General features: G+C 46.5%; 48 protein-coding genes and 2 pseudogenes (2 of these 50 only partly in view). 40 read left to right on the top strand and 10 right to left on the bottom strand.

All coding sequences use genetic code 11. The features are described 5' to 3' along the window. From MZ182_RS15245 to MZ182_RS15205, 8 genes and pseudogenes are all read left to right on the top strand, one after another. Positions 1-653, top strand: the end of a protein-coding gene (locus tag MZ182_RS15245) for a DEAD/DEAH box helicase (RefSeq protein WP_064497049.1). Its footprint begins 1,999 nt before the window's first position; the window shows 653 of its 2,652 coding nt (coding positions 2,000-2,652); its start codon lies off the left edge, out of view; it ends in the stop codon at positions 651-653. Between the two features lie 96 nt (positions 654-749). Further along, positions 750-4,631 carry a hypothetical protein gene (locus tag MZ182_RS15240; RefSeq protein ID WP_248065718.1) on the top strand — a complete coding sequence of 1,294 codons (3,882 nt, stop codon included), beginning with the start codon at positions 750-752 and terminating at the stop codon, positions 4,629-4,631. Beyond that, entirely contained in the window at positions 4,631-7,057 is a 2,427-nt protein-coding gene (locus MZ182_RS15235) for a hypothetical protein (RefSeq protein ID WP_248065719.1), read from the top strand. The genes MZ182_RS15240 and MZ182_RS15235 overlap by 1 nt, the downstream gene beginning before the upstream one ends. 71 nt (positions 7,058-7,128) lie before the next feature. Beyond that, positions 7,129-8,310 (top strand): annotated as a pseudogene (locus tag MZ182_RS21380) (DUF4268 domain-containing protein). Between the two features lie 156 nt (positions 8,311-8,466). Then, positions 8,467-10,617, top strand: a complete 2,151-nt coding sequence (gene mobH / locus MZ182_RS15220) for a MobH family relaxase (protein ID WP_248065722.1) — start codon at positions 8,467-8,469, stop codon at positions 10,615-10,617. 48 nt (positions 10,618-10,665) lie between these two features. After that, positions 10,666-12,486, top strand: coding sequence for a conjugative transfer system coupling protein TraD (traD, locus tag MZ182_RS15215; RefSeq protein WP_222727763.1), 1,821 nt, complete (start codon positions 10,666-10,668; stop codon positions 12,484-12,486). Positions 12,487-12,495: 9 nt separating this feature from the next. Beyond that, on the top strand, positions 12,496-13,056 hold the full coding sequence (locus tag MZ182_RS15210; protein ID WP_248065723.1) for a conjugative transfer protein: 561 nt from the start codon (positions 12,496-12,498) through the stop codon (positions 13,054-13,056). Next, positions 13,043-13,678 (top strand): DUF4400 domain-containing protein, encoded by a 636-nt coding sequence (locus MZ182_RS15205; protein WP_248065724.1) that lies wholly within the window; start codon positions 13,043-13,045, stop codon positions 13,676-13,678. The genes MZ182_RS15210 and MZ182_RS15205 overlap by 14 nt, the downstream gene beginning before the upstream one ends. A 10-nt stretch (positions 13,679-13,688) precedes the next feature. Here MZ182_RS15205 and MZ182_RS15200 read toward each other — a convergent pair whose 3' ends face one another. Genes MZ182_RS15200 through MZ182_RS15190 form a run of 3 tightly spaced genes read right to left on the bottom strand, consistent with a single transcriptional unit; the run spans position 13,689 to position 14,424 of the window. Next, positions 13,689-13,844: a hypothetical protein gene (locus tag MZ182_RS15200; RefSeq protein WP_162889697.1), complete on the bottom strand. Its 156-nt coding sequence runs from the start codon at positions 13,842-13,844 to the stop codon at positions 13,689-13,691. A 5-nt stretch (positions 13,845-13,849) separates the two neighbouring features. Then, a complete protein-coding gene (locus tag MZ182_RS15195) occupies positions 13,850-14,146 on the bottom strand; it encodes a HigA family addiction module antitoxin (RefSeq protein WP_216506103.1) in 297 nt (98 codons plus the stop codon). Next, a complete protein-coding gene (locus MZ182_RS15190) occupies positions 14,146-14,424 on the bottom strand; it encodes a type II toxin-antitoxin system RelE/ParE family toxin (RefSeq protein WP_126757499.1) in 279 nt (92 codons plus the stop codon). The genes MZ182_RS15195 and MZ182_RS15190 overlap by 1 nt, the downstream gene beginning before the upstream one ends. Before the next feature lie 160 nt (positions 14,425-14,584). Here MZ182_RS15190 and traL point away from each other — a divergent pair, with 160 nt between their 5' ends. The 17 genes from traL to MZ182_RS15105 all read left to right on the top strand — a co-directional run bounded on the left by traL (position 14,585) and on the right by MZ182_RS15105 (position 34,448). Continuing rightward, complete coding sequence (gene traL / locus MZ182_RS15185; protein WP_000433889.1) at positions 14,585-14,866, top strand: type IV conjugative transfer system protein TraL; 282 nt, start codon at positions 14,585-14,587, stop codon at positions 14,864-14,866. Continuing rightward, complete coding sequence (locus MZ182_RS15180) at positions 14,863-15,489, top strand: type IV conjugative transfer system protein TraE (RefSeq protein ID WP_248065725.1); 627 nt, start codon at positions 14,863-14,865, stop codon at positions 15,487-15,489. The genes traL and MZ182_RS15180 overlap by 4 nt, the downstream gene beginning before the upstream one ends. Then, positions 15,473-16,369: a type-F conjugative transfer system secretin TraK gene (locus MZ182_RS15175; protein WP_248065829.1), complete on the top strand. Its 897-nt coding sequence runs from the start codon at positions 15,473-15,475 to the stop codon at positions 16,367-16,369. Before MZ182_RS15180 ends, MZ182_RS15175 begins: the two co-directional genes overlap by 17 nt. 2 nt (positions 16,370-16,371) lie before the next feature. Beyond that, the gene (locus MZ182_RS15170; protein WP_053410659.1) at positions 16,372-17,661 is read left to right on the top strand and encodes a TraB/VirB10 family protein; all 1,290 of its coding nucleotides are present in this window, start codon (positions 16,372-16,374) and stop codon (positions 17,659-17,661) included. Positions 17,662-17,735: 74 nt separating this feature from the next. Continuing rightward, positions 17,736-18,308 carry a type IV conjugative transfer system lipoprotein TraV gene (gene traV / locus MZ182_RS15165; RefSeq protein ID WP_248065726.1) on the top strand — a complete coding sequence of 191 codons (573 nt, stop codon included), beginning with the start codon at positions 17,736-17,738 and terminating at the stop codon, positions 18,306-18,308. Beyond that, entirely contained in the window at positions 18,305-18,691 is a 387-nt protein-coding gene (traA, locus tag MZ182_RS15160; RefSeq protein WP_032469918.1) for a TraA family conjugative transfer protein, read from the top strand. The genes traV and traA overlap by 4 nt, the downstream gene beginning before the upstream one ends. A 220-nt stretch (positions 18,692-18,911) precedes the next feature. Then, positions 18,912-19,703, top strand: a complete 792-nt coding sequence (locus MZ182_RS15155) for a type IV toxin-antitoxin system AbiEi family antitoxin (RefSeq protein WP_248065727.1) — start codon at positions 18,912-18,914, stop codon at positions 19,701-19,703. Next, the gene (locus MZ182_RS15150) at positions 19,696-20,634 is read left to right on the top strand and encodes a nucleotidyl transferase AbiEii/AbiGii toxin family protein (RefSeq protein ID WP_000356587.1); all 939 of its coding nucleotides are present in this window, start codon (positions 19,696-19,698) and stop codon (positions 20,632-20,634) included. Before MZ182_RS15155 ends, MZ182_RS15150 begins: the two co-directional genes overlap by 8 nt. Positions 20,635-20,765: 131 nt before the next feature. Then, positions 20,766-21,458, top strand: a complete 693-nt coding sequence (locus MZ182_RS15145) for a DsbC family protein (protein WP_248065728.1) — start codon at positions 20,766-20,768, stop codon at positions 21,456-21,458. Further along, a complete protein-coding gene (gene traC / locus MZ182_RS15140) occupies positions 21,458-23,857 on the top strand; it encodes a type IV secretion system protein TraC (RefSeq protein WP_164530703.1) in 2,400 nt (799 codons plus the stop codon). The genes MZ182_RS15145 and traC overlap by 1 nt, the downstream gene beginning before the upstream one ends. Continuing rightward, positions 23,850-24,197, top strand: coding sequence for a hypothetical protein (locus MZ182_RS15135; protein ID WP_001044650.1), 348 nt, complete (start codon positions 23,850-23,852; stop codon positions 24,195-24,197). Before traC ends, MZ182_RS15135 begins: the two co-directional genes overlap by 8 nt. Further along, complete coding sequence (locus MZ182_RS15130) at positions 24,181-24,693, top strand: S26 family signal peptidase (protein ID WP_172689549.1); 513 nt, start codon at positions 24,181-24,183, stop codon at positions 24,691-24,693. Before MZ182_RS15135 ends, MZ182_RS15130 begins: the two co-directional genes overlap by 17 nt. 10 nt (positions 24,694-24,703) lie before the next feature. Next, entirely contained in the window at positions 24,704-25,828 is a 1,125-nt protein-coding gene (locus tag MZ182_RS15125) for a TrbC family F-type conjugative pilus assembly protein (RefSeq protein WP_004249368.1), read from the top strand. After that, a complete protein-coding gene (locus tag MZ182_RS15120; protein WP_004249369.1) occupies positions 25,812-26,840 on the top strand; it encodes a TraU family protein in 1,029 nt (342 codons plus the stop codon). Before MZ182_RS15125 ends, MZ182_RS15120 begins: the two co-directional genes overlap by 17 nt. Positions 26,841-26,842: 2 nt before the next feature. After that, positions 26,843-30,535 carry a conjugal transfer protein TraN gene (gene traN, locus MZ182_RS15115; protein ID WP_004249370.1) on the top strand — a complete coding sequence of 1,231 codons (3,693 nt, stop codon included), beginning with the start codon at positions 26,843-26,845 and terminating at the stop codon, positions 30,533-30,535. Positions 30,536-30,993: 458 nt separating this feature from the next. Then, on the top strand, positions 30,994-32,412 hold the full coding sequence (locus MZ182_RS15110; protein ID WP_248065729.1) for an SIR2 family protein: 1,419 nt from the start codon (positions 30,994-30,996) through the stop codon (positions 32,410-32,412). Beyond that, entirely contained in the window at positions 32,409-34,448 is a 2,040-nt protein-coding gene (locus MZ182_RS15105) for an ATP-binding protein (protein WP_004249372.1), read from the top strand. Before MZ182_RS15110 ends, MZ182_RS15105 begins: the two co-directional genes overlap by 4 nt. Positions 34,449-34,856: 408 nt before the next feature. Here MZ182_RS15105 and MZ182_RS15100 read toward each other — a convergent pair whose 3' ends face one another. Then, a complete protein-coding gene (locus MZ182_RS15100; protein ID WP_129980180.1) occupies positions 34,857-35,540 on the bottom strand; it encodes an endonuclease in 684 nt (227 codons plus the stop codon). Between the two features lie 108 nt (positions 35,541-35,648). Beyond that, positions 35,649-36,251 (bottom strand): hypothetical protein, encoded by a 603-nt coding sequence (locus MZ182_RS15095; protein WP_248065730.1) that lies wholly within the window; start codon positions 36,249-36,251, stop codon positions 35,649-35,651. Positions 36,252-36,617: 366 nt separating this feature from the next. On the opposite strand from MZ182_RS15095, the gene MZ182_RS15090 reads away from it, so the two are divergent. From MZ182_RS15090 to MZ182_RS15025, 14 genes are all read left to right on the top strand, one after another. Then, positions 36,618-36,944, top strand: a complete 327-nt coding sequence (locus MZ182_RS15090; protein WP_048608521.1) for a hypothetical protein — start codon at positions 36,618-36,620, stop codon at positions 36,942-36,944. Between the two features lie 15 nt (positions 36,945-36,959). Further along, positions 36,960-37,379 carry a single-stranded DNA-binding protein gene (locus MZ182_RS15085; protein ID WP_012368368.1) on the top strand — a complete coding sequence of 140 codons (420 nt, stop codon included), beginning with the start codon at positions 36,960-36,962 and terminating at the stop codon, positions 37,377-37,379. Between the two features lie 79 nt (positions 37,380-37,458). Beyond that, the gene (gene bet, locus MZ182_RS15080; RefSeq protein WP_000414662.1) at positions 37,459-38,277 is read left to right on the top strand and encodes a phage recombination protein Bet; all 819 of its coding nucleotides are present in this window, start codon (positions 37,459-37,461) and stop codon (positions 38,275-38,277) included. An 82-nt stretch (positions 38,278-38,359) separates the two neighbouring features. Then, a complete protein-coding gene (locus MZ182_RS15075) occupies positions 38,360-38,503 on the top strand; it encodes a hypothetical protein (RefSeq protein WP_015066581.1) in 144 nt (47 codons plus the stop codon). 60 nt (positions 38,504-38,563) lie between these two features. Next, entirely contained in the window at positions 38,564-39,580 is a 1,017-nt protein-coding gene (locus MZ182_RS15070) for a YqaJ viral recombinase family protein (protein WP_248065731.1), read from the top strand. Positions 39,581-39,789: 209 nt separating this feature from the next. After that, positions 39,790-40,749: an AAA family ATPase gene (locus tag MZ182_RS15065; RefSeq protein ID WP_067206276.1), complete on the top strand. Its 960-nt coding sequence runs from the start codon at positions 39,790-39,792 to the stop codon at positions 40,747-40,749. Continuing rightward, entirely contained in the window at positions 40,749-41,519 is a 771-nt protein-coding gene (locus tag MZ182_RS15060) for a hypothetical protein (protein WP_248065732.1), read from the top strand. Before MZ182_RS15065 ends, MZ182_RS15060 begins: the two co-directional genes overlap by 1 nt. A gap of 95 nt (positions 41,520-41,614) precedes the next feature. Then, complete coding sequence (locus MZ182_RS15055; RefSeq protein WP_000027442.1) at positions 41,615-42,568, top strand: DUF3150 domain-containing protein; 954 nt, start codon at positions 41,615-41,617, stop codon at positions 42,566-42,568. Positions 42,569-42,629: 61 nt separating this feature from the next. Beyond that, complete coding sequence (locus tag MZ182_RS15050) at positions 42,630-43,070, top strand: hypothetical protein (protein ID WP_001192020.1); 441 nt, start codon at positions 42,630-42,632, stop codon at positions 43,068-43,070. Positions 43,071-43,139: 69 nt separating this feature from the next. Further along, a complete protein-coding gene (locus MZ182_RS15045) occupies positions 43,140-44,795 on the top strand; it encodes a VWA domain-containing protein (RefSeq protein WP_248065733.1) in 1,656 nt (551 codons plus the stop codon). Positions 44,796-44,876: 81 nt separating this feature from the next. Continuing rightward, positions 44,877-45,374: a RadC family protein gene (radC, locus tag MZ182_RS15040; RefSeq protein WP_248065734.1), complete on the top strand. Its 498-nt coding sequence runs from the start codon at positions 44,877-44,879 to the stop codon at positions 45,372-45,374. After that, complete coding sequence (locus tag MZ182_RS15035) at positions 45,374-45,715, top strand: hypothetical protein (RefSeq protein WP_001014427.1); 342 nt, start codon at positions 45,374-45,376, stop codon at positions 45,713-45,715. Before radC ends, MZ182_RS15035 begins: the two co-directional genes overlap by 1 nt. A 91-nt stretch (positions 45,716-45,806) precedes the next feature. Then, positions 45,807-46,880, top strand: coding sequence for a primase-helicase zinc-binding domain-containing protein (locus tag MZ182_RS15030; protein ID WP_248065735.1), 1,074 nt, complete (start codon positions 45,807-45,809; stop codon positions 46,878-46,880). Positions 46,881-46,969: 89 nt separating this feature from the next. Then, on the top strand, positions 46,970-47,677 hold the full coding sequence (locus tag MZ182_RS15025) for a hypothetical protein (RefSeq protein ID WP_248065736.1): 708 nt from the start codon (positions 46,970-46,972) through the stop codon (positions 47,675-47,677). Between the two features lie 1,051 nt (positions 47,678-48,728). Here MZ182_RS15025 and MZ182_RS21375 read toward each other — a convergent pair. From MZ182_RS21375 to MZ182_RS14995, 5 genes and pseudogenes are all read right to left on the bottom strand, one after another. Continuing rightward, complete coding sequence (locus MZ182_RS21375; RefSeq protein ID WP_262917206.1) at positions 48,729-50,048, bottom strand: methyl-accepting chemotaxis protein; 1,320 nt, start codon at positions 50,046-50,048, stop codon at positions 48,729-48,731. A 50-nt stretch (positions 50,049-50,098) separates the two neighbouring features. Beyond that, positions 50,099-52,642 (bottom strand): EAL domain-containing protein, encoded by a 2,544-nt coding sequence (locus MZ182_RS15010; RefSeq protein WP_248065738.1) that lies wholly within the window; start codon positions 52,640-52,642, stop codon positions 50,099-50,101. Between the two features lie 139 nt (positions 52,643-52,781). Beyond that, the gene (gene istB, locus MZ182_RS15005) at positions 52,782-53,522 is read right to left on the bottom strand and encodes an IS21-like element helper ATPase IstB (RefSeq protein ID WP_248065739.1); all 741 of its coding nucleotides are present in this window, start codon (positions 53,520-53,522) and stop codon (positions 52,782-52,784) included. Between the two features lie 10 nt (positions 53,523-53,532). Further along, positions 53,533-55,083, bottom strand: coding sequence for an IS21 family transposase (gene istA, locus MZ182_RS15000; protein ID WP_248065740.1), 1,551 nt, complete (start codon positions 55,081-55,083; stop codon positions 53,533-53,535). A 326-nt stretch (positions 55,084-55,409) separates the two neighbouring features. After that, positions 55,410-56,681: pseudogene (locus tag MZ182_RS14995) on the bottom strand (IS4 family transposase). Between the two features lie 102 nt (positions 56,682-56,783). Between MZ182_RS14995 and MZ182_RS14990 the strand changes: the two are divergent. Then, positions 56,784-57,671: the 5' portion of a methyl-accepting chemotaxis protein gene (locus tag MZ182_RS14990; RefSeq protein ID WP_248065741.1), read on the top strand. 693 nt of this gene lie beyond the right edge of the window; only the first 888 of its 1,581 coding nucleotides appear in the window; its start codon is at positions 56,784-56,786; the stop codon falls past the right edge of the window.

Genomic DNA, 57,671 nt, shown 5'->3' with positions numbered 1-57,671 from the left:
AGGAAGCGCTGTTTACTAATCGCCTAGAGCTGCTCAAAGAGATGAAGCGCGACATTAAACAGCAGGTTGCGCAATTATCGGAGCAAATCTTCAGATCTAAGTTGGACAAGGGGGATATTTCCCTACGTCTACTCGCTTCAGACAACGAAAAGCTAAATTGGGAACTGGCGCAAACCTTAGAGGTTAATGTCAGTGAGCATGATCAGGTGCTTCGCCGCAAAGATGGATCAGAACTCGAAAAAAGCTTGTTTGAAAAGGTCTATCAAAATGGGCTGAACAATTTAGAGCGCGACACAGCCTGGTATTTGGATAAGCAAGCGTCTGTGTATTGGTGGCATCGTATTGCAGTAAATCAACGTGAGTACAGCCTACAAGGCTGGCAAAAGCAAAAGGTTTACCCTGACTTGTTGGTGTGCGTCGAACAGCCAAACTCTGGTAGTTACCGCTTCTCTGTACTGGAAACCAAGGGTGAGCATTTAAAAGGGAACGACGACACTGAGTACAAGCGGCGATTGTTTGAGCTGTTAACTGAGCACGTCAAGACGGCAGTAGATGCTGGCGAACTTACGTTGGAAGCAGCATCGGGTGGTATGTCGTTCAGAATGCTGATGGAAGACAGTTGGTCACAAGAGATCGTGCCTGAATTGAATTAATGAGTCATTTGTTGGTGTTGTGTCGTCTCCAACCTTGTCGCCCCTTCTAAAAGAGGGGCGAAACTCAAAAGGAATATCAAGTTAACGAGGATTTAGATGAGTCAGCCAATACCGACTTCTTATAATCAAATCATTGCGCATACGATTGAACAGGCGCTTGCCCTATCGGTGAATGCAAAGAGCGAAAATGCTATTGCTGGCTTTTGTCAGTTACAAGGCCCAACAGGCGGGGGCAAAAGTAGTTCGCTTTATCGTAGCCCTGACGGGAAAATTCCAGCGAGCCTTGAATTTATAAAATCCAAAGGGTTGCAGGCCATATTGGTCACCCATCGCTGGAACATCCTGCATGACATTTATGAAAGTGCCACGAGTGCAAAAGACAGTTCAGGTAATCCACTGCTCGTTAGTATCCTTTATGCTCAGGATGAAACTGTTGTTAGTGCGGTTTCGCAACGGGCACTGCCACACGAACAAGGCGTTCAAAAGTCTGACTTGCCCGATCCTTATAAGGCCATTGAGGACATCCATGGTTTAGGAGTGTTTCGTTCTAAGGCTGATAAAGAGGCTCTCGTTCGTGCTTGCCACAACGTTGCGGCCATTGCCCGTAATGTTGAGTACAAAAAGAAAAATCCTGATTCTATGGGCGTCTTACTCGAACGAGAAGAGCAGGAACTAAGAAAACTGTGTGGCTTTGTCGAGCGCACACTACTTGGGTGCATGTCGTCCTTAGAGAAGGCCGTGAAGTATGCCAGTAAGCACCATGGCAAGACGCATGAACTCACAGAGCAAGCAAAAGAAAAGCTTCGTTTATATAGAGAAAACAAATGGGTGCGTCGAATTTTCCCGGCGATTGCCTGGCACGATGATAAGCAACATTTGCTGGTGTTAACGACGCAGAAGCTGTTCGCTTCCTTTTACGACGGTAAACAGAAAGTCAGAATGTCGAGCGGCCAACTGGCCGGAAAGGTAGTATTTGTTGATGAGTTTGATTACCAAGCGGACATTCTACAGACATTACTTGCCCAGTCTCAAATGGTGCAAGAGCCGCCTGAGTGTATTGGTCAATTACTTGAAGGGGGCAAGCGTCTTTTAGCGCGAATGCAGTTTGTTACTGCTGAACCTATACCTGAGCTTTACAGTGAGCTGAAACAGCTTATTGCGGAGCTAGAGGAGGATTTGACCAGCAAAGGTGTCGATCTCAATCAGTCTAGGGCGCTGGTAATACCATTAAAGCAGTATGAATCCGGTGTGCCGTTCGAAAAGAAATATCTGTTTCGCTCAGATCATTTAGTAACCAGTGAGCCTTTGCAATTACAGCAAAAACCTCACGGCTTTGAAGTGAAAAGTTATGGGCAAAGCGATGAAGCATTAGTTGATGTCGGTGATTTTTTGCGTGTGATGGAGAAATATATCAGACGCTTCAGTTTGCTGTTGTCGCAGTTCGCAACCGATGAGTCCGAAGCCTATGAGTATCTCGTTCGGCTAAACCGATTGCTGTTTGATCCTGCGAATGACTATCGACCATCCTACTACAGCACAGCGTTACCCAGCTTATCGCTGTTCTCCTTGCCTCGCACTAGCTTGCCAGAGTTAGAAGCGTTGAGTAAATCAAATCGATTACCTAATACTCAGACGAATATGTTTGGCCTAACAACCTGGCTGTTAACCACGGATGAAGCCGAAGCGGATATTGACCCGTTGAGGATCAAAATTAAACGCGCACTATTGCCGACAACACCTGAAGGATTAATGGTTTCGTTGTCGAGTCGAAACCTTGTTTTTGCACTATCCGCAACCTCTTATATCGAAAGGGGGATTGGTCATTTCGATATACGCTGGATTGAAAGCGCTTTGCATTACGTGGCTCAGGCTCGCAGTCCACAATGTACCGAGAGTTTTTTGGGCGATAGCTTTGAGCAGCGCCCCGAAGATTGGTTTAAGAAGCCAATTCCGTATTTACAAACTGACGAGGATAAGCAACTGCAAATGGCAGTGATCCGCTCGTTGGTTAAAGAAAAATCTGAAAAGCGTCGCTCAGCACTGAAAACCACGATCCACGACTTTGATGATGCTATCAATGCGCCAGTTTTTCAGGAAGCGAAACAGCATCTCGATGCTGCTTTTTTTGAGGCTGAGCACTCAGATTACAAGTATGAATACCGGCAGTCTGTGTTGTTTAAATTACTGCACGTTCTGCATTTGGCAGCGAATGAGCCACAACATAAAGGACACCTGGCCTTTGTTAACTCAGTCAAATACCTTCGGAAGTGGTTGATAAGTGATACCGCAGAAAACAGTAGGATGAGTGCGGATTGGCTTGAAATGGAGCGTTTAACCACTGGCGTACTGTCTTCTTTTGACGATGTGTTTATTCCTTTGGCTGTCAACGGTAAGCCCATGATGATTTGCTTGCTCAATGCTGAAGCACAAAAGCGAGAAGGATTTGAGCACGCCTATCAAGCGGCGTTCGACTCTGGCCGAACCGTGGTGGTAATGACACAAACTGCATCCGCTACCAATGGCATTAATTTGGACTACTCCTTGCCCAACTCTCAAGGACAGATGGATCTGACGTCACTGTTTATTATTGAAAGTAAGCACTTTTACTTTTCACCATGGGATAGCAATGACGCTGATGATGAAATGTCTCATGCTGGCTTTCAGCTCAGAAACTTAGAAAAATTAGTCAGACGTTCAGAGTTTTCACGCAAGCAGCAGCGGCAATTTATTATGCCGTTGATGAATAACTCAGTCGCTAAAATCCAGGAGCTAAACAAGCTCTATAAAGGGACAAATGACTACGTTAAGAATCTCGCCGCTGACGTGCAGCAGCAAGTTGGTCGTATTGAACGTGCTTGGACGTATGTGCCCCATGTCGCCATTCATCTAAGCGATGATGTAGCAGGCCATCTTCGCAACTACGGCCAATTAACCGTTTGTACTAACAACCGAAATTGGGTTTCAAACCTTAATAATCAGCTGATTGATGATCTTACTCATTCCGAAGATGCATCGGTTTCCAACTTTCTTACCTTGTTGAAAACGCGATCCCAAGATGGCTCTGCTGCGGTAGATATTATTGATAACAAGTTAGTTTCCGCTATCCGAGATGCACGACAAGGTAAGGGTTGTATCGAAGATATTTCAGGACTTTGGCATGAACTAGGCCGCGCTGTATTGCAGCATGATCTCCAATGGATGCCGCATAACAATACGTTTGGCATTACTGAGCCTTTGTGTCGTTGGGCGTGCTTTGAACGGCCCAAGGAAACAAAGGTTACTGGTGAAATATGGTACGACCCAAAAAGTTGGCAGTTCTTTGAAAAGCGTGCAGCCGGATTGATTAAGTATAACCCACAGACGCTTTATGAGGTTGTTAACCGGCAACCTGCTATTTCGGATTGGTTTAATCGCAAAGGTTTTCGAACGTCGTTTCAGCCGTTTGCCAATGACATTGAAGAGCAATTTGCGTTTCATCCCGTTGTTATTCAGCGCATTTTACAAGGGCGTATTGGTGAGGAAGGTATTCGCGCTCTGCTGAATGACAAACAGCTAGTCACTAAACAAGACGTCTACAACCATGAGCTGTTTGAATTATATGATTTTGAGATAGCAAATGCGGATGTTTTTGTTGATGCTAAATTTTGGTCGATAGCTGCTCTGGAACAGTCAGATGAAGGCTTTGAGCAATGGCTTGCCTCTGGTAAACGTCCTGAATTTGCGCCTTTGGGATTAATTAAGAAGCTGGAGAAGATTCGTCAAATCCGTGGTGAAAATGCCATTTTGGTTATCGCGAACTTATTGACTGGTGAAGATTGTTCCTTATCGGGCTTTTCTGAAATGTTGGAGCCGGTAAAAGTTGAGAATGCTTCAATCCTGTTTCTACCAGGTTGTTTGGTGAGCGATGGATATCAAATGACGTCTGGCTTTAAGTGGTTTTCGAAAATAGTTTGGCAGCGTATGGGGGAGCAAGGTTAATGGATAAAAATAAAGATTTGAGGAAGTTGCCGCTGTCTCATTTGGTTTATTTGAATAGCGAGGTTGATTCAGATAAAGCCAACAAATTCGTGGTTTATCACTATCCACTTCTCAATAACAACTATCAGTGGAAAGAGAAGAAAGCCTGGGAAGAACGTATCGATGCTGAGCTAGACAGTCGGCAGTTTGCCTATTTAATGAAAAAAAATGGTAATCAGTTTGGTCTCTATGTGGCTTTACAAAGTTCAAGTGATATTCCTCCATCTATTGTAGACGCTGAGTTGCAACCTATTACTCCCGTTCGAGTTGAATATTCACCGGTGTTAAATCCTGTGTGGATTCGACTAATGATGCGATCATTACGGGCTTTTGGCGGTCATTGTAAAGGCGCTTACAGTTTAGGTTGTCCGTTATTGAAAGTAGATAGCTGGGCTGGCGGTGTCAATGCGATCAGCCTAGATTGTAGAACTCAGCAGTTAAATGATGGTAATACCACTGAAATTGCTCTGTTCTATACCAATGTTCCATTAAGACCGTTATCTAATGATGATGATATAGATCGCATTAAGAAGCCTCTATGGGTCTATGACAAAAATAAGGTACTCGTCAGGTGGTATCCTGGCCATGAAAGAAAACCGAGAGGTACACTGTTTAAAGAAATTGGAAAGAGTAAAAATTCACGGAAACAGCGTCCGTTTCTGGATCTTTCTACACCAACTAGGTTTGAGCAAAGTTGGCCTATGGTGTTAAAACCAGTGCAAGATGCGTTTATCCTTTTTGCGCGTGACTATGGTTTTGAACTTTCAGCTAAAACGTTAAATCTCCAACCACTGACGTTGAAAACAAAGCATAAGGCCAATAAGGCTAAGTCAACTTTCCCAAGCATCGAGATATCCGGTGAAATCAAGGTTATAGACCTAAGAGTTAATGCCGTTGTTGCCTGTGAAGAAATCTTAGACTTATTTAAATCGCTAATTGCACAGAAAGGCGTCGATGTTTCGTGGGATTTACTAGACGGAATTGCGGCAAATGACTTTGAACGGATAAAGCTTGAACGTTCGGACCGTGTTTTGATTCTGCTAGATCAGGAAAAAGGTATAGAGGATGATCGTTATCCACTAACGAAGTCGTTAGTTGGACGGTGTGCAGTTCAACATATCAATGTTAATCCTCATGATGTAACGGGAGACCCTGTCGAAAAAGGGTTGTTAATCGAGTCAAAAAGAGACGATGACCCGATAAAGCTATACGTTGCGTCTGAGGGTGGATATTACACCTACAACTACGACTTATTAGATACCAAGGCATACAAAGAAGCGATTATTAGAAAGCTTGAAGTGGTTCTTAAAGAGTTAGAGATCAAACGTTTACTGATTGATTCTGATAGGGCTATTTCTCAAGTCTTGCCATTGCAACGCGCCTGTTTAAATGAATCAACCATTGTCATTACTGATGGTTATTTGTTTACGGTTTCAAACGACAGGCCGGTGTTGATCCCCTTCGACCCCACTGATTCTGGTATGACTTTGAAAATAAATGAGTACCTCGCCAATTTCGAAACATCCGTAGATGATTTGCTCACTTTGATGAATGAGAAGTGGCCCTATAGTTATCGTCAGAATGTCGTAATGGATTACTACGGTACTGAAGTTGATAAACAACGACGATTTGCGGCAAGAATTACGCTTGTTTTGAGTAAGGATAAGGATGCACAAGTATCAATCATGATGCAAGATCCATCTTACGACCAAACGAATGTATTGCCACTGGGTATGGAAGATGCGCTTTCGGATTTAAACAAGAAACAGAAGCCTTATCCGTTGACGGATTGGGTTCTGCCAGATAGTGAAGTATTGCTCAATATTGTCAAAGAGTTGAGTGATGATGGCGTGTTATCCAGCCAAAAGGCAACAATGCGATTTGAAAGTGAGTTACCCGAATTAGTTGAATTATGGCGAGAACAATTAGTTTCGCTTCATCAGCAAAATGAAACGAAGGTGACTTACTATCAGGTAAAAAAAGAGGTTATTCAGCGTTGGTTAGATAAGCGAGGAAAGAAAAAAGATACATCAATCAGCGGTAGTTTAGATACCTTGTTATCTCGATACTTTGATAAGCCTTTAAATGACATCAAACGCTGGATGAGTAACATACCGGGTATTCAACGCATATGGCACGACAAAGAAAAGGGATATTTTGTTGTCGGTGGATTAACCTCTCCAAAAGCTCAGTTGATGAGACAGCCAAGTATCCGACAATGGCATACCTTGCAAGGTGAATTGGACATCGAATTACTTGCTGATTTGCTAGATGTTGATTGGGTTCGTATGAATCAGCTTGCGGGTAACCCCTGCGTCACAACATTAATCAAGCGATGGAAAGAGATAAATCCCGACTCTAGAAATGCGGTTTTGCTCAGTTGCTAAATGGCTTTATTAAATAATTCTGTAAATGAAATTGAAGCGATAAAAAGTGCTAAGTAATAGGATAAATAAGCATGTTCACGGTAAATCATCAAACCAACAGGATTAGTCCTGTTAGGGCAAAGAAGTTCAGTGAGCTTGGCTTTTCTGAGCGAAAACACCTTCAGGAATGGTTGGCGCATGAGCCTTCTGCGCTGGGGGAAGAGTTATTAATTATTCAAAAGGAGTTCGATGGCTTTGATGATACCCGCGAACGCTTAGATTTACTTGCGCTAGATAAAGATGGCAACTTGGTCATCATTGAAAATAAACTGGATGACAGCGGTCGTGATGTGGTCTGGCAGGCACTTAAATATGCCTCTTATTGCGCCAGTTTGACCAAGGCGCAAATAGTTGAAATCTACCAGCAGTACTTGGACCGCTATCAACCTGTAACATGAGAAGTTGACCCATTAAATGTCCCCCAAGTTGCTGAACTTAATGCCAGTCAAAGAATTTGCGAATTTCTGGATGCGCCAGATCTGGATGAGGTCAAGCTCAATCTAGGTAACAGCCAGCGTATTATGTTAGTTGCGGCAAACTTTCGCAAAGAAGTGACCAGTACTGCACTTTGGCTATTGGGGCAAGGTATTAGTATTGCATGCTTTAAAATTACCCCTTATTCGTTGGGTGAGCAGCTACTTATCAATATTGACCAGATCATCCCCACGCCCGAAGCGAAGGAGCTGATGATCGGTATTAATGCCAAAGAAGCGGAAGAAAAAACGACCGAAGTGGTACTGAAAAACCGTCATACGGTGCGTCGCGAATACTGGGAGCGAGCATTAGAGGCGTTTCAGAAAAGTCCGTGCCAGCTCTACAACAACATTAGCCCGAGTAAAGATCATTGGCTATCAGCCGGTTCTGGACTGAGTGGTTGTCCGTATAACCTAATTTTTCTGCAAAAAGAGCTTAGAGTTGAGCTTTGGATTAGCCGTGGGATTACCGAAGAGAATAAATATCTCTTTGATTCCTTGCTTGAGTCCAAACAGGAAATTGAACAAGTATTTGGTGCGGAGCTTGAATGGATGAGATTGGATGAAAAGAAATCTTGTCGTATTCAGTTTTCGACCAAAGCTGATGGCTTCAATAAAGATACGTGGCCCAAAGCGGTTGCGTGGCACTTAGAGCAGATGACTAAGTTAGAAAAAGCTTTAAAAAGGCCGCTGCAAAAAGCGGCTGAAGCGCTAAAAAACAAACCGGCAGAGGTATCCTGATTCCCGTAACCTGAATTTTAGTATTTCAACGCGCTTATTTTATCGGGTTCAAAAAGACCTAAATACATTGTCTGCACATTTAGGTATTAAATCTTTGAATCTAATTAACCAGCAACGCCAGATTGAACCTTCACACTATCGTGTCGGAGGTTCACTATGTTCAAAAACCTATTTTTTCAAGCTAAAGCAATACCAGAGCTGTCATCTCAACTGGATGCAGACATTCCACGCTATCCGCCATTTCTGAAGGGGTTGCCTGCTGCGTCACCCGAGGATTTGCAGTCCACACAAGACGAGCTAATTGCCAAACTGCGCCAGGTACTTGGCTTTAATCAGCGTGATTTTCAACGGTTGATTCAGCCCTGTATTGACCATCTGGCTGCTTACGTTCACTTGCTGCCAGCTTCTGAGCATCATCATCACAGTGGTGCTGGTGGTTTATTACGTCATTCGTTGGAAGTTGCTTTCTGGGCGGCACAAGCAGCTGAAGGGATCATCTTTGTTGCCAGTGGCACACCGGTTGAGAAAAAAGAGCTAGAGCCAAGGTGGCGTGTTGCGGCGGCATTAGGCGGTTTGTTCCACGATATTGGTAAACCCGTTTCAGACTTGTCCATCACGGACGAAGATGGACGCTATCAGTGGAACCCTTTTTTAGAAACCTTATCTCAGTGGACCACTAATAACAGCATTGAACGCTATTTCATTCGCTGGCGCGACGGACGGTGCAAGCGGCACGAGCAATTCTCAATTCTGGTGTTAAACCGGGTGATGACACCTGAGTTGCTCGCTTGGTTAACCCAACCGGGCCCTGAGATTTTGCAAGCCATGCTGGAAGCAATTGGCAATACCGATCCCGAGCATGTCCTGTCTAAATTGGTTATTGAAGCTGACCAAACCAGTGTACAGCGAGACCTGAAAGCTCAACGAATTTCCGTTGACGACAATGCCCTTGGTGTCCCAGTCGAACGCTATCTACTTGATGCCATGAGGCGATTGCTTGCCAGTTCCCAGTGGTTAGTCAATCAGCGAGATGCCAGAGTTTGGATACGAAAATCGAATCAATCAACCCATCTTTGCCTGGTTTGGAAAAGCGCGGCTAAGGACATCATTGAGCTATTGGCCAAAGACAAGATACCTGGCATCCCAAGAGATCCCGATACCCTTGCGGACATCCTCATTGAGCGAGGATTGGCCACTAAATCCGCCTCAAATGAGCGATATGAAAGCCTTGCCCCTGAAGTGCTGATCAAAGACGGCAAGCCAATCTGGCTACCCATGCTGCATATATCTGAGGCCGATTTATTGTTCAGCTCGAATGTACCAAGTAGCGTGAGACTGTTTAGCAAATCTGAGTGGGAAGCAACACAGCAAACACAAGCAGAGCCACAGAGTCGCTCCAGTGAGCATCCAGACTTGCCTGAAGCGTCATCATCAATCGAAGTAAGTAATTCGGCTGAGTCGCCATCGTCAAAATCGTCCGACCAAGATGATGAACTTCGTCTTGCCAGTGATGTTAATCACCTTCAGGCAACTGAAAATGCTCCAGGTGATGAATGCGAAAAGCCTAACGATTCAAACGATGCTGCAATCGCGAATAACGCAAACCAGCACGATGCAGATTCATTGAATCTCCCTGAATCATTGGCGTGGCTCCCAGGGGCCAGCAGCGCGTTGGTTGTGGTTGGTGAACAGATACTGATCCGCTATCCCGATGCCGTAAGACATTGGTGTGCTCCTCGAAAACTGCTTGCTGAACTCAGTCAATTAGATTGGCTTGAACTAGATCCTGCAAACCCGACACGTAAGGCCAAAACTGTGACTACGAATGATGGCGTTCAGGAGCAAGGGTTGCTGCTGAAAGTATCGATTTCTAAAGGGCTAACTGCACTGATAGACATCTCCAAACAAGACGAAGAACCGGCGGCAGCAATTCAGAACGAAGAGGCTTCACAGCATCCTAGTCGAACAGAGACAACTAATGCCCAAGCAAAAGAGCCCGCCACAAGAGCGGAGCGTAAGCAAAAGCCGATTGCGCCCAATGCGAACTCAAGTACCGACCCCAAACACGCGCAGCGCCAACAGATGGTTAATTTTGTGAAAGATTTGCCCATCTTACTGACCGATGGCGATTACCCAGACGTGGATCATAGTGCCGATGGTATTCGCGTCACGATTCAAACCTTACGCCAAGTCGCCAAGGAGCATGACATTCCAGCCGGACAGCTACTTCGAGGGATCTCGGCCAGTGACCAATGCCAGTTTGATGAGGGGGAAACGGTTCTGTTTACCGCTCACGCTAAACGTTAATCCATTTGAAGTTAAGCGGATTGTAAACGGTTATTTTGCGGAGCATGAATGAAAGAAAACGCATATGAGATGCCCTGGCGCACGAACTATGAAGCCATGGCAGCAGCAGGTTGGCTAGTTGGGGCAACTGGGGCAATTGCAGCAGAAATACTCACTGAGTTACCACCTGAGCCATTTTGGTGGATGACAGGGATCTCCTCGGGCATGGCGTTGTATCGCCTGCCTGAGGCTTACCGTCTTTATAAGTTGCAGAAGGGGCTAAAAGGCAAACCTTTGGCTTTTATGGAGCTGTCGCATTTACAAAAGGTGATGGCAAAACATCCTGATGAATTGTGGTTGGGGTATGGCTTTGAGTGGGACCAACGCCATGCCCAACGCGCTTATGAAATCCTAAAGCGGGATAAACAAACCTTGCTTAACCAAGGTCACGGCAAACAAATGGGTTCAACCTGGATTCATGGTGTCGAGCCAAAAGAAGAAGATGTGTACCAGCCAGTTGGTCACACCGAGGGGCATACCTTAATTGTCGGCACGACCGGTGCCGGAAAAACCCGTTGCTTTGATACGATGATCACCCAGGCCATTTTGCGTAATGAAGCCGTGATTATTATTGACCCTAAGGGAGACAAGGAACTTAAGGATAATGCGCAGCGAGCCTGTGTTGCCGCCGGTAGTCCTGAGCGCTTTGTGTATTTTCATCCGGGCTTTCCTGAGCATTCAGTACGTCTTAATCCCCTGAGAAACTTTAACCGGGGCACTGAAATTGCCAGCCGAATTGCGGCCTTAATCCCATCTGAAACCGGTGCTGATCCATTTAAAGCCTTTGGCCAAATGGCACTGAATAACATCGTGCAAGGTTTGTTGCTTACGTCACAACGTCCTGATCTGAAAACACTGAGACGATTCTTGGAAGGCGGTCCAGAAGGTTTGGTAGTAAAAGCCGTCACGGCTTGGGGTGAGCAGGTGTATCCGAACTTTAGTGTGGAGATCAAGCGCTTTACCGAAAAAGCCAACACATTAGCTAAACAAGCTATGGCGATGCTGCTTTTTTACTACGAACGCATTCAGCCCGTTGCCGCCAATACTGATTTGGAGGGCCTTTTGAGTATGTTTGAGCATGACAGAACCCACTATTCAAAGATGGTGGCCTCATTGATGCCGGTGCTCAATATGCTCACATCAAGTGAACTAGGTCCATTGCTATCACCGATTGCAAACGATGTGGATGACAGCCGGTTAATTACGGATTCTGGCCGTATTATCAACAATGCCCAAGTGGCCTATATCGGATTGGATTCATTGACCGACGCCATGGTTGGCAGCGCCATTGGCTCGTTGCTTTTATCTGATCTCACCGCCGTGGCCGGTGACCGCTATAACTATGGTGTGGAAAATCGTCCCGTAAATATCTTCATCGATGAGGCGGCTGAAGTCGTCAACGATCCCTTCATTCAACTGCTCAACAAAGGCCGTGGCGCAAAAATGCGTTGTGTAATTGCTACTCAGACCTTTGCTGACTTTGCCGCTCGTACAGGCAGTGAAGCTAAGGCTCGCCAGGTGTTAGGTAACATCAACAACCTGATAGCCCTTCGGGTGATGGACGCCGAAACGCAGCAGTACATAACTGACAATCTGCCTAAGACTCGGTTGCAGTACATCATGCAAACTCAAGGTATGTCGTCCAACTCGGACAGCCCCGCGTTATTTACCGGCAATCATGGCGAACGCTTGATGGAGGAAGAAGGCGATATGTTTCCACCGCAGTTATTAGGCCAGCTACCTAACCTGGAGTACATCGCCAAGCTTTCAGGCGGCCGCGTGATCAAAGGTCGAATTCCTATTTTAACCAGCTCTACACAGGCAGCATAAGGAGTCTGTATGCATCATTCTGTCTGTCTGAAAATGACAACACTTACCAGTAAAGAAATGCTCGCTCAGTGGCAGCAACATAACCCCCAGTTCAAGGAAACCTTAAGACTGCTTGAAACCGACTGGCCTCATGCTTTGGCCTCGGTGTATTGCTTGGCGGACTACTTAACGGATGCGTTCACGTTAGATGGCCATTCCATCTTTGATTTGTGTCTCTGCAATGGATTGGGCAGTTATGAAGAAGTCAGTTGTGATGATGATAGTGTACGCCTTTGGCATTTCATTGAGGCACTGACCTGGACTGCCGCCAGTGCTTTAACGGGGATTCGCCTGCGTGATCCTGATTATTTCGAGTGGGCCGCCGTGGATGGTGTGTATTTCTACTCCTGGATTCGTAATCGTCCAAATCGGATGACGTATTTGGCTGAAGGACGCATCGAGGTGCGTTATGTCAGTGGTCATACGACGACAAAGCGGCTTCAACAAGTGATTAAAGCCCGGATTATGACGCCAACCGTTGCTGCCATGCTGGCGCGAGTAGAAGAGGATGTTTGGCATGAGCAAGCATAAGTCGGTTTGGCTGCTGTGTCTGGCACTGATGCTGGAGATTATTGCCATTGGCGTGTTAGTGCCCGGTGATTGGACTGGCCGGGTTATTAATAAAGAGAAGCAGATGATTCAAAACCAATTGGGCGCTCAAACAAGCTATTGGATTGGTCAAACTAGCCATGGCTGGTATCAATCATGGGTTGTGGATACGCAGATGGAGCAATCGGTGCGTGATTTTCTAATCCCCACTGAAGAACAGCGACTGCGTTCTAAAGGGATGGAGAACATGGGAGGCTTTTGGTTTGTCTGGGTAGAAGACCGTATTCAGGCATTTTTTGATGTGTTGTACCAAGTGTTCACTCGATTTGCTTTGCTGATGGTCTGGTTGCCCTTTGCGTTTATTCTCATGTTACCGGCTTTGTGGGACGGCTTGATGACCTGGAAGATTAAGAAAACAACCTTTGATTTTTCGAGCCCTATCATTCACCGCTATAGCATGATAATTCTGGGTTCAGGCGTTATCTTGCTGTTTATGGGATTGTTCGCCCCGCTGGCCATTCCTCCAGTGGTGTTACCGTCGCTGATCATCGGCTTGGCATTGATGGCAGGGTTGGCATTAAGCCACTTGCAGAAGAAGATTTAGTGTTCCAGATTTACTTCTTTCTGGTCGTCATTACACTTTTGGCTGGGGCATGAGTATTTTTTAGTATGGCTCGTTCAATACCATCAAACTCATGCTCCAGTTTTTTGTATTCGTTATACACCGAAGGTTTTTTAAGAGCCTTCTTTTTCAATGTTTTTAAAGACATCAACTTTATCCAAAAGCAAGTTCATAAGGTTGGACGTGTAACGTTGCCTTTTGATTTCTGAGTACTGACAAGTCATAAGCGCTTTGCAGGCGTAACCAGTGGTCAGCAGAGGGCTTAGCAAAAGCCAGTTCCAAGCGGACGGCCATTTCCGGAGTTATTGCACCTCGTCCGTTCAATACCTTGGATAGAGTTTTACGGCTTACATTTAAGTGCTCTGCAACATCGGTAATCGTCAACTCCAACGGCTCGATGACCAACTCTTTTAATATCTCACCAGGGTGAGCTGGGTTATGCATAGTCATTAGTGATAATCCTCGTAGTTAACAATTTCCGCATCACGTCCGTTGAATCTGAACGTAATGCGCCAATTACCATTGACAGTGACCGACCAAGTGCCTTTTCTTGAACCTGAGAGTTCATGTAAGCGCAGTCCTGGAAGGTCCATGTCATCGGCGATTTCTGCTTGATCAAGGTTAGATAGAATTAATCGAAGTCGCTTGGCATGAGTCGCCTGTATGCCCGCTGTGCTGCCTGTTCGATAAAACTTTTCCAGACCTTTGTGCTTAAAACTTTTTATCATAGCTCCATTGTAACCCCAAGGGTTACGATGTCAAGGTGCTTGTAAGAACTGAATCGCTAAGCCACCTCAAAACCTTCAAGAATTCGGCATCTAGCTGACCACTGAACCTGCCAATCCCAAGGCATCCTTCACTTCTCAATTCAAACAACGAGGAGTGACTATGGAACCTGTGAATATTCCATCCTATATAGATGACCCGCCGCACTTCCTGCTTTGGAGTGCCGATGAGATGGCTCCCATTCTGTTGGGGCTAGTGATCGGCATTTTTACCGGTAATGCCTTGGTTTTATGCCTGTTGGGGTTGGTGACAACCAAGCTCTATCGGCGTTTTCGTGATGGTCGCCCAGATGGTTTTATTCTTCACGCCATCTACTGGGCCGGACTGTTGCCAACCAAAGCCAAGACGATCCCTAACCCATTTATCAGGAGCTATCTGCCGTGAAGTTCGACGTGTTTTTAAAATCATGGCAAGGCACGCAATTAGAGAACCGATGGCAACGGTTTCTGATTGCAGTGCTGGTGCTATCTAACTTGCTGCTTGCGGTTGCGGCATTTTCTCGCAATACCGTAGTGGCCATTCAACCACCAACCTTGTCTGAAACGGCTGAAGTGTCACGAAACCAAGCCACTCAACCTTACCTGGAGTCCTGGGGGCTCTACCTGGCTGAGCTTATGGGCAACGTGACGCCGGGTAATGTGTCCTTTATCCGGGTTGCTATAGAACCACTGCTTTCTCCAGCGGTGTACCAGCAAGTGGTCGATGCACTGGAAATTCAGGCAAGGCAAATCCGAGAAGACCGAGTCACGCTCAAATTCCAACCCAGACAGGTGGAGTATGAGTATGAAACCGGCCATGTCTTTGTGACCGGTTATTCCTTGGTCTCTGGACCATCTGGAGATGAACAGCGCCAAACTCGCACCTATGAGTTTGACATCGATATTGAGCAATACCATCCAAAACTCAGTTGGATGGATACGTATGAGGGGCAAGCTAGAACGAAGCGCGTTCGTGAAAAGTTGACCCAAGAGCAAAACCGGAGGGTGAATGATGCGAACCAAAATTAGTCGATGGATGACACCAAGTTTAATCGCAATGAGCTTGAGTGGCGTTCTGTTATCACAAGCGTCGTATGCAGACGTGGAATTGCCGATTGTGCCAGCTAGTGTGATGAAGCAGTCTGCTACTGCAAATCCACCGGTTCAAAGCAATTCGGTTGCAGCGGATACGCCAACAACGCTACTGATGACACCGGGGGTTAATGAACTGATCCCTGTAGCACTTGGTCATCTGAATCGAATTGTGACGCCGTTTGAATCGCCTCAGGTGAGAACAACCAGTGATGCTCAGACGCAAATCAAGGGGAATGTTGTATATGTAGCCACGGACAAAGAATCACCGGTTTCACTTTACATCACTCCGCCTGGTCAGGAAGCGCCCGCATTATCTGTCACCTTAGTGCCTCGTCGTATTCCACCGCGTGAAATTACCTTAGCTATTGATGGTCAGCAGTGGCCTATTAAGGGCGTCGTGAACCGCAAAGCCGCCACTTGGGAAACAGCTCAGCCATACGTTGATAACCTACGAGACTTACTCAGACGCCTTGCATTAAATGAGTTGCCACAAGGCTATGACATCCGTTTGGCTGTCCAAACTGACATAAGCCCTAAATGTTTTCAGCCAGGCTTAAAGTTTGGTTTTAAGCAGGGGCAAATTGTGACGGGACATTACTTCACCGTCTATGTAGGACTGGTTGAAAGCTTTGCCGATGAACCGATAGAAGCCAGTGAAATAGCCTGTCATGCACCAGATATAGTGGCAAGCGCCTACTGGCCGCGCAATATCTTGTTGCCGGGTGAAAAGACTGAGTTGTATGTAGTTGTTCGCAATCATCGTGAAGAAGCGGTGGAAAGTCAGCGACCTTCACTTCTTGTGGGAGGTAAGTAACGATGAAAGCACAATGGGAACAAATGAGCCCGAACATGAAGCGGGGTCTATCGGTTGCTGGTATTGCTGGTGGTCTCATCCTTATGGTGATGGTGTTTTCACCTAATCCTGACGATGGCTCAAGCAGTCGGAACCGGCAGGAAACGATCCGGCACATTCTTACGGATACCAATACTCGTGATGTTGGGGTCGATAGTTTGGCTGCGAACGTAAAACTACTCAGTGAGCGCAATGAACAGTTACGTCGTGAAGTTGAGCGCTTGCGTCGTGACGTCGATTCAGGACGGCTAAGCCCAGGTTCGCCTTCTATTCCAAGTGAGGTCAATGCGGAGCTGGCCCGCCTTAGAGCGGAACTTGATGATGTTCGCGCTGGAGGTGATGCAGCAGTTGAAGGCACAAATAGCCGCTTTGAAGTGCCTTTATCTGCCATGGAATTGCCTAAAGAAGAAAAGCCATTGCCGTCTAACCCAGACGACTATTTTGCCAATGCGCCGCTGCCTGATCCGCTCTATCAGCAGCCAGCCAATGGCCAAGGTACACGAGCTCGGGATGTTCCATTGCCGCCAATCACGATTCGTATGATTGAGCCTGAAGTGGTTGCTGAACCAGAGGTTGTTGTGCAAGAAGCGCCGCCTTTGTATCTACCGGCGGGCAGCATCATCTCAGGTACTTTAATCACCGGTTTGGATGCACCTACTCACGAGTCCGCAAGACGCGAGCCTTTTCCTGCATTGCTGAGGATTCAAAAGGAAGCCATTTTACCCAACCGATTTAGAGCGGATATCAAAGAGTGTTTCTTGATCGCCGCAGGTTACGGTGATTTGAGCTCAGAGCGTGCCTATTTGCGAGGCGAGACCATTTCATGTGTGAGAGAAGATGGTGGCGTCATTGAAACACGACTGGATTCTTATGCCGTGGGTGAAGACGGCAAAGCCGGTATTCGTGGCCGATTAGTGTCGAAACAAGGCCAACTGGTGGCTAAATCGATGATGGCCGGATTCCTACAGGGCTTGGCAGGCGCATTTGATGTGAATCCTGTACCAACGATTCAGACGGGTAATGCCGGTGATACTCAGCTGTACCAGCAAGTCATGAGCCAAGAAGCATTACAAGGTGCTGCGATTAAAGGCACCGGTAAAGCATTGGATCGAGTGGCCAAGTTCTATTTGGACATGGCTGAAAATATGTTCCCAGTCATAGAGGTAGACGCTGCAAGGAAAATTGAAGTCATAGTTACTCGTGGTGCCTCGTTGTCGTTGGCCACTTCGCAAGGGGGAGGTGCAAGAAGATGAAAAAATCCTGCATGTTGCTAACCGATCGAAGTCCGTTTCAGACAATAAGATGTGTATCCAGAGGAGAGTTAACCATGACGACATCAATGCAGAACAACCCAAAGCACCAGTCAAAACAGTGGTCTAAAGCTCGATTACTCTTATTGGCAGTCGGCTCAACCTTATTGTCTGGCTGTAGTTCATTGGGTCTTGGGAGTAGTGAATATGGATGCCCAGGTATGCCTGACGGTGTGCGCTGTTTATCCGCGCGTGAAGTCTATGAGCTTACCAGCAATGGCGCTGCACCCAAGACGATTGATGCTGTGGCGACTCGAATTGGTTCTCCCTCTGGGTATTCACAATCTGATTTAGAAACAGGACTGTTGAGCCATCCAGCATTACCTGAGACGCAGCAATCTGCACCTCTTCGCAATCCTTCAAGGGTGATGCGAATTTGGATTGCGCCTTGGGAGGATGACCGTGGAGATCTGAATTTATCCAGCTACGTGTTTACCGAAATTGAACCGCGCCGGTGGGATATTGGGGTATCAGCACCTCGAACGGTTTCGCCAGTGCTACGTCCACTTCAGACTCAAAGCGATTCAGCCTCAGCGGGAGCTGATGGTAAGCGCGATAACTTGAGTATCTACGGAGAAACTAACGAATGACAAATGCAGTTCGCACCATTCAAACTCAGCGCCTAATGACCATTGGTGCGCTTGGTTTAATGGCGTTAATGATTTCGGAGCCCTCATTTGCGGGCACCGGTGGTGATGCTTTCACTGATGTGTGGGATACCCTAAAAGATTGGACCCAAGGTACTTTGGGACGGATCGTAGCGGGAGCCATGGTACTGGTGGGTATTGTGGGCGGTATCGCTCGCCAAAGCTTGATGGCTTTTGCCTTGGGCATTGGTGGCGGTATGGGTCTCTACAACACACCAACAGTCGTTGAAAGTGTTATGTCTGCAACCTTACCTGTTGTTGCCAGCACTCAAGAAGTCATTGGCACAACAGTTCCAGCAATCAGCGTCGTCTTACTGGGCACCTGAATGTGAGCCATATTAGGCAGTTCACTTAAGGCAATCAAACTTAGGTCTACACAACATCGGGTTATTGGTGATGTTGTGTAGACCTTTTCATTTCAGCGACGCCACATTAACGAACTTGGTTTACAGTATTTTGTATATTAATACCTAAAGTGTTAAAATTCCTATCGTAATAAACTATATAGTTTATACTGTTCGTGATATTCATACTTTGGGTGTTAAAATGTCATCTAAAATAAACTGGCTTGTTGCTCATACTTCTCCTGGTGCGCTAGTACTTCAGCAATGGCTGACTGAAAACGGCGTGAGCTACTCGTTGGCTCAAAAGTACGCGCAGAACGGTTGGCTAAAGAAGCTTAGTTCTGGTGTGTACTATCGTCCAAATGCGCAGGGCGATATAAAGCCAACTTGGGTTGATGCCATTCAAGCATTGGATGTGCAATTGGGCGTTTCAGTTCATTTGGCTGGATTGAGCAGCTTAACTCACCAAGGACTGAGTCACTATTTGCAGCTGAACAAAGAGCAAGTTTGGATTTGCGTTAAAAACAAGTCGTCCTTACCGAAATGGTTTCGTGAATTCCCTTATCAGAATTGGTTTTACTGCGGAAACCATAAGCTTGAAGTGAATCCCGAGAAGGATTTGAAAAGGATCACGGTTAAAGAGAAAGAGCTCACTGTCAGCTGTGCAGAACTTGCTGCCTATGAAGTGGTAGACGCGATTGGGAAGCTGATTTCATTTGAGCATGTCGCAGAATTATTTCAGGGTTTAGTCAATCTTAGCCCTAGAAAAGTACAAGATATTCTTGAACGAAGCAGCTCTGTTCAGGCAAACCGAATATTTCTATTTCTGGGTCGATACTACGATCACCAGTGGGTCAATCGCATAGATGAAACAAGAATTGAATTGGGTGCAGGAAAGCGACAGGTTGTCGAAAAAGGACGTTTTGATGAGCGATATCAAATCACAGTGCCAGAGATATTAAGCGTCAAAAAAGGTGAACAACATAATGGATAAAGATAGCCCATATTACAAACAGGTTTCCTTGCTCATAAGAATGCTTCCTGTGGTAGCAACAGAGACGGTTTTTGCACTTAAAGGTGGCACCGCCATTAATTTATTTGTGAGAGATTTTCCTCGGTTATCTGTAGATATTGATCTTGCTTATCTTCCACTTGAACCAAGAGATGAGGCTTTGATTAATGTCAGGGCTGCATTGCAGCGCATTACAGACAGAATCAATACTCAACCAGATATCAGAGCGGCATTTCAGGATAATAAAGCTGATGAACTGAGAATAGTTGTATCAAGTCCGGTTGCGACGATCAAAATTGAAGTGTCGCCCGTCGCCAGAGGTACATTGCATAGTGCAGAAATAATGCCAGTTCAAGAGTCTGTTGAAGACGAGTTTGGTTATGCTGAGATTCAGGTAGTCAGTCTTCCCGATCTGTATGGTGGGAAATTGTGTGCTGCAATGGATCGCCAACATCCTCGCGACTTATTTGATGTGCGTATGTTACTTGGCAGTGAAGGGATTTCGAGAGAGATTTTGGTGGGTTTTTTAACCTATACATTAAGTCACCCTCGGCCTATTAATGAAGTCATGTCGCCAAACTGGCAGCCTCTGAATGAGAAATTTCAGGCAGAATTTGACGGAATGACTTTTGAAAAAGTTGAATGCGAAGACTTAGCCTCTGTTAGGCCCATGATGTTAATTGAACTGCAAAAACATTTCACAGAAAGGGATCATGCTTTCCTTATGTCATTCAAAAGAGGGCAACCTGACTGGGCATTGTTTGACTATCCTAATGCAGCAGACTTGCCAGCGATTCGTTGGAAATTGCAGAACATTAACAAATTGGCAAAGAATCAAGCAAAACACCAAGAGCAATTAGATAAATTGAAGCAAGTGCTTGATGATTGGCTTGTTAACGCAAACGCCGAGTAATTCGTTTATAACAAACCTCAACGAGCTATAAGCCCCCTAGTTAGATTGCGATTTCTTCAATCTATCTAACCGAGTCCACATAGGACAACTGCATAGACTGGAGCCTCGATTTACATTAACGAGGACTCCTCATGCGAAAACTATCTCCAATTATTCTGGCGCTTGCGCTGTCTCCATTGGTTCAAGCTGAATCTGTGTCTGAAGTGTCGCCCGTTGGCAAAATTGACGGCATGGTTTCTTTGCCGGTCACGGGTATGAAAGCGGTCGAAAGCAATGGCCGTATTGTTTTCATGTCAGACAGTGGCCGGTTCGTCATTGATGGCACGCTCTATGATGCCTGGTCCAAAAAGCCGCTTACCAGCCTTGAAGAAATTCGTGAAGCGGGGAACACGCTGGACTTAAGTCGTCTTGGCTTAAAAATGGATGATTTGAACCCACTGACGCTGGGCGAAGGCAAAAAGAAAGTGGTGGTCTTTATTGATCCACGATGCCCGCACTGCCATGAGCTTTTGAAGCAAGCCTTACCGTTAACCAAAGAATACACCTTCCAAATTCTCCCTGTGCCAGTGCTTGGTCCTGATTCAGAGCGTCAGGTTCGCCAGCTTGGCTGTGCGCGTGACAAGAAAGCGGCCACCGATGCATTGCTCAATGGCCGGATTGGTAACCTAGAACAGGATGATGCCTGCAACTTAGAGCCAATGCAGCGTACCCTGGTGACGGCTCAAATCCTGGGCATTCAAGGTGTGCCTTTCATCGTCGCCAATGATGGTCGCATCAGCCGAGGCCGTCCTTATGATCTTTCTGCTTGGTTGGAGGGGCGTTAATGAAAGCCTCTCTTTATTCAGGGCAACGCGCTTCTGAGCTATTGCCAGTATTGGCCTATTCAGACGATGAGCAACTGTTTTTCATGGAAGACCAGAGTGTTGGCTTTGGTTTTCTATGTGACCCATTGCCGGGTGGTGATGAGTCTGTTGCAGACAGGGTTAATGTTCTACTCAACAACGACTGGCCAAAAGACACTTTGCTGCAATTTGGTCTGTACGCATCCCCTGATATTCAAACCGACCTTCAGCGCATGATGGGCTTACGGCATCGTCAATCCGATCCATTGCTTAGGGCGTCGATACGCAAACGTGCGGATTTTCTCGATGGGGGCACGGTTCAACCGATAGAAGAATCGACCCAGACTCAGGTACGCAACTTTCAACTGATCGTCACCTGCAAATTGCCTTTGGAAAATCCTATACCGACGGAGCGTGAGTTGAGTAGAGCATCCGCGCTTCGGGCTTCTTTCTCTCAAGCGCTGGCAACGGTTGGTTTTCGCGTTACTGAGATGACTGACCGAAACTGGCTCTCGGCATTAAGTGCGCAGCTTAACTGGGGAAAAGATGCTTCCTGGCGTAATCCATCACCAATCCGCAGTGAGGCAGATAAGCCACTTCGAGAGCAAGTGTTGGATTATGACCGGGGTATCAAAGTGGATAGTCAAGGTCTGATGCTGGGTGATTACCGAGTTAAAACCCTATCGTTTAAGCGCCTGCCTGAGCGGATCTGGTTTGGCCATGCCGCAAGTTTTGCGGGCGATATGATGACGGGCAGTCGCGGTTTACGCGGGAGCTTTTTGCTGAATGTCACCATTCACTTTCCTTCAGCCGAGGCCATGCGATCTCGTTTAGAGACGAAGCGTCAATGGGCGGTCAATCAGGCTTATGGCCCGATGCTCAAGTTTGTGCCGGTGCTTGCAGCCAAGAAAAAGGGATTTGATGTTCTTTTTGAAGCCTTGCAAGAAGGTGATCGTCCTATTCGGGCAAATATGACCTTAACGCTGTTTTCACCAACGGAAGATGCGTCCATCAGCTCTGTTTCAAATGCTCGAACTTACTTCAAAGAACTCGGATTTGAGCTGATGGAAGACAAGTACTTCTGTTTGCCCATTTTTCTGAATGCCCTGCCATTTGGTGCTGACCGCCAGGCGATGAACGACTTGTTTCGATTCAAGACTATGGCGACACGACATGTGATCCCTCTGTTGCCTTTGTTTGCGGATTGGAAAGGCACGGGCACGCCAGTGATTAACTTTGTTTCCCGTAATGGCCAGATCATGAGTGTGTCCCTTTATGACTCGGGCAGTAATTACAACTGTTGCATAGCGGCGCAATCGGGGTCGGGCAAGTCTTTCCTGGTGAACGAAATCATCTCCTCCTACTTATCAGAAGGCGGGCAATGCTGGGTGATTGATGTTGGCCGCTCTTATGAAAAGCTGTGTGAAGTCTATGACGGTGAGTTCTTACAGTTCGGGCGGGACAGTGGCATTTGCTTAAATCCGTTTGAAATCGTTGAGGACTATGACGAAGAAGCGGATGTACTGGTTGGATTATTGGCCGCAATGGCCGCGCCTACGCAGTCATTAACTGATTTTCAGATGGCCAACCTAAAGCGTCAGACCCGTGAACTTTGGGAGAAAAAAGGTCGTGCCATGTTGGTTGATGATGTGGCAGAGGCCTTAAAAAATCATGAAGACCGTCGTGTGCAAGACGTGGGTGAGCAGCTCTATCCGTTTACGACACAGGGCGAATATGGCCGCTTCTTTAATGGCCACAACAATATTCGCTTCAAAAACCGTTTCACCGTTCTGGAGTTAGAAGAGCTCAAGGGACGCAAGCACCTGCAACAAGTGGTGTTGCTTCAGCTTATCTACCAAATCCAACAAGAGATGTACTTAGGTGAGCGGGATCGTCGCAAGATTGTGTTCATTGACGAAGCCTGGGATCTGCTGACTCAAGGTGATGTCGGTAAGTTCATTGAGACGGGTTACCGTCGATTTCGAAAATATGGCGGCAGTGCTGTAACGGTAACGCAATCGGTCAACGATTTGTATGACAGCCCAACAGGTAAAGCCATCGCTGAAAACTCGGCCAATATGTACCTGCTTGGCCAAAAAGCTGAAACCATCAACGCGCTCAAAAAAGAAGGCCGCTTGCCACTAGGTGAAGGCGGCTATGAATACCTGAAAACGGTTCATACCGTCACTGGTGTCTATTCCGAAATTTTCTTTATTACCGAAATGGGCACCGGGATTGGCCGCCTCATTGTCGATCCGTTTCACAAGCTGTTGTACTCGTCCCGTGCAGAAGATGTAAACGCGATTAAACAGTTAACGCGCAAAGGCCTTTCTGTTGCTGATGCCATCTCTCAGTTGTTGAAGGAGCGAGGCTATGAATAAGACCACGCTTTGGCCATTTATGGCCTCTATTACTTTGTCTATTGCTGGTAGCGGTTTAATGACCAGCTGGCTCTTAATGAAAACACTCGAACCCATCCACAGCCAGTTGGCGTTAAGTACGCCCATTGCAGTCGTCGATTTTGGGGAGGCGGTGTTGTCACTGGGCCCCAATGCCAGCGAACAAGACATCGAATCCAGGTTGCTTCAGACCAATCAGCAAATTGAAAAGTTAAAAGCAGCCGGTTTTATCGTGCTGGATGCCCAAGCGGTGGTGGGTGCAGATGATTCTGTATTCGTGCCAGTAGGATCAAAGGAGGTGTCTCATGCAGATACTCCGTAAAAGAATGCCTTGGCGGCCATATCTCATCCGTTTGACCATTCTTGCGTTAATCATGGCCTTGGTAGGCACCTACGCCATGATGCGCTACCGAATAGGGATTGATACCCAGCAAGAGCGCTGCCTGCCTGATACCACGGTGTATCTGATTGACCTATGGAATAAAGAGCCCGTTAAGGATGGTTTGTATGCCTTCCACTCAAAAGGACTCGCTCCGTTATATAACGACGGTACTCGTATGTTGAAACGCCTAACAGGGATGCCTGGGGATGAAGTCAATGTGACGCCTGAGCATGTGCTGGTGAACGGTGCTGAAGTCTCAACCGGCATGGCATTAGCCCAGCGTCTTGGTGTGGCTGAAACAGAATTTAGCCGCTCATTGACGCTGCAAGAAAACGAATATTGGTTTTCCGGCGAGGCTGCTACGAGTTTCGACTCCCGCTATTGGAATGCCGTTAAGCGCGAGCAGATTGTTGGTCGCGCTTGGCCGCTTTGGTAGGAGGTGGAAGATGAGAAGACTATGCCTCTTATTTTTGTTGGTTGCGCCATTGGCTTTTAGTCAAGTGTCCTGGGCACAAGAGCCTTATCCGTTGTCTGACGAGGACAAAAAGATCGTCGAAATGAGCCGCAGCATTTTACAAAGTGCTGTGGATGGTTCATCTGAATTTATCGAGCCTTTTTCACCGATTGAACAACCTAAGTCGCTCAAACACAACGATGAATGGTTGATATTTGCGTCGTCCTCACTGGGGGATTCCTCACTGATGCAGCTATTTAAAGAGGCCAGTGCTACCGGCGCTATTGTGTTGTTTCGGGGAATTCCTGAAGGAAAGACCTTGGGGGCGGCTATCCGTGATTGGCATACCCTGATGGCGGGACTTGATCCTGTTCCTCAGGTTCGAATCGATCCGAAAGCCTTTGTGCACTGGCGGGTGACTAGCGTGCCTGCCATTTTCCGCATAGAAGATGACAAGGTGACTGCAAGTGCACTAGGGGTTTACAGCAAGGACTGGTTGCAACGTCAAATTGAAACAGGCAATACCGGATCTTTGGGTCAACGCGGTCCGATTCATTCCATTTTAGAACCGGATTTGATGCAAGTGGCGATGCAGCGTTTACAGTCGCTTGACCTGGGCGCGTTAAAGAAAAAAGCCATTGAGCGTTTCTGGTCTCGCCAAACTTTCACTGACTTACCCAAAGCCACGCAGTATCGGATAAGAATGGTTGATCCAACCATCGTCATGAAGCGGCCACTATTGGATGCCAATGGCCGAACATTGATCCCAGCAGGAACGCGTATTAACCCGCTAAAAGCCTTGCCATTTACTCAGCAGCTCGTGGTGTTTAATGCGTCGAACGCTGAAGAAGTGGACGCAGTAGCGCATTGGCTTGAGGGCCAGGATAGGACGCTGCGCCGCATTACGCTTATCACCACGCAGCTCGACCGTGCTCAAGGTTGGAATAGCCTCAATGCGCTCGAAAAGACATTGGACAGTCCGGTTTATCTTCTCAATGCCTCGCTAAAGCAGCGCTTTGATTTGCAAGTCACCCCATCGTTTGTTCAAGCAAAGGGACTCGCGTTTGAAATAGAAGAAATTCCAGCAAAGGAGCTTGTTCATGAAAAAGCTCAATAATACGTATCGTCTGTTGCGGACTCTCGTTGTCATGTTTGTCCTTGGCGCATCTATTCCTGCAAAAGCCGAACTGACCTGCCCAGACGCGGGGTTATTGTCCGGCAAGTTGCTGACGGATGTTTGCTGGTCATGCATTTTTCCTATCCGAGTTGCGGGTCTTCCTCTTGGCTCTGGCAGTGTCCCAAGCGGCGCATCAAACAAGTCATTTTGCTTATGTGAAGACAACTTAGGTGTGCCAAGGCCAGGTATTGTTACCAGCATGTGGGAGCCAGCGCGTCTGATTGAACTAGTCAGAACGCCAGGTTGTTCGCCTTCACTGGGAGGGATTCGTTTACCGTTAGGTGATAGGCGATTGCAAGGTGGTCATGGTGAAGGTGAATACGATACCGGTGATCTTGCTTTCTACCATTACCATTATTACGCCTTTCCGCTTTTGGTCATGCTCGATTTGTTCATGGATGGCAATTGCAATGCCGATGGTTACATGGACTTTGACTTGATGTATTTGTCGGAATTGGACCCAACATGGCTGAACGATGAACTGGCCTTTTTTACTCAGCCTGAAGCGGCTGCCGTTGCCAATCCATTGGCTATATCTGCTTGTACCGCTGACGCTGCTTCATCAACGCTTGGTAAACCCATCGACCAGTTGTTTTGGTGTGCTGGCAGTTGGGGCCATCTCTACCCGTTATCTGGCCACACCTTAGCCTTTGGCTCATTAGCAGAAAACACCAGCCATTTAGCGGCGCGTGCAATCGCGGCTCAACACAGGCGTGGTCTTGCTAGGCGAACAATGGGGAACAGTGCGCTATGCCGACCTGTTATCGAACCCATGCTGCCGAAATCCCAATACAAGATGAGTATGTTCTTCCCTGTACCGGAAACTGAAAGTGCGCATGTCATCGGTGAAAGCACCATGAAATGGGGAGAGTGGCGAACGATCCCCGGTGCCGGTGAAGATGCGCTCTACATTTTGTGGCGCTGGCAAGACTGCTGTAACTCGGGAGGTTAACCATGAAACCAACACTTTTTACCCGAGTTTTAGCGGGTATTTTATCAATCACTATGGCGTGCCTGCCCTTACATGGTGTGGCCGCTGATGTGCAGCGCCAATCCGGCCTAAGCGGACAACAAGAAGGTAAGCAATTGCTGCAAAACTGGACGATGCCCGCACTCAATGGCAATACATTGTCGGTGCCGAATGGCAGTGGTAATGAGTCCATTAACTTGCAAGAGCTTTTCCCTGGTATGGATCAGGGCTCATTGGATGTCTTAACGGGCGTTTATGGCTCTGATGCCAGCATGAATCAATTGGGGACACAGCGCCAAGAGAGCATGGCATCCGAAAGTGGCGCTACGGGTGAAGCATTTCGTTCGCTACAGCAAATCAAAGACAGGTCTCGGCCAGATATGGTCAATGATCCGCTTTGGGCATTAACTGATGCGGTTCAAACTGACCCCAATCTATTAACCCAAAGCTTCCCCGGCTGTGAGTCTCAAGGTGAAGGCAGCCCAAATTACCAGCAATGTGACAGGCTCAATACAGCGGTTAACAGCTGCACTATTACTCACGATTACACGGCAGGCATTATTGAGCATGTTTCTGGACCGATGAACCTTCGCTCTTGTGGTGAGGGGTGTCTTGAAGTTTGGATTGGACGAATTGGCGACAACTACTGGAGTGGCCGTTGTAAAGTGTTTGAACAGGCCATCACACTCAAAGTCGTGAACCCCGATGCGATTACCTCAGCCGTTCTTGAGTACGCTAAATGGGATGACTACATGCAAGTTTGGCTTGGCGATCAGAAAGTCTGGTCTGGGCCGAACAATAACTTTCCACCAGAAACGTCAGGTCGCTGCGAGCTCAGTACCAGTTGGGAGCGCAATCCAAATACCGATCTCACTGCCAGGCTAAAAGCGGTAGAACCCGGTTTAGAAGTGCCGGTAAAAATTCGCGTATCGGTTACGGGTAGTGGTGAGGGGTATGCACGCATCAAGGTGCGCTTTGATCCAACCAAGGTGGTGATGAATGATAGTTGGTCGCCACAATCCTGTATCGAACAAGCAGCGGATATCCCGACGAAGTTTTCAGACTACAGCATTCAATGCACGGATCAGCCTTCTTCAACCAACGGATGTACGGTGGTCAATGGTGTTTCAGTTTGTGAGTCCTATTTTGCCCCAAGCCCAGTGGCTGGCATATCGCCTTTGTGTCGTCGTGTGCAAGTGAGTGTGGATGATGAAAGCTATAAAGGGATTGAAAATCAGGCCTGCCAAGTGCTTGAAGCGAATCCTTCCTGTGGATTCATGTCGTCAGAATGTGCCGAGACCAATGATAAAGGTGAATGCACTCGTTTTACCGATACCTATGACTGTGGATTGCAAACCAGCGATCCAAAGTGTGTGGTATCCAATCTTATGCCGAGTAGTTTTGAAGCCTGTGAGCCTACTCAGACGATCACGCCATTTACTGAAACCAAGCATGTACCCGATTACCAGGTGTGCGAGAAGATCAGCACGCTTACTCAGTGTCAGTTAGAGCGACGTGTATCCGCTGAAACCCATCAACAAAGCTGGTCCATTGAGCGTGGTTGCTTTAGCTCCGAAACGCTCAGTTTTGTTCCACAGCACAGCAGTACTATGCAAACTGGAAACGCTACGCTGAGGATTTTTGATAATCAAAATACTGAGATAAAAATCACCGAGTCGCCATCCAAGGCAAATGGCTGGAAAACGACACTCTCATTGACGGGCAATAAGGAGACGGTGACTGAGACGAAACCGTCCATTAAATACCCTGAAATGACCTGTCCAAAAGGAACCTTGGTTGGCTCATTGTGTAAAGTCGTCAATGGTTCGATTATTTCGTGGCATGAACCCCAGGAGGTCACTCGTTCCAGATGCGATTCCGGCTGGAACAAAGTCGATTTCGACACTTGCAGCCGAGAAGTTCAGAAGTGTTTGGCTCCTGCGAAACTGAGTGCTTCCTTGACCTTCTCCGGCAAGTACTTAGAGCAAGACGTTGTTCATCAATCAAGTGATCCGGGCATAGACCAATGCTTGATGCAAACGGATCAGTTTACTGCGGTGCAGTGGCAGTGTTTGGATACGGGCACAAAACGAATCGACGGGTTAACGGTTGGTAGTAGCGAGTTGGCGAAGCTTGGAAGTCTTTATCCGGCTGTTGTTTCGTCTCCTGCTCATTTAACCAGTCGTGGCAGCTCTGATGGACTGGGGCTCTCATGCTGGAGGGCAAAAGCGACCTATAATGCCTCGACTGCTCACCCAGAGTTCAACATGGGCAGCTCAGATAGCTGGGTAGATGCCAATGGTAATACACAAACCATCGTCAATAACGGACAAAACACGACCACCAATACGTGTGCCGCGCTAGAGCAAAATCCGGCCTGCCAGTACGTCAGAACCGAATGTACTGAGGGCGGGGCTGGTCATGAAGGCTTCTGTTATATCCAAAGTTTGGTGTATGACTGCGGACAAAGCGTTGAAGTGCAAAACGCTCGAATGGAAACTCAATACAACTGTGAGGGGCCAGTTCGCTGTATGGGCACAGATTGTTTAGAGCCAGAGTCAATCAAGCAGGCTAACTTTGCAGAGGCCGCTGCGATGCTTAATGCGGCGCAGTTTATGACCAATGATATGTCATGCACAGGAGCTGATGGCCAAGATAACGTCGAGTGTACGGTCTTTAAAGGTAATGCTGGCCAGTGCAAAAAAGCCGTTGGCGGCATAGTGGATTGCTGTGAAAAGCCAAGTGGCGTGTCGCTATCGGATTACATCACGATGATAGTTGCGGTCAACAAGCTTGATACGGCAGTCATGGCCATGAATCCGTCTTCGGCAATCTATGGTTCGTGGAATACGCTCAGGGAACCAATCACCAGTACCTGGAGTGCGGTTAAAGAGCCTTTTGTGTCTGCATGGGACTCTCTCATGGGGGCTGGGCCATCAACGGCTGCTGGCGCGGGAGCGGAGCAAGCTGCGACTGGCTTTATGCAGGTGTTGACCAACAAAACGGCTGAGTGGGTAGGCTCTACGTTTGGTTCGGGGGCGCAATCGGCACTGTTTAGTAACGTTGGTGGTGCGGTTGGAGCCGATGGTGTCGTTTCGGGTGGTAACTTTGCCCTGGGGGGCGCTGCGGGCGCGGTTCTGAGTACGGTTATGACGGCCTACATGATTTATTCAGTCACTATGATCCTCATTCAGCTTATCTGGAAATGTGAGCAGAGCGAGTTTGAAATGAACGCCAAGCGGGTATTGAAGAGTTGCCACTATGTAGGCTCTTACTGCAAGTCTAAGTTCTTAGGTGCCTGTGTTGAAAAACGGCAGTCATATTGCTGTTTTACTTCGCCACTTTCACGGATCATTCAAGAACAAGTACGCCCTCAATTGGGCCTTGGTTGGGGCAGTGCCAAGTCACCAAACTGTGAAGGTTTGACCGCGAGTCAGTTAAACCAGGTAGATTGGAGCCAAGTCAATCTCGATGAATGGATAGGTATCTTGTCGATAACAGGCAACCTACCCGAAGTACCGTCACTGGATCTGGAACGACTCACAGGATCAGGAAGTACGCTAAACGTTGATGGAAATCGTCAGAGTGCCGCAGATAGAGCCATTGAACGGCTAAACGGAATGGATGCCCAGAAACTTCGCCAGGAGGCAACGGAAGAAGTCTCGGGGAACAATTAGAATAAATTGCTCCGTTAGCCCCGTTTTGCAGGACTAATGGAGCAGAAAAAATAATCAATATGCATTTATGTAACTGCGACAAATTTGCAAAAATGTGTTTGTAGTAGTTTCGATAAATAGAGTTGGACATCGGACAGATAGCTATGAGCGAGGAACTGACGTGGCCAACCAAAATCGACCAACCCAGCTAAGCCACTTTTCTCAATATCTTCATTTTTAATTCATACATATTTGGGCTTGGATACCTCAAATATGTATGCAAACGTTCTGTATTGTAAAATGTCATGCTAAGCTCGAAAGCACGATTGAACACCTTGGTGTCGAGATTGAAGATGTACTAAGGATTTCAGATAGTTGTGACGGATGATTCAATGCCAACGGCTTAAGTTGTAAATATTCATGGCAGACGTTTGTGTCCCCAACGCTATATCTTTCACACAAATATGAGAAGTGTATTTATGACTATTCAGCAAATTAAAGTTGGCAGTGTTCCTGATATTATTGAGCTAACACCAAACTCCAATGAGCAAAGTGATTCTTATCCTTTTATCCTATCAACGAATACTTCATGGGGAGAACAGGGTTCTAATATATCAATAGAGAAATTACGCCAAAATATTGAGCCTTGGTTAACAGCACTTTTTCAATCCGAACATTTAAATCTATTGATCGGTGCGGGTTTAAGTACGTCTATTCAAATGTCGGCTACAGGCGTGCCACCCGTTGGAATGGGGTGGATCAGTGATCTAGCGGTCTGTCAAAGCGAAATAAATGAATTCGCTACAAAAGCTGCCAAATCGGCTGGTCGCGCACAAGGAAATATAGAAGATCAAATTAGAGCTATTAATGAACTTATCAAAGGTCTTGAAATTTTAACAGTGTTGGATAGCCCGCAACCTGAAAACCCCCCGGCTCCATATGCAGCCTATAGAGACCTAAAAGCTGATTTAGCTGCAATTAAGGGGGAATTGTCTCGATGTCTAGGTGAGTTTTCAAAATCTGTCAGTACAGGAGAACACTTAATTAAAAGTGCTGAAAAAAAACGAAAAGAGGAAACTTTCAATTATCTTGTGAGTTTCTTAATGAGCTTTGCAAGTAGAACCGCTACACGCGACAGATTGCATATTTTTACAACGAACTATGACCGAATTATCGAGGTTGGTGCTGAACTTGCTGGTTTAAGACTCATAGACCGTTTTGTTGGAAGTATTGCTCCCGTTTTTAGATCCTCAAGATTAGAAGTTGATTATCACTATAACCCTCCGGGAATACGTGGTGAACCAAGATATTTGGAAGGAGTGGCACGTTTTACCAAACTTCACGGTTCTCTAGATTGGCACGAACAAGATGGTGCGATTAGGCGCTTTGGCCTACCTTTTGGAGCTCGCTCTGTTGAACCGTTTCTAGAAGCAGAGGGGCACGAAAGCGATAGTTATGAACAACTTATGATTTACCCTAATTCAGTCAAAGATAGAGAAACCGCTGAGTACCCCTATGTAGAGTTATTTAGAGACTTAGCAGCAGCGACTAGCCGTCCAAACAGTACATTAGTCACGTATGGCTATAGCTTTGGTGATGAGCATATAAACAGAGTAATTGAAGATATGCTTACCGTTCCATCTACCCATCTAGTCATCATTGCTTTCGGAGATCCGCTAGAAAGAATTATGAACTTCATTGGTAAAAGTGGAAGAAAAGCTCAAATCACTTTACTAATGGGTGACCATTTGGGGGATCTAAAAACTTTGGTTGATAACTATCTACCTAAACCAGCCATAGATAAAGCATCAATAAAGATGGCCGAATTACTAAAACAGCGAGGCTTTATCCAGTCAGAACACTCAGGTAATGCAACTACCACCGAGGTAACATCATGAGTTACTTGCCTATAGAAAGACTGGAACAGTTACGAATCGGAACCGTTGGTTTTGTATCGCCTAGTGAAATTAGAGTTTCCTTAGAAATTGATTCCCCAGACTCAGTCTCTCTTCAAGGAGGCTCACCTCGCAACTTTCCTCGAATCAACAGTTATGTGCTTATAAACAGTGATGATGGATTTCTAGTTGGTCAAGTTGAGTGGATCGCAGTAGAACACTCGCCATACCCCAAAAGAAGAGGCTTGCAAGATTTTGGCTTGATAGACTTACCTTTTCCTCTAAAAAAGCTCAGTATCAACCCCGTTGGTACATTGAGAAGCGATAGAAAAAACGATGGTTTCAAATTCACCAGAGGAACAGATGCATTTCCTTCAGTTGGTGATTCAGTGCTTTTACCTACTGACCAACAATTAAACTCAATAATCGAATCAGGTGAAAACAGAAGGGTTAAAATAGGAGATAGTCCTCTAGCTAACAATGCAGAAATAAAAATCGACCCCGATAAGCTTTTTGGGCGACATATAGCTGTTTTAGGCAACACAGGTAGTGGTAAATCTTGCTCTGTGGCGGGACTAATTCAATGGTCACTGGACGCAGTTTTACAACAGGGCCAAACTCCGAACGCTCGATTTATAATACTTGATCCTAACGGGGAGTACAGCCGAGCATTTGGTCCAAAGTCAAAATATAAGGGGAATTTATTGCGCGTAGAGGCTAACTCTGATTATGGTGAGTTAGAACTTAAAGTACCATCATGGCTATGGAACAGTTCAGAATGGGGGGCGTTCACTCAGGCAAGTTCAAAAGTTCAACTCCCATTACTACGACGAGCTTTGAGGGCGATGAGAAATGATGTGTTGTCAGAAGATGATGTGACAATTCAAGCAAAACATTTTTGCGGAATACTTTTAGTTTCAATAAGGCAACTAGCAAGTCAAGGGCAGATATATGTGAATGGTGGTCATGCCAAAGGCTTAGTTGAAAGTTTAACGTCATGGGAAACTAGCCTCATAACATTAAACGAAAAAATCCACAACCAACCTTTCAATAGTGTAATAAGCACGATAAATACTTACCTATCTTCCAGAAGAGGAGCACAGTGGCCTGCTAAGCCTGAAGTCAGTGATACTGATAAGTTGATTTCTGAGTTAAAAGAAGCTCATGTTGCACTTGGTGGTGATGAACAAGAACTTCTCCCGAAAAGTGAAGATACGCCTATTCGCTTTGAAGGTGATGACTTCGTCGCCTATCTCGAAGCTTTAGCACAAGAAACGGGAACTGAGCAGTTCATGGAATTTCTTTTGACTCGAATTCGCACAATGCTAGGTGACACCCGAATTAGTGCAGTTACTAAAGATTCTGAGGAACCAATAAGTTTAACTGATTGGCTAGATACTTTTCTTGGGAAGGATACTCATGGTGCTATCACTGTTATCGACCTATCACTAGTTCCCAATGAAATTATCCATCTTGTAACAGCAGTAATCTCTAGAGTGACTTTTGAAGCTCTTCAACGATATCGGAAGATGAATGGAAAACCATTACCAACAGTAATGGTTGCAGAGGAAGCTCATACATTTATCAAACGATACAAAGAAGAAAGTGAGAGTCAATCAGTTTCTGATGTGTGCTGCAAAGTATTTGAAAAAATCGCTCGCGAAGGGCGTAAATTTGGTTTGGGACTAGTAGTATCATCCCAACGACCTTCTGAGTTATCTCCTACTGTTCTTTCTCAATGTAATACTTTTTTACTGCACAGAATTAGCAATGATAGAGACCAAGAACAAGTTCATAGGCTTGTTCCCGATAACATGAGGGGACTATTAAGAGAGCTACCATCGCTACCATCTCGACATGCAATTTTACTCGGATGGGCTTCAGAACTACCGGTGTTAGTTCGAATGAAAGAACTTAGTGAAGAGCAAAGGCCTCAGTCTGATGATCCTGACTTTTGGGACGTATGGTCTAACTCCACAGGTGAGCCTCGTGAAGTAAACTGGCAGCCAATCGTTGAAGAATGGCAAAACAGAGATTAATTTACCAGCCAAATTAGCGCCAAATAGATGGTTAACAATACGAATAAGATTAACTTTCTATGGCGCATTTGTTCCAAAGCGATGAGTGGCGTGAACTATTAGTGGTGTGCGAATCAATAGGCTATTACGCTAATTTCGATAAACGGGTACTTTCCAAAGTGACTTAGGGTTCCTTTCTGACAATTTATTAAATGCATAGATATTAACGACGCTATACGAGAGAAATTTGGGGGAATTACGATTGATTGAAAATTCGACTTAATTCGACAAAGCTGATGATGGTTCAAAAGCGAGTCAGATCCGAACGTCCACTTTGGCAGTTGCCGACTATCAGATTAATTTTAGTAATGTTAATCTGATTTTCGCTAAAAGAACCTTGTCCAACAAGTTTGTCTCAGCTAGTTTCAATTAACAGCTATTTGACACATGGCAGTTAGAGTTACCTTGAATAGTTTTAATCTTAAAATCACGCACTTTTTCCCATTCGTCAACAGGGTCCATTCTTGACCAAGCTTCAAATAGCTGAGTTTGTTGCCTACTGAGTCTTAGGCCGTATTGATCTCGCATGTAGAAATAAATTCTAGCAATATCACCCTGACGGTTAGCTGGTGGTTCTGCTCGACGGTCTTTGAAATCAACTTCGAAATCACATTGACCATAGGATCTTGGTTCATTCGGAATCATGCCAAATCGAAAATTTGACCTATCCCCATTGAGCTCTCCTACAGATGGTACGAGGTTATGGAGATCCGAAACCATTTTAGAAAACTCAGGATCATTCTTTTCGCAGTTCCGACGACCACCATTTTGCCAGCATTGGCGTTGATGGCCAATTTCCCAAGCTGAGACTACATGTTCCCACTCTAAGCGTTCACCTCGTTTCGGTTGCTTTCTTGGTTCATATCCGCAAGATGCAGCATCAATCGCACCATCATTGCTATAGCTACATCCACAGTAAAACGTACTCTGGTTGTCTTGGTAAATTTCTCGGGCAAATCGTTTTGCCTGACTGAACGATGTGGGGTGTTCTGCAATTGCAGGTATAGCGAATAACGCTATAAAGAAAGTAACGAAAAAATTAGTTCTATTCATGTAGCTTGGCCAAAAATGACAGTTAAATTCATTTTAATGATTTTGATAGAAAATACAGCAAGATGAAGAGCCCCTTCGAGAGGGGCTGGTTGATGGGAGCCTAGTTGGCTAGTTGGCGGGGTTATCTGTTTCCTCTTCAGTGATATCGTCATCGGTTGAAGGCACCGCTTGCTCAACTTCTGCTTCTTTACCCTTAGCTTGGGCTGATTTTCGTGCTCGAATTTCGATATCAATAATGCGTCGTGCAAGTTTGATAATGCGCTGTTGCCATGCGTAGTTGCCATCAACGCGTTGCTTGTTGCTAAGCACGCTAGACAACCAGAGAGTGTCCATTGAGATCATTAACGCATCGAGTTTGCGCACTAAGCCGACAAACTGGCCAACCTGAGGCGAGCTTATTTTGGCGTTGAAGGTAATCGGGTCGGTGTAGTCAGGTACTTCATCGATACCGTTGGACTCCATCAATTTGTCTAAACGAGCTTGTTCGTTGTCTACCCCCTTAGCGCAATCCTCGATCAACTGGCTAATGATCTGTTCCACTTCATCAATTTCGTTCTCATCGCCGATGATGCGCAGGATGACATCGATTCCGTAAAGCGCACTGACCGTCCGTCTAAAAACACGGTCAACGACACGTTGCGCCTGTAAGCTATTAATTGTGAATGATTGTTCAAAGATGGGTTTTGAGTAATTGGGTCTTGCTTGGGCCATAAGTTTGCTCCTGATATGACAATAATCAGTCCCTAGCCTAATCCTCTGTGCGGTAATGGCCTTTCAGCTAGGTGGAAGAATTGAGCATCTTTCTAACTATCCTGTCTGGATAAGACGGTTACACTGACTATCAAATATTGCTGATCTGTTTCAGTGATATCTGCGCCTGAGAGCATGAGCTCAAAGGAAGCCCGCCGCTGAGTTTTCTCAGTGGTACTAAGAGGTAGCTAGCCTCCTTAAACAAATAGCCTGCATGTTTTTACATGCGCAACCATGCGTTCCTTACGGTTCGCCTTTTCACCACCCAACTGGGGGAGTTTTCCCCAGTTGGGGTGACTCCTTCACAACCAAATTAAGGAGTCACCAATGGAATATATCTTCGGATTTATTATCCAAATCGCAGGCATTATGTTGCTTGCAAAACTGAGCTGGTCGCTTTTGCGATTACTTGCTCGTCAAACCGTGCGCCCGTTTCGATTTGTACTTACTCAAATCAAGCGATTGCTCACACCAACATCAAAACGTCGTCCAATGGCAGTGCCTAAAGCTCCTGGTATGCCCCGTTTGACATCTGCGTTTTACAAAGAGCCACATCAGTACGACATGGCTTTACTCGAAATACCAACCTATCTGCGTCGTCAGTCTTCTTTGCCCAGTCGGGTAGAAGCAACTGTGTGCACAGAGTTCAACTAAGACGAGGAGAACATCATGAAAAACCAAGTAACACTCATAGGCTACGTTGGCTCTGAGCCAGAGACGCGAGCCTATCCATCAGGTGATTTAGTGACCAGCATTTCACTGGCCACTTCTGAGAAATGGCGCGACCGTCAATCCAATGAGCTCAAAGAGCATACGGAATGGCATCGGGTCGTTTTTCGAGATCGTGGTGGATTTAAGTTAGGGCTAAGAGCAAAAGATTTGATCCAAAAAGGAGCGAAGCTTTTTGTTCAAGGGCCTCAGCGCACGCGCTCATGGGAGAAAGATGGCATTAAGCATCGATTGACCGAAGTGGACGCGGACGAGTTTCTGCTTCTTGATAGTGTGAACAAAGCATCTGAGCCATCACCGGCGGATGATGCGAGCTCCCAAGCTAATTGGGCACAAACTTATCCTGAACCAGATTTTTAACCGAGCGATAACGCTTTAACCCAGCCGGGAGTACTTTCCCGTCAGGGGCAGACTCCCACTTTGATTGTCGGAGTCCATAATGGAAAAACCAAAGCTAATCCAACGCTTTGCTGAGCGCTTTAGTGTCGATCCAAACAAGTTGTTCGATACCCTAAAAGCAACAGCATTCAAGCAACGTGACGGTAGTGCACCGACCAATGAGCAGATGATGGCGCTCTTGGTGGTTGCAGATCAGTACGGTTTGAACCCTTTCACCAAAGAGATTTTTGCGTTCCCTGATAAACAAGCTGGGATTATCCCAGTGGTAGGTGTCGATGGATGGTCTCGCATCATCAATCAACACGACCAGTTTGATGGCATGGAGTTCAAGACTTCAGAAAACAAAGTCTCACTGGATGGCGCGAAAGAATGCCCTGAATGGATGGAATGCATCATCTATCGGCGCGACCGTTCGCACCCAGTCAAAATCACTGAGTATCTGGATGAAGTCTATCGACCGCCTTTTGAAGGTAATGGCAAAAATGGCCCTTACCGTGTAGATGGTCCATGGCAGACGCACACTAAGCGAATGCTAAGACATAAATCCATGATCCAGTGTTCCCGCATTGCGTTTGGCTTTGTGGGAATTTTCGATCAAGACGAAGCGGAGCGAATTATCGAAGGCCAAGCAACACACGTTGTTGAGCCATCTGTGATTCCACCCGAGCAAGTTGATGATCGAACCCGAGGGCTTGTTTACAAGCTTATCGAGCGGGCGGAAGCTTCAAACGCTTGGAATAGTGCATTGGAATATGCCAATGAACATTTTCAAGGTGTTGAGCTGACGTTTGCGAAGCAAGAAATCTTTAATGCTCAGCAACAAGCAGCCAAAGCGCTCACACAGCCTTTAGCTTCTTAGCGCCACGCATTCATTTTTCTAACCCTGGCGGGATTATTCTCCCGTCAGGGGGAAGGTCTCGTCTTTTTTTTGGAGATCTTCCATGACTAAATCAGCCTCACTTTTTCGCTTGGTATTGGTTGTTGCCCTTGTCTTAGGTTCGATTCAAGCCGGTAAAGCGGCAATTGATTCGGTTCAAGCAAGTGTTGTTCAGCACCAAACAGCGTTAGCACAAGCTGCAAAGTAACCACTTAACCCTGAAGGGGAGTTCTCTCCTTCAGGGGAGTCTCCCTTCAAAGGAGGCAATATGAAGGTTATCGACCTATCACAACGTACTCCTGCATGGCACCAGTGGCGCATTGCAGGGGTTACGGCATCTGAAGCCCCAATTATTATGGGGCGTTCACCCTACAAAACACCTTGGCGATTATGGGCAGAAAAAACCGGATTCGTATTACCGGAAGACCTGTCGAATAATCCAAATGTGCTTCGTGGTATAAGGTTGGAGCCTCAAGCAAGGCGAGCATTTGAGAATGCGCATAATGACTTTCTTCTGCCGTTATGTGCAGAAGCCGATCATAACGCAATCTTTCGAGCCAGCTTTGATGGCATCAACGATGCGGGCGAACCCGTTGAACTGAAATGTCCTTGCCAGTCAGTTTTTGAGGATGTGCAAGCTCACCGAGAACAAAGCGAGGCGTACCAGTTGTATTGGGTGCAAGTACAGCATCAAATACTGGTCGCCAATAGCACGCGAGGTTGGTTGGTTTTCTATTTTGAGGATCAACTGATTGAGTTTGAAATACAGCGAGACGCGGCGTTCTTAACTGAGTTGCAAGAAACAGCGCTTCAGTTTTGGGAGTTAGTACAGACCAAAAAAGAGCCGTCAAAATGCCCTGAGCAAGATTGTTTTGTTCCCAAGGGTGAAGCCCAGTACCGCTGGACATCGCTGTCTCGACAGTATTGCTCAGCACATGCCGAAGTGGTCCGACTGGAAAATTACATCAAATCTTTGAAAGAGGAAATGCGAGACGCCCAGTCAAAATTGGTCGCCATGATGGGTAACTACGCTCATGCCGACTATGCTGGGGTCAAACTCAGCCGCTACATGATGGCGGGCACGGTGGACTATAAGCAATTGGCCACCGATAAGTTAGGCGAGCTGGATGAACAGGTTTTAGCCGCTTACCGAAAAGCGCCACAAGAGCGGTTGCGCATTAGCACCAATAAGCCAGAGCAGCCCGTTGAAACACCAATCAAAATCAGTCTTGAGCAAGATAACTTGGTTCTGCCAGGTGACTCGCCGAGCTCATTTTACTTTTAACGTTCACTTGGAGCCGATTTCGGCTCCTTTCTCATGCGCTTACATCGAGTGCATCAGAAAGCAGTTTCACTCGTAGCCAATGCTGGGTACGAATGATAGAGCGAGCTGAACTCTTACATACACAGCCATACCACAATCAACACACCACCCGACGGGGACTTCATTCCCTGTTGGGGCATGGGGCCTCGTTAAAACTAATGAGGTTTACCATGACAGAACAATCCCCATTTTTGGTTCAAGTGAATCAAGCGTTTAATGTCCCGGCTCCTGATGCTTTCGTTCTGGAAGGATATGGTGCCGACACTACCCATCCAAACATTCCCGTTCGCAAGGACGAGTATGTTTTTAGAAAAGAAGACTTACGTGACGTATTGGCGTTCTTGTCTCACCCAGACGGTGACGGTTTGTATATTACAGGCCCCACGGGATGCGGTAAGACCTCGCTAATTTGCCAAGTTGCTTCTCGATTGAATTGGCCTGTTCAGCAAATTACTGCGCACGGTCGATTGGAGTTGTCCGATCTTATCGGTCACCACACACTGGTTAATGGCAACATGACCTTTGTGTATGGGCCGCTGGCACTGGCTGTCAAGCATGGCCATTTGCTGATCATTAATGAAATGGATCTTGCTGAGCCTGCTGAACTGGCTGGGCTCAATGACATTTTGGAAGGTGCCCCGTTGGTCATCGCACAAAATGGCGGTGAGATCATCATGCCACATGCCAAGTTTCGTTTTATCGCTACCGGCAACAGTGCGGGCAGCGGTGACCAAACGGGCTTGTATCAAGGTGTGCTCCAACAGAATTTGGCTTTTCTTGATCGCTTTAGAATCATCGAAGCGACCTATGCAGAGCCTTCTGTAGAGGAAGCCATTCTGGAGAACGTTGCGCCGGGCTTGCCAGAAGTCTTTCGCCAGAAAATGGTGAAAGTGGCTGGTGACATTCGTCGTCTTTTTATTGGGGGCGCGGATGGCGGTGCTGAGCTTAGTATCACCATGTCCACTAGGACCTTGGTGCGCTGGGCAAAGTTAACACTTGCTTTCAAAGGTGCTCCTAACGCAGTGGAGTATGCACTGGTTCGGTCTTTGACGGCTCGTGCTGAGTTGGAGCAACGTGAAGCTATTCACCGTATTGCCGCTGATGTCTTCGGTGACCACTGGGAGGATTGATGATGGAAAAGTGCTTTGCTCTTTACCGTTACAGTCATTCTGATGGGACAGCCAAAGAATGGGCCATTTACGTTGGATCAGACACCCAGGAGATTGAAGTTCGGTTTGGAAAAGCTGGTCAAATGTCGCAGCAGCGATTGATTGACTCGACTGATCCTAACGCTGAAGCAGACCGACGAATCAATGAGAAAATCAACAAGGGTTATCGATTTGTTGGACAAGTCGGCATTGATCATCAAGGGCGGCCATTTGAACTCTCAAATGCGCTAGATAGCGTCGCGTGCGCCAATAACGTCAGTTGGGAGTTTCGTACTCGCAAGGACGTCAATGGCCAAATCTCGCTGGCTCAAAAAGCGTTGTTCGATATGGCAAAGCTGCTTGAAGCCTATGGCTTGGCTGTTATTGATGATAACCAGGTCAGGATTGGAAAATGGTCATTAGGGTTTTGCAAAAGCGGATTACCTAGTACCAATCAAATCAGCATGGTGTCAGGTGAAGGCGCTGGCATTGTTAACACTGATGATGGCCCGTGGCCATTGTTGCTGTTACTGGCCTTTAAGCGTCAATTACCACCATTGTGTTCGCTCACAGTAGCGAGTCCTGAAGGGATAGAAGTATCCGACCAACTGAAGTTGGAAAAAGATGTATTGCGGTTGCTAGGCAGTGATTTAGAGCGGGTTCGCCCGATTGCTGAAGCACTGGACTTAATGCCTGCGAAAATCGATCTCAACCAATCGTCGCCTGATTCGCAAAATTACTATTTCTTATAGTGGTATTGCCATTAGCGCGTCAACTACTACCACCCAAACGGGGGCCATTGCTCCTGTTGGGAGTGGTGCGTCCCCATCTCGCATGAGGATGCACTATGAGTATTCAAACCCTCGACAAACTTTTGATTTGTCACATCGACTGTTCCATCTGGAGCGGTAGAAAAAAACTAAGGCCTGAAGATTTCAGATTAGCCAATGGCAGCCAACTTCCACCGAAGGATGTTGCCAGCTTAGGGAGTAAAAAAATTTGCGACCCAGAGGCATTGGCGAACTTTGAACGGCTTAAAAAAGAAGCGCAGCGCTTGTGTGAGCAAGTCGGTGTGCGGTTTTTAGGTGGCTATGCCGTCCCTGAAGACCGAATTGATCAGATTGTTCCAGAGCTTGACCGGATCGGTCAGGAGTTTGCGCAGTGTAAGCAGTTGTTCTTGGACAACTATGATCAGGTGACGTTTGACTGGGTTGCGAAACACCCGGAATTTGCAGATGCAATCCGGCGTGCGCTGTCACCCATCGAAGACGTGGAACAACGGCTTCAGTTCGATTATGCCATCTATCGAATGCAACCGGCTGAACAAGCTGGAGGCTTAGATGACAAGGTCAATGGTATGGGACACACCCTCTTTAGGGAGGTGGCTCGTGATGCCAATGAACTGTTTGAGCGTTCCGTTGCAGGCAAGAATCAAATCAGTCAGCGAGCCCTTAATCCGCTCAAGCGATTAAGAGACAAGTTGGATGGTTTGTCCTTCCTGGATCATCGAGTTCAGCCGATGGTTGAAGCGATGGACAATTTATTTGTTCGTCTGCCGAAGACCGGCCCTGTGACAGACAATCTCTATCACGAACTGATGGCGACCATTTTAATTTTGTCTGATCCAGACAAGATGAGAATGCACGGTGAAGGTCAATTGGATATCAGACAACTGATGCCCAAACCTGAACCTAAACCCGCACAGCCAGTATCTGCTCAGGTAGATAACTTACGTGCAATACCACAACCAACCGTCAGACCAAACCTTGGTTCGACTGTACCAAACTCATTTTATTTCTAACGTCCTTGAGGGCATGTTGCCCTGAAGGGCGCATGTCCTCTGAACTATGTAAGAGGAAATTATGCAATCAACCATCCATAACCCCAGCCAACTGAACCAGTTTGAAGCACATTTTCGTGGTGTGACTGATGCGGTTGAAAGTGAATCGATACCAGAAGTGGCGTGTTGTCGAACGTTAGTACAACGGTCGTACTCAACACATAGTGTCGTGATCCCCAAGAATCCTGTTTTGATCGCAGATGCGGACGAACAAGGAGCTTGGGTAACGGCCATGGTATTTGTTCCAAACATGGCATTGCAGCAAACCGCTTTTGAGCGGGCCTGGCTGCAATATCAGCACGAGGTGTCTACTCAGTTACAAGACCAGTACGGTCTGACATTGGATGACATCCTGAGTTTAGACCAGCTTAAAACGTCATTTGAGCAGCACGAGAGTCCAGCTCAATTGGTGGCTTGGTTAGGTCAAAAATATGACCTGGATAAGCTAAAAGCACAGGTTTAAACACTTACATTCCCAGCGGGGAAACGCTCCCGCTGAGGGAGTATTCCCCCTAATGATTAGGAGACTCCCATGAATCATCCATTAAAAAACGCACTGCCAATCGTTGCCGCCGCTTATGGCGAAAAGTTTGGTGTGAAGGTGCTTATTCAAGGACAAGATGCGTTTACCGATGGTGAGCGGATTGTGATCCCAACAGCAAACCCAGACGACCCACACTATCAACAGATAGCTTGGGGTTATCTGGCTCATGAAGCGGCGCATATTCGGCATACCAATTTTGACATGGTGCAGAAGGCGTCGTCCAAACCGATCCGTAAGGCACTTCTCAATATCATTGAGGACGTTCGCATTGAAAACGAATTGGCAAAGGATTACCCCGGAACCCGGCGCAGTATTTCGCAAGTGATTGAGTACATGGTAGACACTCAGCAAATGTGTGTACCTGAACAGCTTGAGCCTGCATCTAACTTGCAAGCCTGGTTGTTGTTCCGCTTGAGATGCCATTTTCTGGGCCAGAAAGCGCTGACGCCTTTGTATCAAGCAGTTGATGAAAGAGTGAGACAACTCTTTCCTGCCGCAGCGATGAGCCGGTTAAGCGCCATGCTGACAGCAGTGCCTAGCTTAGGGTCTACAGGTGAAGTGCTGAAACTTGTCGATGCCATCGTTGCCATGTTGGAAGAAGAATCTCGTCCACCACAGGATGAGTCGGATGCTGATAGCGGTAATGACATTGGACAAGATTCGAGTAATGACAGCAATAGCAGTAGTGACAGTCAAACCCCGGAAACAGGTTCGTCTGCAACAGGGGATGCTGCTGAAACGGGTGATTCTGATAACTCTGATCAAGCTGACAACTTGCGACAAGCCTTAGAGGCCAGTGCCGCTCAGTTTGAACCCGATACCTTTGCACAAGTGGCAGAAGTGTTGTCGGAACAAGCTGAAGGACATCAGGGTGTCACTCCACTCAGTTTGCCCCAAGCAGAGCAAGCTATGTTGGGTGATGAGGCCATCTTGACCTTATCGGCGTCTGAGTCCGCTCAAATTCGAGCCCGACTTAGGGGCATGGTTCAGTCCAGTCAGGACAATCGGAATCATGCCAAACGGCAAGGTCTTCGAGTTGCAACCCATCGTCTTGCCGCTTCACAAGCAGGTGAGTCGAGATTGTTTATTCAAAGGCAACCTCGCATTGCGCCTAATGCTGCTGTGCACTTGCTGGTCGATATATCGGGTTCAATGGGTAAACCCATTGGCGAAGGTAATCGAAAGTACTTTCATGTTGCCAATGAAGCTGCTTTGGCTTTGGCCATGGCACTGGAAGGCATACCGGGTGTTGTACCTGCGGTCAGTTATTTTCCTGGTATTCATCAGGAAGTTTCTATCGCGTTATTGCCCAAGCAATCGGTTCGACATCGGGCCGCCTGTTTTGACCAAAAACCACGAGGTTGTACGCCTATGGCACAAGCGATGTGGTTTGCTGCAAACAGTTTGTTAGCACAAAAACAGAAGCGAAAGCTAATGATAGTGCTAACGGATGGTGACCCAGATGATTGGGCTGCTACGCATGACATTGTTGACCGGTGCAGACGAAGTGGCTTTGAGCTGCTGGGAATAGGGATTCAAACACGCAGTGTTGAGAGATTCTTTCCACAAAGCATCGTGATTAACGACGTCAAAGATCTAAAGCGTGAGTTATTCGAAGTAACACAACAACTGTTAATTCAGTAACCACATCCATTTTACCACCCTGCGGGGACGATTCCGTCCCCGTCTGGGCATGGGTTCGTCTCCGTTTTTTTGGAGACTCCTATGAAAAACAAAAAATTCTTAGCTGGCGAAGAAGCCGGTACTTACATCGTTCCTGAGCAGGTGACCGAAGCCGATATATTAGATATGGCGCTCAAGCTTTCCCGTGGTCGATTGAGTAAAGGTCGCAAAATTGAACAGCCATCGTCGGCGTTCTCATACCTGCAAACACTGATGCACGAGTATGAGCACGAAGTCTTTGGCGTGCTGTTTCTTGATACAAAGCATCGCGTTATTCGATTTGAAGAGCTGTTCAAAGGCACTTTAGATGCGGCGAGCGTGTATCCAAGGGAAGTAACAAAGCGTGCGCTAGAGCTTAATGCGGCAGCAGTGATACTGGTTCATAACCATCCATCGGGTGATCCTGAACCTAGTGAAGCTGATAAACGCATCACTCATCGACTCCGTGACGCCTTGTCACTTGTTGATATTCGAACGCTTGACCATGTTGTGGTCGCATCCGAGGGCTGCGTTTCGCTTGCCGAACGCGGTTATCTTTAATGAATGGGCGCATTGCCCATTCTCCTACATCACAAAAGCAGTCCCATCAACACACATCATCACAGCTCGAATTTCTATTTGAGTTTGATGATGCCCCAGTCACTTGGTCTGACACGGAAATCTGGCAGTTACGCGAAGGCATTCTATTGGATGCGATCCGAGTATTGCTGGATGGCCGTGTCAGTACTCGGTTGCGAAAGGATGTGTTGTCGTGGATTAAAAATGACGAATTAGCGCCATTTTGCTTTCGTGTTTGCGCGATGGCTGCGGTTGTCGATCCTGATGTGCTTCGTGATTCCATCATGTGGCTATTAAGACGACATGGTATCCAGCTTGACTAACGTTCCTGCATTAACCAAACGGCTTAATGCAGGACCCAAGCTGACTTTTACCACCAGTGGTAGGAGTCGGCTTTTTACTTAAGGAGGTTATATGGCGTTACCTTTACAAATTGAAACAGTAAGGCCATATCTTAACGACCAATGGCTTCAAGTATTAGCGGCATTGGTGCCAGAACTTGATGCCGCTATTGCTCGAAAAGGCCGTCATGTGGCTTGTCCTGTTCATGGCGGTCGTGATGGCTTTAGGCTTTTCAAAGATGCTGAATATACCGGTGGTGGCGTTTGTAATACCTGCGGTATCTTTCATGATGGCTTTGAACTGTTGTCTTGGATTAATGGGTGGAACTTTGCTCAGTCTATTGAAGCAATTGGCCAAGTTCTTGGTATTCAACCCGGACAAATACAAGCACCTTCTCGGGTAATAACGCGTAACGCTGTTGATTGGAAGGCTAGAAAGCAGGACGAGGACAAAGCGATTATCCATCGCTTGAATCAAACCTGGGGAGAAACGCTATCTCTTGCAGATACTCGTGCGCAACCAGTTTGGAACTACTTGCATCGTCGTGGCATTGTGACGCGGCTTCGTCCTGAATGGGATTCGGTGCTGAGGTTTCATCCAAGCTTGCCTTACCATGATGAAGATGGTCTGTTTATCGATAGCTACCCAGCGCTGCTAGGTAAAATCGTTACGCAGCAAGGGCGTTCGGCCACGTTTCATCGGATCTACCTAAGTGAAGATGGATTCAAAGCGCCGGTTGAAAAGCCTAAAAAGATGATGCCGATACCAAGTGACAGAGCAATCACTGGAGGTGCCATTCCGATAGGTGAACCTGGTGGAGTATTAGGTGTTTCTGAAGGCATCGAAACAGCTCTAGCGGTTACCAGAGCTACGGGACAAACATGTTGGTCGGTTGTGAATGCAACGCTACTGGCTAGGTTTGAACCACCAAGTAATGTGAAAATGCTGTACATCTGGGCAGATCACGATCTCTCTGAGACCGGCCTGAATGCTGCGAATGAACTCAAGAAAAAAGCCTGGCAAAAAGGCATCCTGACACAAGTGTTGATCCCTCCGATACCAACGTCACTCGGCGTGAAAAGTTGGGATTGGAATGATGTGCTGAATGTTTACGGTGCCATCGGCTTTCCGAAAGTTCATATCTGATCCAAGGGGCTTCGGCCCCTTTTTTTGCGCCTTGCATATTTGAAAAAACATGGAGAATGAAAAATAGATAACCAATAGGAGAAACAAACATGATGGTATTAACCCTGTTAACAAAGCAGATTGATGGTGAGTTTACGGTTTACTGGAAGACCGGCATTCGAAGAGGTGGCGAGCTAAAGGTCAATTTAGGTGAGCAATACGACAAGCTACCTGAGCAGAAAAAGCCTATTGCAGCTGAGCTCTATGCTATTCATCACCTCTTGTCAGTGAAAGAGGTGATGGGCAGTAACCGAAGCGGCAATGGGCTTCAAATCCGAGTCAGTAAAGGAGCCATCAAAAAGTTACAGAAACAACGCTCAACTCAGCATTCACTTTACAGCCTGACCAGGTTCTTGCTCACCCGTTACCAAGAAGCACAGATATCGGTAGAGAAACGGGAAGATTGGCTCTCATATTCTTTTGAAGAATACAGCGTCGATAATGCTACAGTGAGAGAAATCGATGAGGTCATCAACGTTCCGAACATTGGACCTGTCGTGGTGACTCGTCACGCGCTTGAAAGGTTCGTGGAACGGCTTTCAGACGGCGTACCTAAGCATCCTTGGAAGGCTTTATGCTCAAAGCTGCTATGTTCTGCGTTAACTAAAGCCGAGTTACCAGAAAGCGTCGCTACTAAAAAAGCAAAAAAATATGCACAAGAGGCCGAGTTCTGGCAGCATCTTGGTAGCAAAATGCACTTTGTTATGATTCCGGGTGACTCAATGAAAACGTTGGTTACGGTTTTTGCAGTAAAGTAAGTTAATTTAGTATTCGCACTTTATGAATATTACTTATGTGCCAGAAGCGGATATTCACTAAGCTTCGATTAAATCTGCGCTTTTCACTGAAAGCTGACATTCCTGACAAAAACTGAAACGGAGCTCTCGAAAATTTCGATACATTCACGAAATTCCAAATGGTTTATATGGGAAGTGCTATCCATGTCTATTTTGAACTACTAACCAGTTTGTATTTGTCAGTCAGTAGTATGCAATCTTGTCAAATGTTATATATGTATTTTCAAATTACTTGGTGTGTTTATTCACGCTTTGCTCGTCCCATAGCTAGGTACTCGCTACCAAAGGTTTGAGATTGATGAATTTTTACGTTAGCGTTGCAGTATTTTAAAAACTCAAAAGGGTTGTCCCTGCTTAAAAGCGTGGTTTTTCCTTTTGATGAAATTGTTAGCAGTAAAGAGGTTCTGATGGACTTAGCTAAGAAATTTTATTTTGCTTGGTGTGATAAAGTAAATGCACGTAAGAAAGAGCTTGAAAATACCTGGAGAAACTCTAAAGCCTATACAAAGACAATTATCCATTCAAACAGCTTTGTGCACCTTATCTGGAGCTAAATATTCTCCATAGATTTCATTCGAGCAAAAATCATGGGTTTTATTTAGGTAAACTGCCTCGCTGATAATGACTATCATGACAGTCAAAAACACACTTAATTTTAGTTCAGTTTTGTAAAGCATAAACTACCTATAAAGACTGGTACAGATAATGCTCTTATTTGGAATACTGTGGTGGCTAGTTAGGTAAATATGAATTCTGATTTATGTTTAGTCAGGTTCTGATGTGCTTTGACATTTATTGAACCTATATCCGGCGCAGCTCGAAAGATTGGGTGGCCATCAGTGATCACTTTCTCCCTTCCTGCCAGAAGAAAAAGGCTAACACTGACGGCCTGAACGCATTCATTGAATTATAAACTAACGCTGTTTTATCTGTTACTTTTTCAAAGATTTTAAGGCTAAATGTTGTCCGTAATCCTACCTCCAAAGAAAGGATAGCACGAGGAATGGAGCGGTTATGGATCTAAGTGATTGGTAAATTGCCCTACAGCACTAACAACCTTCTTAGCCCCATCCTGGATCTCAACCATCACCGAACCCGATTGAGCGGAGAGTTCTAGCGCATGATGAGCCTGCACCTTTCCTTGTTCGATAATCTTTACCGCTTGTTCAGCTAGTTTTTGGTTTTGGAGTACGACATCAATAATCTCTACTGTCGCTTTAGTCGTGCGAGATGCCAGATGGCGGACTTCATCTGCCACCACCGCAAAACCGCGTCCCTGCTCACCCGCTCTTGCTGCTTCAATCGCTGCATTTAATGCCAGCAAATTGGTTTGGTCGGCAATACCACTGATACTTTTGATTATGGTACCTATAATTTGCGATTGTTTATCTAACGCGGCAATACCGGCGGACGCGTCTTCCATTTGCTCAGAAAGCTCCTGCATCACAGTAACCGTTTCCTTTAACACTTCGCTGCCACGAACTGATGCTGCATCGGTATGTTGCGAAATTTCATAAGCAACATCTGCCGCTTGTGCTACTGCTAACTCGCGATCAACTTGTTCGGTAATGACGGTCGCAAATTTCACAATCTTATAGAGCCTTCCATGTGAATCGGATATGGGATTGTAAGACGCTTCAAGCCATACGATATCACCACGGCTGTCCAGACGCTGAAAGCGCTCGGCGACAAATTCTCCTCGGTTTAATTTCGCCCAGAATGACCGATAACGATCAGAGTTATACTCCTGCTCTGTACAAAATAGACGGTGATGTTTACCCACGATCTGTGCCAGACCATAGCCCATAGCGTTGAGAAAACGATTATTGGCGGTAATAACATGACCGTTGAGGTCAAACTCAATCACGGCTGTAGAACGCTGTAATGCTTCAATAAGGTTCTCATGCTCCTTGGATGCTTCAATTGTCCTAGTCAGGTCACTGGCATAGATGGAGACATGCAGAACTTTACCTTTCGTATCTTGTACTGGTTGCAAAATCACTCTTAACCAGGCTTCTTCACCATTACCACGGTACACTTGAGCGGCACCAGCCCAATGCTTACCTTGTTGGAGCGCTTCTTTCATTCGCCGGAAATGATCAGTTTTTTGCGCATAAGGAGGTACAAGCTCAAGCCACGATCTACCCATCAACTGACTACCGCTGTATATCATTTCTTGTTCAAAGTTTGAGTTAACCGCTGTTATGCTTCCTTTTGGGTCCATAATTACGGACAACATTTCACTATCTAAGCTCCTTTGAACTTGCTGCAGAGAAGACAATTCTTCTTGTAGCTGCAGAACTTGTTCCTTTAACTTTTTATTTAAAAACATTTCGAACTCCCGTCGACACAATGCACTTCAATAGCAAATAGTATGAACATTTAGACTGTTTTTGCATTTTGGATCCATTGCTCCAAGTCAATGGAGCTTAGCGGTTTTGATAGTAAGTATCCTTGAGCAACATGGTAACCTTGCCCCTTCAAAATCTGATACTGACCTTCCTCTTCAACACCTTCTGCGACCACCTTTAATTGCAAACTTTCACCAATCCGCAAGACTGCATCGCTCAGAGCACGGCTGGTTGCATCATTTTCTAAATCCAGTACAAAACTTCGGTCTAACTTTAATTCATGGATTGGTAATCTGCGTAAGTAGCTTAAACTCGAATAACCGGTACCGAAATCATCCATTGCCAAGCGTATCCCTTGAGCGTGAACCTCATTGAGCACTTTCATTGTGCTGGGATTTGTGTCGAGTAAAACACTTTCTGTCAGCTCTAATGTTAAATCGCTCGCTTGCAGGTTATGTTGAGTTAGTGTTTGCGTTATCATTCCGCACAAGTCTAAGTTATGGAAATTACTAGGCGACAAATTCACGGAGATTGCAGGAATGTTGATCCCTTTTCTTCTCCAGATCGCCATTTGCTGACAGGCTTCTTTAATAGCCCAGTGGCCCAGAACTCCAATTAACCCGCATTCTTCTGCAAGTGGGATGAAGCGAGCTGGAGATACTGTTCCAAACTTAGGATGTTCCCAGCGAGCCAACGCTTCAACGCCATATAATCTACCTTCAGACATGCTTATTTGAGGTTGAAAGTGTAGTTTTAGTTCGTTATTTTCTATCGCTTCTCGCAAAGCATTTTCGAGCTCCTGGCGCTCTTGAGCCAACTGATTCAGTTCATGACTAAAAAAGCTAAATCGGCCTCGACCAGTGCTCTTCGCCTGATACATGGCCATATCTGCACGATGGATAAGTGAGCCTATGTCATGGCCATCTTGTGGGTATAAACTAATCCCTATGCTGGCAGAAGGTGACAAGGTAGAGCCTCCGATCTTGCAAGGCTGCGAAATATTGAGCTTTATTTCCTCAATAATTTCGGTGACATTACTCACTTCACATCCTGGTAAGACGACGACAAACTCATCACCGGACAAACGACCAACAATGTCGGTTTGTCTACGCTGAAAGCTCAAACGCTCTGCAAATTGTTGGAGTAATGCATCACCGGCGGGATGACCAAGTGAATCATTCACCTGCTTAAACCGATCAATATCTATAAAGAGAACAGCTAAAGTCGTCTTGCTTCGTTTGGCTTCAATAAGCGCATGCTCAGCCTTTGCGTGTAACAAGCTGCGATTTGGAAGCTCCGTTAAACTGTCATAGAACGCTAACTGACGTATATTCTGACGGCTTTCTTCTCGCTCCATCGCCAAAGTGCACAATGGAACGATGGCTTCAACTAATCGCTGATGAAATGCTGATGGTTGGCGCTTCTCTTTGTAATAAAATGCCAGGGTTCCAACACATAACCCTTTGCTGTTTTTAATGGGGGTAGCCCAGCAACTTTTGATGCCTAGAGGAAGAATGTCCGCTCGAAGGTCCATCCATAACGGATCGGTTTCAATATCACTTACTACAACCGTTTCTCCGCGAAACGCCGCCGTGCCGGAGGTTCCTACACACTCGCCTATTGGCATTCCTTCGAGCACGTTTTTATAAGCCTGTTCCAGGCTAGGTGCTGCTAGAGGGTGTAACTTATTTTCATCATCAACCTGAAGCACCGCTGCTATAATTTCAGGAGCTATACGCTCAATTTCTCGACACGCAATTTCCATCAAGTTCTCAAGAGGCTCTTCTCTGGCCATCGCATCGAGAATGCAATGTTGCATAACTTCATGCATTTTCGCGCCTGTGATATCAGAAAGAATACTCACCGTATGCGTCAAGCTATTATGATCATCAAGAATGGGATTGACAGTGATGCTGCTCCAGATCCGCTCGCCACTCTTTACATGTGTCAACTCTTCCGACTTAACGGGCAGCCCATTAAGCAATTTTTCATGCACTTTGGCTATTGAGGTCTGAGATAAATTCGGAGTAAGTAAAGCCGTAGGATGAAGTCCTTCAACCTCTTTTGCCGTGTAGCCGAACACTTTTTCAAATCCAGCGTTTACATAAATAATCTTCCATTGTCCGTCAGTGATAATAATTGCACTGTCCGTTTGGTCTGTCACCAGAGATAAAAGCCGTAACTTTTCTTTTTCGTAATACTGCTGAGTTACGTCTTTAATAAAGGCTGTATAGAGAATTTGCCCCTCGCTCTCTACCTTCGAGATAGACATTGCACCCCAGCGACAACCGCCATCTTTACGGTGAATTGGTACATCTCGACTAGTCCCTACAATTTTGTTAATTCCGGTTGTTCTATTTGCATTGATGTAACTGTCATGTTCTGGTCGGATATGCAGAGGTACCAAAATTTTTACGTCTTCCCCAATCACTTCATCCCTGGAATACCCCCACAACTTTTCAGCAGCTGCGTTGAACAGGACTATACAGTTTTGAGAGTCAATGACGACGACACTGTCTATAGCCTGCTCAAGAGTTTGAATAAATATGTCTGACAGATTACGTGCAATTGGCATTTTATTTCCTTACAAAGCTATCAGTTAAAAACTTTTTTTTGCAAAAAGACCATCATGTGCGTATTTCGGTTTGTCCGGCCAGCTGTTTCGGTATCGTCCGGCCATCTGATCTTTTCTTCGTAACCCCTCACTTTTTAACTTACTTCCGCTGGTTCAGCCAGACTTTTTTCCGTTGCGATTCTCCTGTTAATTCCAGTCGATGGGCGTTGTGGATCAATCGGTCTAACAGCGCATCTGCTACCGTCGGATTTTCCATGAGTCCATACCATTCACTGACCGGTAATTGGCTAACGATCACTGTGCTGCGTTGCTCGTATCTGTCTTCAATCACATCCAGCAGATCGCTGATTTGTTTACCCTTAAATCCTTCTAACCCCCAGTCGTCCAGGATCAATAGGTCCAGCTTTTGCAACTGGCTTAATTGCTTTAAATAACTGCCATCGGCATGCCCCAGTTTCAACGCTTCCATCAGGCGACCCAGTCGGTAGTACCTCACCTTTTTATTCTGTCTGCACGCTTGTTCTCCCAACGCACAGGCCAAATAGGTTTTGCCGCAGCCTGTTGCTCCCGTGATGAGTACGTTTTGGCCGTAGTTCAGGTGATGCCCTTGCAGCAGGGGGGTCAGTTGCTCTGGTCGTATGCCGCGTCGTGCCGGGTATTTCAGCTCCTCCGGACTGGCCCGAAGTCGCAGCCCAGCATCTTTGCGCAGCCTCATCAGGCGGGTGTTGTCGCGTGAGAACTGCTCTTGCTCCACCAATAAGCCCAATCGTTCTTCGAAGCTCAAGCCGTTGTAGTTATGCGGATTTTGCCGTTGCAGCTCCAGAGCTTTGGCCATCGCCGCCATTTTCAGCTGGCGTAATTGTGTCATGATCAGATCCATTATTCTGTCCTTATTGGTAGTGGTGAGGACCACGTAAGTTGGTGTGTATAAGTGCTGGGGCGCTACTTTCGGTGTCAGGTTGAGTTTGATCGAAGCCGTTTTTCAGCAAGTTTTTAATAAAGCCGGTGAACGTCGCCTGTTGTTGCAGTGCCATGCCGCAGGCGCGTTCCAGCCGTTTGCTGCCATAACTTTTTTGCAGGCCAAGCAGTGCCAGACAGGTGCGCTGTGCCAAGACCGGATGAGCTTTACGCTTCTCTATCGCCAGCACCACGCCTAGCGTATCCGGCCCTATTTTCTCTGCCCATTGCCTTAATCGCTCTGGCCCCCATTCCTGATGCGCGGCGTGGGCTGGTGGCAAGTGTGATAACTCCGAGGTTTGACCGAAGGCTTTGCTACTTCGCACATGCTGCGCCACACACTGGCCTTTGTGATGCACCCAGATCATGGTGGCAGTGGCCTGTATTTCCAGCCGCTCACCGCACAAGGCATGCGGTACCGAGTAGTAATGTTTATCGAACTGCAGGTGGTAATCCGGTCCCACTTTGGCCACTTTGTATTCGGTGTATTCATACGGGAATGCAGGCAGCGCTTTGAGCGCAGGCTGGTCAATTTGTTGGAACAAGTCTTTACGGCTTAATCCGTTATAAGCTTTCATTGGCCGCTCGTTTAGCTGGTGATTCAGCAATCGGATCGCCTGATTCAGTGCCTCCAGCGAGTAAAAGATCTGGTGGCGAAGCCGCGCTAATACCCAGCGCTCAACAATCAGCACAGCACCTTCTACTTTGCTTTTATCCTTTGGTTTATAAGGACGCGCAGGCATGACGGTGCATCGGTAATGTCGCGCCAGTGCCTGGTAATCACTGTTGATGGTCGGCTCAAACTTGTCAGCTTTGGCCACAGCAGCCTTGAGATTATCCGGCACCAATAATGTCGGCACACCGCCTAAAAAGCTCAGGCAACGGCTGTTGGCCATCAGCCAGGACTGCTGATCCTGCCCGGCACAGGCTTCGATATAGGTGTAATTGGATGCACCTAAGGTGGCCACGAAGATGGCGGCTTTGCGGATTTCGCCAGTGCGCGGGTCGACAATGGGCACCGTGGGGCCACAGAAATCGATAAAGAGTTTCTCGCCTGCATAATGCTGTTGGCGCATCGAACGGCGCTGCGAGCCTTTCCAGCGGCGATAATGTTCGCAGAATTGGGTATATCCCAGCGCTGCGCGGCCATGTTCAGCTTGGTACTCCTGCCACAATAACTGCTTGGTTAGCTTCGGATCTTTTAACTCCAAATCGATACGTAACCAGTCGGGCAAGACCCGTTTGGTCTGGTAATCACGTCCTGGCAACAGAGCCTGATCAAGGGTATTTAAGGACACCTCTGGGGCGAGAGGCCATGCAAGGTTGAGGTTATTAAAGCGGGCAATTAAATCAGTCACAGTCGAGCGGCCAATGCCCAGGGCAAGGGCAATTTGGCGGTGGGACAGCTGATCGTCAAAACACAGCCGGAACACTTCCAGATAAGTTCTCATATCGGTTCTCATCAATTTCTTTTTGCGTGTCATACAAGCTCCGGCTGACAGGGAAACCCCAGTTATGCCGCAGCACCTGAAACGAAGAAAGAAAAAGATGGCCGGATGATACCGAAACGACTGACCGGATCACACCGAAAGAGGTGGCCGGACGATACCGAAACTACTGGCCGGTTCACACCGAAACAGGTGGCCGGACGATACCGAAATGACTGGCCGGTTCACACCGAAATGAGTGGCCGGACGACCCCGAAATTCGCAATTTGGTTCCTGAGTATCCAGAGGCTTACTACTTAACGGATCTTCGTATCGCGTTTGAGCATGAAAATGATTTTGCTCATACGTATGTCCTTAAGAGCTTAAGCTGCTGATATATTTAGATTAGTTAGCATTTTAAACACCCCGTTTTTTTGATCCCTCTTCAAATTCTGACGCTGGCAACGTTGTGCTAAAAATGCCAATGCTTCATTTATGGCCGTCACTAAATCTGCGCCATGGCTTCTGGCAATATCTAAACAAAAGGGTAAACCACCAGATATGGGCTGATTTTGCACCGGTAAACAGTGAAATCACCCGGTTATACTTTTGTTGTGCCGCGTTGATAAGCCACCGTTTTAAGGTTGCCACAAGCAAGCTTCCCCAGATCAGCGTTTCGACTATTGTTGGATGATATGTGTCGAATTTATTCAAATTATTCATCGACTTCCATTCTTTGAATAGCAGTTCAATCTGCCAGCGGACACGGTAGAGGTCGCCGACAACTTCTGCGGGAAACGGTTGCCGATCAAGGTTGGTGCACACCAAAACATGTCTTTTTTTGTGATCTAATGCGGCAAATGCCACACAACGATAAATTGGACCATCCGGCCAATGCACGTCTAAATCCAACGCACCTGTACCGGGTAATTCTTTTAGCCATGATTTCAGCGGTTTTGCCTGCTGGCTTTTGTTGCAACCGGCCATTGGATTCACGCTGTTGCTCATGCGGATGATGAAAAAAGCGCTGGCGTCTTGCAATTCCTGGACATAAGCCTTTGAAAAATAACCCGCATCTGCCATAAATAAGCAACCAGCTAAGGATGAGGCTGATGGCAAATACTCCCGCTCTGGCGCAATATCTTCGGTCAGGCTTACGCGCTGTGGTTGTCCTTTGAACACATCATAGGTGACATGCAACTCAACCGCAGCAGGGTTGTGTACGTTAAAACGGCCTGGAAAATAGTGCATTAAGTCGCCATGCACCGCGAAACTGGTGCCATCTTGCAAAATAATACGTTCAAAAACGTCTTTATACTTCTCTCGCAGAGTAAGCATATCTGGAAGATGCACAGCCAGTGCTTTTTCAAACACTTCACGCATAAACTCAGGCGCAGCCATTTTAACCAACTGTTTATGAAAAGGTTTTAGCTGTATGTTGGTGAAGTGCATATGATTAAATTGACGGTGGATATCGGTAATAGAATTCGTAGTCCCAGAGCCAAGGGCGCTGACCAACGCCATGCAGAACTTATGCGGCGTGACCTGGCGACGACGTTTCATAAATCCGGTTTTTGCCCAAGCGTATCAAGCTCATCTGGAGAAAAAAGTCGTTCAAAAGCGTTTAAGAATGGGCTATCTTGTTCGTGCTTCATTCGTTTTGCCTGCAAAGGTGATCTTTTTTATTCGCAAAATCAATTAGATCACGAATGAAGCACCTTTTCAAATCCTAAAGATCATACGTAGGTGGACCCAATATGAAACAGAATTTACCGGTCACCGGCGTGGAGCAGCGTTTTTCTGCCCAAGCCAATATTCTATCGACCACTAATCTTGATGGCAAAATCACTTATATTAACAAAGACTTTATTGATATCAGCGGCTTCAGCAAAGAAGAGCTAAAAGGTCAGAACCACCACATTGTCCGCCACCCTGATATGCCACCCGCCGTATTTAAAATGTTTTGGGCTGATTTACGCGCCGAAAAATCCTGGATGGGTATTGTCAAAAATCGCTGTAAAAACGGTGACCATTACTGGGTTGATGCTTATGCAACGCCGATTAAAAAGAATGGCAGAACCGAGGAATATCAATCGGTAAGGCGTAAAGCAAAGCCTGAATTTATTACTCGGGCAGAAGAAGTTTACACCGCCATCCAGGCTGGAAAATCTTTACGCAAGCTGGGCGATTCACTATCGCTGCCCGCCAAAATATTGATTACACTCTTTGCCGGCTTACTATTGCCGGTACTGGTTTATCTCTTAAACTACTCCGCCTTACTCGTACTATTAGCCACAATTTTTAGTACCTTTGTTGTCAGCGCCGCAGTCTTCGTCTTTAGCCAACCTTTACTGCTCGCATTAACGAAACTCAAAACCATTTCTGAAGATAAGGTCGCGCGCTACGTCTACACCGGTCGAAATGATGAAGCCGGGACTTTGTTACTGGCGGTTAAAAAACTTGAGTCTGAGAACGCGGCATTAATTGGCCGCATCAATGATATGTCGTCAACCTTAAGTGAAAATGCCCAAAGTTTAAGTGCTGCCGTAACACAATCTGAAAATGGCACCTTACGTCAGTTTGAACAAACAGAGCAGGTTGCAACGGCAATGGAACAGATGGCCGTGAGTATCCAAAGCGTATCC

This window comes from Shewanella sp. JNE2, from assembly GCF_023159115.1.
GTDB classification, from domain to species: Bacteria; Pseudomonadota; Gammaproteobacteria; order Enterobacterales; family Shewanellaceae; genus Shewanella; species Shewanella putrefaciens.
The sequence above is the reverse complement of the archived record's forward strand: the minus strand, read 5'-3'. Positions and strand labels throughout refer to the sequence as shown.

Coding starts and splice junctions, on each gene's coding strand:
- MZ182_RS15195 (WP_216506103.1), bottom strand. CDS start 14,146: ATGACTATGCATAACCCAGCTCACCCTGGTGAGATATTAAAAGAGTTG.
- MZ182_RS15060 (WP_248065732.1), top strand. CDS start 40,749: ATGATGGAAAAGTGCTTTGCTCTTTACCGTTACAGTCATTCTGATGGG.
- MZ182_RS15050 (WP_001192020.1), top strand. CDS start 42,630: ATGCAATCAACCATCCATAACCCCAGCCAACTGAACCAGTTTGAAGCA.
- MZ182_RS15135 (WP_001044650.1), top strand. CDS start 23,850: ATGAATAAGACCACGCTTTGGCCATTTATGGCCTCTATTACTTTGTCT.
- MZ182_RS15205 (WP_248065724.1), top strand. CDS start 13,043: ATGAGCAAGCATAAGTCGGTTTGGCTGCTGTGTCTGGCACTGATGCTG.
- MZ182_RS15130 (WP_172689549.1), top strand. CDS start 24,181: ATGCAGATACTCCGTAAAAGAATGCCTTGGCGGCCATATCTCATCCGT.
- MZ182_RS15030 (WP_248065735.1), top strand. CDS start 45,807: ATGGCGTTACCTTTACAAATTGAAACAGTAAGGCCATATCTTAACGAC.
- traL (WP_000433889.1), top strand. CDS start 14,585: ATGGAACCTGTGAATATTCCATCCTATATAGATGACCCGCCGCACTTC.
- MZ182_RS15190 (WP_126757499.1), bottom strand. CDS start 14,424: ATGATAAAAAGTTTTAAGCACAAAGGTCTGGAAAAGTTTTATCGAACA.
- MZ182_RS15070 (WP_248065731.1), top strand. CDS start 38,564: ATGAAGGTTATCGACCTATCACAACGTACTCCTGCATGGCACCAGTGG.
- MZ182_RS15095 (WP_248065730.1), bottom strand. CDS start 36,251: ATGGCCCAAGCAAGACCCAATTACTCAAAACCCATCTTTGAACAATCA.
- MZ182_RS15150 (WP_000356587.1), top strand. CDS start 19,696: ATGGATAAAGATAGCCCATATTACAAACAGGTTTCCTTGCTCATAAGA.
- MZ182_RS15145 (WP_248065728.1), top strand. CDS start 20,766: ATGCGAAAACTATCTCCAATTATTCTGGCGCTTGCGCTGTCTCCATTG.
- MZ182_RS15170 (WP_053410659.1), top strand. CDS start 16,372: ATGAAAGCACAATGGGAACAAATGAGCCCGAACATGAAGCGGGGTCTA.
- istA (WP_248065740.1), bottom strand. CDS start 55,083: ATGACACGCAAAAAGAAATTGATGAGAACCGATATGAGAACTTATCTG.
- traD (WP_222727763.1), top strand. CDS start 10,666: ATGAAAGAAAACGCATATGAGATGCCCTGGCGCACGAACTATGAAGCC.
- MZ182_RS15010 (WP_248065738.1), bottom strand. CDS start 52,642: ATGCCAATTGCACGTAATCTGTCAGACATATTTATTCAAACTCTTGAG.
- radC (WP_248065734.1), top strand. CDS start 44,877: ATGAAAAACAAAAAATTCTTAGCTGGCGAAGAAGCCGGTACTTACATC.
- MZ182_RS15210 (WP_248065723.1), top strand. CDS start 12,496: ATGCATCATTCTGTCTGTCTGAAAATGACAACACTTACCAGTAAAGAA.
- MZ182_RS15035 (WP_001014427.1), top strand. CDS start 45,374: ATGAATGGGCGCATTGCCCATTCTCCTACATCACAAAAGCAGTCCCAT.
- bet (WP_000414662.1), top strand. CDS start 37,459: ATGGAAAAACCAAAGCTAATCCAACGCTTTGCTGAGCGCTTTAGTGTC.
- MZ182_RS15235 (WP_248065719.1), top strand. CDS start 4,631: ATGGATAAAAATAAAGATTTGAGGAAGTTGCCGCTGTCTCATTTGGTT.
- MZ182_RS21375 (WP_262917206.1), bottom strand. CDS start 50,048: ATGTTTTTAAATAAAAAGTTAAAGGAACAAGTTCTGCAGCTACAAGAA.
- MZ182_RS15025 (WP_248065736.1), top strand. CDS start 46,970: ATGATGGTATTAACCCTGTTAACAAAGCAGATTGATGGTGAGTTTACG.
- MZ182_RS15065 (WP_067206276.1), top strand. CDS start 39,790: ATGACAGAACAATCCCCATTTTTGGTTCAAGTGAATCAAGCGTTTAAT.
- MZ182_RS15055 (WP_000027442.1), top strand. CDS start 41,615: ATGAGTATTCAAACCCTCGACAAACTTTTGATTTGTCACATCGACTGT.
- traN (WP_004249370.1), top strand. CDS start 26,843: ATGAAACCAACACTTTTTACCCGAGTTTTAGCGGGTATTTTATCAATC.
- MZ182_RS15120 (WP_004249369.1), top strand. CDS start 25,812: ATGAAAAAGCTCAATAATACGTATCGTCTGTTGCGGACTCTCGTTGTC.
- MZ182_RS15090 (WP_048608521.1), top strand. CDS start 36,618: ATGGAATATATCTTCGGATTTATTATCCAAATCGCAGGCATTATGTTG.
- traV (WP_248065726.1), top strand. CDS start 17,736: ATGACGACATCAATGCAGAACAACCCAAAGCACCAGTCAAAACAGTGG.
- MZ182_RS15110 (WP_248065729.1), top strand. CDS start 30,994: ATGACTATTCAGCAAATTAAAGTTGGCAGTGTTCCTGATATTATTGAG.
- MZ182_RS15175 (WP_248065829.1), top strand. CDS start 15,473: ATGCGAACCAAAATTAGTCGATGGATGACACCAAGTTTAATCGCAATG.
- MZ182_RS15075 (WP_015066581.1), top strand. CDS start 38,360: ATGACTAAATCAGCCTCACTTTTTCGCTTGGTATTGGTTGTTGCCCTT.
- MZ182_RS15240 (WP_248065718.1), top strand. CDS start 750: ATGAGTCAGCCAATACCGACTTCTTATAATCAAATCATTGCGCATACG.
- mobH (WP_248065722.1), top strand. CDS start 8,467: ATGTTCAAAAACCTATTTTTTCAAGCTAAAGCAATACCAGAGCTGTCA.
- MZ182_RS15085 (WP_012368368.1), top strand. CDS start 36,960: ATGAAAAACCAAGTAACACTCATAGGCTACGTTGGCTCTGAGCCAGAG.
- MZ182_RS15045 (WP_248065733.1), top strand. CDS start 43,140: ATGAATCATCCATTAAAAAACGCACTGCCAATCGTTGCCGCCGCTTAT.
- MZ182_RS15200 (WP_162889697.1), bottom strand. CDS start 13,844: ATGTCTTTAAAAACATTGAAAAAGAAGGCTCTTAAAAAACCTTCGGTG.
- traA (WP_032469918.1), top strand. CDS start 18,305: ATGACAAATGCAGTTCGCACCATTCAAACTCAGCGCCTAATGACCATT.
- traC (WP_164530703.1), top strand. CDS start 21,458: ATGAAAGCCTCTCTTTATTCAGGGCAACGCGCTTCTGAGCTATTGCCA.
- istB (WP_248065739.1), bottom strand. CDS start 53,522: ATGGATCTGATCATGACACAATTACGCCAGCTGAAAATGGCGGCGATG.
- MZ182_RS15125 (WP_004249368.1), top strand. CDS start 24,704: ATGAGAAGACTATGCCTCTTATTTTTGTTGGTTGCGCCATTGGCTTTT.
- MZ182_RS15155 (WP_248065727.1), top strand. CDS start 18,912: ATGTCATCTAAAATAAACTGGCTTGTTGCTCATACTTCTCCTGGTGCG.
- MZ182_RS15105 (WP_004249372.1), top strand. CDS start 32,409: ATGAGTTACTTGCCTATAGAAAGACTGGAACAGTTACGAATCGGAACC.
- MZ182_RS15100 (WP_129980180.1), bottom strand. CDS start 35,540: ATGAATAGAACTAATTTTTTCGTTACTTTCTTTATAGCGTTATTCGCT.